This is a genomic window from Aquimarina sp. AD10 (assembly GCF_003443715.1).
In the GTDB taxonomy this organism is placed as follows: domain Bacteria; phylum Bacteroidota; class Bacteroidia; order Flavobacteriales; family Flavobacteriaceae; genus Aquimarina; species Aquimarina aggregata.
Genome location: NZ_CP031965.1, coordinates 5,535,087 through 5,592,757 on the forward strand (window position 1 = coordinate 5,535,087; position 57,671 = coordinate 5,592,757).

Here is a 57,671-nt window from a genome sequence, read left to right on the forward strand (position 1 = left end):
ATAGTTGGACAGATAATAGCTTTATTGTTACTATATTTTGAAAAAAAACTTCCTTTTACAACTGTTAAAACTGTTTCCAAATCTCAGGTGGACATTGATGTGTCATCTGAAGATGAGTCTATTATACATGTTGAAGACATTCAAGATGATTCAAGAGTGAAGATTAAAAGAGGGAATGATAGGAAAGGTTAAAGAGTTTTTTCATAGAAAAGGAATTTATATTAGCAGGAGAGGAATCTATATTAAAGGTCTTTATAATTCTAATGTCATTATTATTGAGAAATTAATTTTTACTTCTCAGATGGACTTGGCTAAAGATCTTTCTAAAAGTAGGATTACAAAAAAACAAATTAAATCTGTTGATCGAAAAAAGTTTATTGGTAACTCCAAAATAGATTCTAGATATATTGACCGTACTTTTTATTATAATAATGATCAATCTGATACAAGTTTTGACTATTCTTTTCATGAAAGAGAAGATGAGGTAAAACTTAAAGATGAAATAATTAAAAGAGACAAAGTTTTAATTCTTGGTAATCCGGGTTTAGGTAAAACTACAGAGTTAGAAAGATTGGCAGCTATGTTATGGAATGAAGATGAACTGTTAATTCCAATATATAAGAATTTAAAAAACTTTACAGCTCAAGATACTTTAGAAGCATACATTGGTTTAAACTGGGCTTTGTTGGATAATGTGATTTTTATTTTTGATGGAATTGATGAAATATCTGATATTCATGATTTTATATCTAAGCTGGAGAGTTTTATAACTAATTTACAAGGATATGATATAAAACATAGGTTTATAGTAAGTTGTAGAACAAATGTTTACGAAGATATAGTTAAGAGGATTGTTGGTTTTCATAAATTATTTTTACGTGAATTTCGATTTGAAGAGGGTTTTGAGCTATTACAGGAAAGTTGTAAGAATAATTTGGATAAGAATTCTGTGAAGAGTTTTATTAGTAATTTTCTTAAAAATCCATTGCAAATTGAAATCATTGCAAGTTTTATAAATGTCAAAGGAAAAATTCCAACGAATACTGCTGAAATTTGGAAGGAATATATAGATAAAAGATTGGCTAGAGATGCAGGTTTTAAGTTGATTAGGAGAAAACTTAATATTCCATTAATTAAAACTCATTCTAAGTCAATTTCGTTAATTAATGAATTAATGAGAAGAAACACTTTCAGTGATGATGACATCTATACAATACTGAACAATAATACAAACGATTTCAAAGAGTTTAAGAAGAACCCTTTGATGGATAAGTATATTAATTCTGATCTATGGTATTTTGAACACAAAAATGTACAGGAATATTTCGCAGCTTCAAAATTGTCAATGCGAAATTTCAACTTCATAATTGATTTTATTCAAATCGAAAAAACGGGAAAGACTCATCCGTTACTATTTAATACAATTACTTTTCTGATAAATCTTTTACCAAAGAATTCTAAAAAATGTTCTGATTTAGTTAATTGGTTAACAGAAAATGAGCCAGAATTACTGTTTAGGGCTGATTATGATAGAATAAATGATGATACAAGAGTAATGGTTTTTCAAGCTTATTTCAGAAAAGAATGTATCGATAAAACATTATGGATTGATTCCAGAAGAAAGTTTGAGCTTGATAGGATAGCTAGATTTGCTGATACAACAGAAAATTTCCAATATTTATATGAAATAGCACAAGATACAGAATATCATTTCAGGGTTAGGTATTCGGCATTAATGCTCTTGCCTGATTTTAGAATTCCTATGGATAGACGTAATGAAATTCGAGAATACATAATAAATCAACTTAATCTTGTTGATTTGGAAATTGCGATTAAGTGTCAAATCATGAGTTATGTCAAAGCAAAATCTTTTTATCTAAACAATCGAGATTTAATAAATGAAATATTTGACATTTTTGAAGGTGAAGCTAACAAACAGATTAATTCATCCTTAATTTCATTAATTGAAAATAGAGATGATATAGATGAATTTGCTGAATACATTTACGAAGAATTTAAAAGAGTTCATCATTTAGTTCCTAGAAATGATAATGATGATGTTATGAGGGGGAATAAGTATAAAGTAGAAAAATTAATTTTTAGGTTTGATTCAGCAGATAATTTTTTACTTGTTGTATCTCATTATTTTAATAATGATATTGGTTATCGAAGTATAAATGATCAAGTAGGTAAAATTTCGGAAAGATGTATTTATTTTATTAATCAGGATCAACAGTTTTTAATAACCTTACTTGATGAAATTAATGATGTGCTTAGGTTTCATACTCATCGTGATTTGCTTTTTCATATTATAAATAGTACACAGACTAATGATATGGTAATTAGGCATTTAGTAACTAACTATGAGGTTAATGAGGTTTTAATTTTAATAGCTCGAATTCTTGAAGAGAATAGTTTGGATTTTGTTATTAGTGAATTTATTAAAAAGGGTATAAATAAAGAAGAGATTGAGGGGTTTAGAAATAGAATTGCAAATACCAATACTGATAGATTAGCTTTACTTTTTGAGAAGAAAATGGCTAAGAATGGAATTAATTTTTCAGAAGTATTGTTTACTAGTGAACAAAGAGAACAGCAACAGGACTTTTTTTTGGATACTGTTCAAGAAAACTTAAATGTTATTTTTGACACTAAGGAGTTATTAGAGAGAATTCAAGCTGTTTTTTTAGAAAATGAGGATTCTATTAATTGGGAAGTGTTTTTGGAAATAGAACATGAATGGTATGAGGAAAATGGTTTTGGAAGTGTAATGGTTGATACTCCATTATCGTTCATTCGAGAATTCTTACCATCTGGTAATAATGCTTTGAATTTTGATATGATAAGAGAAAATCTTGAGGAAGATTTTGTGAGGTTTTACGAGTTAAAGCGTTTTATACAAAATTGTAAAAGTCATAATTGGGAATTTCAGTTATCTAATGAACAAAAAAAGAGTGTTGAAAAATGGTCTTTTGGTGAAGTTGAAGATTTCGACTTTGATGATGTTATAACTGTATTTAATGGGGGCAGATCATATACCTCCAATAATAACAATAGCCTTAAAATAGAAACCATTTTCTTTTTTCAAGATTTATTAGGTTTTGACCTATCAATTGAATTTTTACTAGGATGTATAGAATTTGATTTGTTTATAAATGAAGATGGAGATAAGACACTTATTGAACATTATGATTATCTAAAAAGTAAAATTAACAGTGATGAATTGTTTAATGAGAGAATCATCTTTAACCTAAATAATAGGGAGCTTTTTTCTTGGTCGTTTACAAAGCATGTGGGGTATGCTTTGGATTATCAGTTGGTGGATGTTTATCCCATAATAAGGACATACTTTTTAAATGATAACTTGTCTTCTCATGAAAGCGAAAAATTAGAGAAATTTGTACAGCTTACTGATGATATAGCTCTGCTAATTGAACGATGTGAGGATATTAACAGTCAGTCTCATTGGTCAGCTATTAATATTTTGATGGACTTGAATAAAGAGCAGGACTTTTGTGTCGATCGATCGATTGAATATTTGGGATTGGAAGGTGAGATTCATAATACAAATGCATTACAAGTTTTGTTTTTGTCTAATAGAATTGAAGCTATTCGATATATAATTGATGTAATGGATAGGGATGAGGAGATACTTTCAATTAGATCGTTTAATTTTGAGAATTATAATATTATTGAAGATTATAATATGATTCGGCAATTATTTGAAATAATTCATCAAACAGATTTTGATGATTTTGAGCGAAGCAGTTATAAAGCTTTCTTATCTGAATATCTTATTAATATTGTTCGTAAGGGTGATATAGAGTACAATAGAGTTATGCAGATTCTTAATGGTATAAAAGATCGATTAATTGCTGAAGATAATGATTTGTTTCATGTTAACATGTTAATAGATGAAGTGAATTATAATTATTATTTTTCAAAGTCCGATCCTTATGAATTTGAGGAAGCTTTTAGTTGTATTAGTGAATTATTGTAATAATTTAAATATTTAATTTAGGACTTAATATGGACTAGAAAAGAGTATAAAAAAACGCAACAAACTAAAAATAAGTTTATTGCGTTTTTGCTTAGTGACCTCGGCAGGATTCAAACCTGCAACCTCTTGAGCCGTAATCAAGTGCACTATTCAGTTATGCTACGAGGCCGTTTTGCGGGTGCAAATATAACGGTTTTTTATATTGCTAACAACATTTATATAATTTTTTTGAGAACTAAAAAAAAGCTACTCATTAAGTGTAGAAAAATAAGTTCTGATCACCTAATTAGAGTAGCTAGGTACATTAACTATAACATTTTGTATTATAGTCTTTTAGTTAGCTTTATGATTTATTGACTTTGACCTGTCATCATTTTTTTTGCTAAATCTGCGCCAATCAAGGATTGCAATAAATTACCATTACTATCTTTTTTACCACCATCTTGGATGTAAATTTCTGGTAGTTTAAGCTCTTTAAGTTCCCGGGCAATGTTAACCGAAGTTTTATATTCCCACTCTGCTCGCTCTTGAGGAGTTAATCCAGCATTTACTAATTTTGCATTTTCATAAGACTGTGCATCTGCCATGGTCTTTTGTGTTTTTGCTTTAAACTGTGCTACCTCATAATTTTTACGTTCCTCGATAAGATTAAATTCGGCTACTTTGGCTTTGGTTTCAGCTTCAATAGTTTTTTGGATTTGCTCTTTTTCAAGTCGTGCACGTTCTGTTGCTTTTTCAGCTTCACCTTTTGCAATTTCTTTTTGAGCACGATAAAACTGTCGTTCTGCTTGTTGTTTTTCTAGTTGCGTTTGTGCTACCTCTTCTTTTTGTAACTGCAAACGCTTATCAAAAGTAGTTTCCCAATCGATTTCTGTAACAACAGCCTGTACTACAGTAAGACCATAGGCCTTTAATGAATTTCCATGTTCTCGTATTGGCTCTCCATTAATATATTTAATTCTATAGCGTTTTTGTTTAGAATCTTTGTTTACGACCGTTCGAACTATTGTACTGTCACCAATAATTTCTCTTTGTTCACTTGCGATATACTCTTCTAAGACATACATACCATTCTCTAATTGATCTTTAAAATATCGATCAAAGTCAGAGGCCTGACCAGAAATATAGTCTTGTGCATCCATAAGTTTACAAGTGTTTTTTATAGATTGATCGATATTGGGTATAATTCTAGAACGAATTAAGTTTTTTTCTGTCTTATTACGATCGGCAACCGATAAAAACTGTGTCTCGTCTGCCGTATTGATACTAATCACAACAGAAGTTGCAATTCTTGCTTTTACGGCATCACTAAACGCCCAATACTTTGCAATATCTACATTAGCATATTTACTTTGTTCTCCTAATTCCCCATCTTTTTTGTTAGGGATCACGTATTTGATTGGCAGTTCAAATTGTATAGGGATTAATCGACCCCACATTTTGGTATTAATACCTTGATGTACTACTGCTTTTTGACTCCCCCATGGGTATTGCACCGCATAGGCAGTACCTGGTTCTGCATAGAAGAACATACCAGAGATAACACTAAGTATAAAACCGATCCCGATCATCTGGAAATTACGTTGTTTTGTAAACCAGTTTAAGGCTTTTATAGTTTTAAAAAAAGGTTTGATAATGAGCATGATAATTCCAACAAGAATCATCAGAATTCCAATAATTGTTAGCATATAAGATAAATTTTTTAAGGTTGAATGATTGTTTTTTGTTTACCCGAAGAAGTAATTTTGTTTACATGATTACTGTGTTTTTAGATATGAATATTAAGATTAGTTTGTTACTGTTTTTTTAATATATCAGAAGAAAAAGTATTGGCAAAACTTTTATAATAAAATCTACAAAACTGATTATGCATTTATAACTAAAAAGATGAATACTGTTTTAAATTGAAATATTGATGTCTTGAAAGATGTTAATGAATATAACTTTAATATGGTTTTTAGTTTATGTATGTAATAATTGAAGGCGATTTTTTAGTGTTGTTTTTATTTTCAAGGGGATTTTCATGTTTTTTTCGGCTCTTTTTTTAATTTTCATTATTTTCGACCGATGAACATACAAGATTTTATTCGAGATATTTCTGATTTTCCTAAACCTGGAATTTTATTTAAAGACATTACTCCTTTATTGGCTAATCATGAGGCTTTAGTAAGTTGCGCTGATCAATTGGCAAGCTTTTGTCCTAAGGATGTAAAAATAGACAAAGTGATAGGTATAGAATCAAGGGGATTTATAATTGGTGCAATGATTGCAGAACGCCTTGGTGCTGGGTTTGTTCCGGTTAGAAAAAAAGGAAAATTACCGTATACAGTAAAATCTATAAGTTATGGACTTGAGTATGGTGAGGACACTTTAGAGATTCATACCGATGCTATTGTGCCGGGAGAGCATGTTTTAATCCATGATGATGTATTAGCTACAGGAGGAACTGCAAAGGCAGTATGTGATTTGGTTACAGAATTGGGGGGTAAAGTTGTACAGTGTAATTTTATTATGCAACTCGATTTTTTAAAAGGAAAAGATAAATTAGATGTTCCTATACAATCATTACTAACTTATAGTTAAAAAAGAAGCCCTCATATAGTGAAGGCTTCTCAACAAAAACTATAAAATTAATGGGAATATTATTTTTTAGTAGTTGCTATTATTGCTCCGTCTTTTGCTTTATCACCATAAATACTGATAGCTGTTTCGGGTTTCAGGAAATCCACTTTATCCAGTTGATCTGTTTTTGCGAGCTTATCTAACGTATCAAAGCTTACTTCTTTTCCATCTATGATAATGAGTTTTTCTATATCGGGATTATCGATAAAATTAAATTTTTGATGTTTTCCGTTTTGAAAAGGGCGTAATTTTTGACCGTTAAATGTAAATGCGCCGTCCTCATCTTCTTCAAATGTAAAAGAACTCATAATTTGATCTTTTAATTTCTGAAAATCAAAATGGTTTCCGTTAATCGAAAGAGAGTCTGATTCTTCATCAAAGTTAAAATTAAACGCAAAATTGTGTTTTTTCATAATACTGTCCATGTCTACCTGAACATGATTAAAACCAGATTGACTTTTCCAAGCTGCGATATCAAATACTCCAGAGTTTGAGATATATAAATTTCCATCTTTATAGCCAAGCTTGATTTCGGAAATAGGAGTATTTGAAGAAGAGGAGTATTGACTTTTAGAGTTACCTTTCTTAAGAACAATACTTAAGCTGGTAAGCTCATTTTTGTTATTATATTCGATTTTCTTAAGTATTAATTCAATACCACTCTCTGCAAAGAAAGCTTTTAGATCTTCGAGTTCTTTTTCTGAAGTATTCTTGTTTATAACTGCAGTTACTTCATCAGATTGTTTTGTGCTGATTTTTAATGGTTTGCTAGAATCTGATGTAGAAGCGGTTAAGGATAATGTACCTAGTACAGTCATTCCTAAAAGTATCCATTTTTTCATCTGTTCGTATTTTAGGTTATTTGTTTAGTGATGTTATAACTTCATCATAATTACGAAGAATTGATAATGGTGTTGCAAAAAAAATGATTTTTTATGCGAGGGAGTGTAGTATGCTTTATAAAGCTCTTTTGGTTACATATAATCTCCATCCAAATATAAGTAGCTGTAATTTTGAAGCTTTGCCTAGATCTAGGCGCCTTTTGGTAAAACTTGGAAGAATCAGTTTATTGATTTTGGCAAGGATAGAAAATAGTGTTTTTTTCATATTACTAAAATACTCAAAAACTCGCTTGGTTAAGTGAGTTTTTGAGTAAAAATAACAATTATGCAATATGCTAAATAGTTATATTTTTATGATCATAGATATTGATTTGCTTGTTTATTTTTTTGTTTTAACTTCAATAACTCCATTCTCACCTTTTTTACCATATTTTTTTTCGGCTTTCTTTCCTTTATAAACATTCATGCTTTCAATATTTTCAGTGTCTAAGTTTTCCATTTCTTCTTTTGACGATTCTTTTCCGTCAATAAAAAATAGTGGATCTTTTTTAGCTCCGTCGTTAAAAAAAGCATAGGTTTTTTTGTCTTTTGTGTTTATTTTGAAATACCCTTCTTCTGGACCATGAACTTCTTCTTGGATGATTTTTCCGTCTTTATCCTTTATTTTAACAGTTTTAGATCCATTATTGTTAGAAACAATATACTCTTGTTTGTTATTGTCAGAATAGACCTCTAGTATTTGATCTTTGCCTTTTTCACGTATTGATATAGAATTAATATGATCAGATTGTCCTATACTTATACCATATGTTTTGCTGTTATATAAAATTACAAAAGACTGTATGGGGGATTCATTTTGTAAAGAGTAGTTGGCATTGCTCTTTTTAGAAGATACATTTACCATAATACCTATTATTTCATTATTTGTATTTCTTTGGATGTTAGAAAACTTGATATCTACATCATATTCATCTTTAAAAGTCTCTTTGATACGATTTAAATCTTTTTTGGATGAGCTTTTGGTGATTTTAAATTTTACTATTTTTTTATCTCCTTTAGTGGCATTGCTAGAGGTTGTAGTATTATTTTCTTTTATTTTGACAATTTCATTGGTATTAAAACTCCATAAGAATAAGCTTAGGAGTGGGATCACAATAGCAATTTTCCATAATTGTTTTTTCTGAGAATTTTGTTTGTTTAACATAACAATTCGTTTTTTGATTAATGATTGATAAAAATTATTAGTAATAGTAGAATAGTTATTTGATGATACACTCACCAAAGTCATAAAATATTCTTTCTTAGAGTTTACTTGATTAATAGTTTCTCTGTCGGCAATAAATTCTAGATTTTGTTCAGTGCTTTTTTTGTAAAACCAAACAATAGGATTAATCCACTGAAAGATTAAGAAGAGATTGGTAATAATGATGTCTAATGTGTGGTTTTGAGTGACATGTACTTTTTCATGTTTAAGAATCATACTAAGCTCTTGACTAGAGTGTAACTTTGGATTGTAAACGATATAGTTAAAAAATGAAAAAGGACTTATGTCTTCTTGAACTTGAACAAATTTGAATTTTGTTTCTTGGGTGTAATTATGATTTTGTATAAGTTTAAATAAGGATATTAATTGAATCGCGAAGCGAATTGAAAATACAAGCACACCTAATAAGTAAGTTATAAAACCTATGAGCCACCAATTTACTTTTGTGGATACTTCATTTATTGGGGAATTTTGTTTTGATGCTATAAGGTATATATCAGGTTGATCAATAAATGTGATAAAAGTAAACTCAACAAAAGGTAGTACAAGAGAAAATAAGATTCCTGTTAGTAAAAAATGCCTATTAACAGTAAAAAAAGTATTTTTTCGAAGTAGTACATAATATACCAGGTAAAAAATGGCTAGTAATATACTGGATTTAAGAATGTATAGTAAGAAAGCTTCCATATTATTTCTTTTGTTCGATTACTTTTAAAATTTCCCTAAGTTCATCGGCTGTAATTTTTTCTTCTTTAGCAAAAAAAGACACCATATTTTTATAAGAGTTATTAAAGTATTGTGACATGGCAGTGGTCACAAAACGATTTCTATACTCTTCTTTATCTATAATAGGAAAATACTGATGCGTTTTGCCAAATGCCTGATGATCCACATATCCTTTTTCTTCTAAATTACGTATGATAGTTGATACGGTATTGTAATGCACAGTATTGTTAAGTTCTGCTTGTACTTCTTTTGCAAATGCTTTTTGAAGTTTCCAGAGTGCTTGCATTACTTCTTCTTCTTTATTCGTAAGTTTTTGCATGGTGAGTTTTTTATTTGATTCAAATGTAAAACTACTTTTTTAGTTATACAACTAATTTTATAGTTATTTAACTATTTTTTTAGTTTTCAGATGCTGATTGGGATAAGACTAAATAAAAAAATAGTAGCCTATACCTATAAACTAAGAGATACTTATTTTATATTCGCAAGCAAATATTTTACGATGATTATAAGTGTATTTTATGTTTTAATAGGGCTTGTTCTATTGGTTGTAGGAGGGGAGTTTTTGGTGCGCTCTTCTGTGGCCTTATCTTTTAGACTTAAGCTGTCAAGAATGGTTATTGGTTTAACTGTAGTTTCTTTTGCTACGTCTGCACCTGAGTTGTTGGTGAGTGTGCAAGCTGCGTTAGATGGGTTGTCTGATATCTCTTTGGGTAATGTAGTTGGATCTAATATTGCTAATATAGGATTGGTATTAGGAATTACAGCTATAATTGGTCCTCTAGCCATTGATAAAGATTTTTATAAGTTTAATTGGCCTGTAATGGTTTTGTTATCTTTTGCATTATATCTTCTTTTGAATAATGATGGGGTTTTGACGCAGCTAGAAGGTGGCTTACTTTTAGTATCATTATTTACATATCTTTTTTTATTACTTAGACGAGCTAGAAAACATGCAGATACAGTTGTAGAGGAAGTAGATGATTCTCTTCAAAAGACTTCAAATTTTAAAATCATAATATGGCTTTTAATAGGAGGATGTGCACTTTACTTTGGTTCAGAATTATTAGTAAGTGGAGCTGAAAATATAGCCTTGACAATGGGTGTTAGTGAAGGAGTAATTGCCGTAACCTTAATTGCCGTAGGTACAAGTGTGCCAGAATTAGCTGCCTCTGTTATTGCGGCGCTTAAACAAGAAAAAGCAATTTCTTTAGGGAATCTTATTGGGTCAAATATATTTAATATTGCTTCGGTTTTAGGAATTACATCTTTGATACAACCAATAATAGTCAAAGATGAATCTCTTATGAGTGTTAATATCTATTGGATGCTAGGGTTTGCATTGGTGTTATTACCTCTTGCATTTATCCCTAAGCGAATGACACTAGGTCGCCCTAAAGGACTTTTGATTTTTATAGCTTATGCTATTTTTATAGCTTTAGTTTTTATAAAATAAAATTTATAGCAAGATCATATGCTAAATAAAAAACCTCTCAATGTTATTGAGAGGTTTTTTAGCGTTTAACCAACATGAGTAGTTAGTTGTATATTGGGTTTATGCTAATATTGCAGATACATCTGCAGTTTTCACAGTTTTCACAATTCTAGCAGCAATTTTATAAGGATCACCGTTTGAAGCTGGACGACGATCTTCTAACCATCCTTTCCATCCATTCTCTACAGTAATAATAGGGATTCTTATAGATGCACCTCTATCAGAAATTCCATAAGAGAATTCATGGATAGATTGTGTTTCGTGCTCACCAGTTAATCTTTGGTCGTTAAATTCACCGTATACAGCAATGTGCTCTTTTGTTACAGGTCTAAAAGCTTCACAGATAGTTTCGTAAACTTCTTTAGAACCACAAGTTCTTAATACTTCGTTAGAGAAGTTTGCGTGCATACCAGAACCATTCCAGTCACCTTTAATTGGTTTTGGGTGGTATTCAATATAGTATCCATACTGCTCAGTTAGACGATCTAATAAATATCTTGCGATCCAGATCTCATCTCCTGCTTTTTTTGCTCCTTTAGCAAACAATTGAAATTCCCATTGTCCACTTGCAACTTCTTGGTTGATCCCTTCAAAATTAAGACCAGCATCGATACAAAGGTTTGCATGCTCTTCAACAAAATCTCTTCCATGCGTATTTCTTCCTCCCACAGAGCAATAGTACATTCCTTGTGGACCAGGATATCCACCAACAGGGAAACCTAATGGTAACTGTGTTGCCGTATCCATAATAAAGTATTCTTGTTCAAAACCAAACCAGAAATCATTATCATTATCGTCAATAGTAGCACGTGCATTAGATTCATGTGGAGTCCCATCTGAATTTAAAACCTCGGTCATTACTAGATATCCATCTCTTCTAGAAGGATCAGGATAGATTGCTACTGGCTTTAATAAACAATCAGAAGAACCGCCTTCGGCTTGTTTAGTAGAGCTACCATCAAAAGACCACATTGGGCAGTCTTCTAGCTTTCCGCTAAAATCTTCTTCAACTTTTGTTTTACTTCTTAGATTAGCAGTTGGTTTGTAACCATCTAGCCAAATGTATTCTAATTTAGCTTTACTCATAATTAATACTTTATAAATTGAACTCTTATAGATTTCAAAAATAATTTATCTTTCGAGATAACCAAAAAAAAAGGGGGTGATATAGTTAACTATCTAATCATTTTTATTAACACCCTACTTTTTTGGGGGGTATTTTTAAAAATCATCAATTTTAAAAGAATATATTTTTCATATTCACAATAAAAAGTTCTTATATCTTTGCAAAAAACTTAAGCAATCATGTCAACACTGAGATTTCAAGCACTAAAAGAGACGTTAAATCGTAGTTCTGTGGCAGTTACAGAAACAGAACGTCGTTCGGTATTATTTGGGGAAAATGTATTTAATCAAGCAACTATGTTGCAATACTTAACCAAAGACGCTCATAATAGTGTAGTGGATGCTATAGAGCATGGTTCTAAGATTGATCGTAAAATAGCCGATCAAATAGCATCTGCAATGAAAGATTGGGCATTATCAAAAGGAGTAACCCATTATACCCATTGGTTTCAACCTCTTACCGGAGCTACGGCAGAAAAACATGATGCTTTTTTCGAGACCATTGGTAATGGTCAGGCAATAGAACGATTTGGAGGAGGACAGTTAGTACAGCAAGAACCTGATGCATCGTCTTTTCCACACGGAGGTATTCGAAATACATTTGAAGCTAGGGGTTATACCGCTTGGGATCCTACTTCGCCAGCATTCATATATGGTACAACTTTATGTATTCCTACTGTTTTTGTTGCGTATACAGGTGAGGCATTAGACTATAAAACACCCTTGTTAAGAGCATTGCAAGCAGTCGATCAGGCGGCGACAGCAGTGGCTAAATATTTTGATAAAAACGTAAAAAAAGTAAATGCATCCTTAGGATGGGAACAAGAATATTTCTTAATCGATCAGGCTTTAGTAAACTCTAGGCCTGATATTGTGATGACGGGTAGAACACTGTTAGGGCATTCACCCGCAAAAGGACAACAGTTAGACGATCATTATTTTGGTAGTATTCCTACAAGGGCTTTAAATTTCATGAAAGATTTAGAAGTCGAATGTATGTTGCTAGGTATTCCTGTTAAGACTCGTCATAATGAAGTAGCACCAAATCAATTTGAGTTGGCACCTATATATGAAGAAACAAACCTAGCTGTAGATCATAATTCACTTTTAATGGATATTATGGCAAAAGTAGCTACAAGACATAAATTAGTGGTTTTACTACATGAAAAACCTTTTGCAGGAGTAAATGGATCAGGTAAACATAATAACTGGTCTTTAAGCACAAATACAGGTATTAATCTTTTAGGACCTGGTAAGACGCCAATGAGTAACCTTCAGTTTTTGACATTTTTTATTAATACGATTAAGGCTATTAATGAAAATGAAGAACTCATGAGAGCAGGTATTGCATCTGCAAGTAATGATCATAGATTGGGAGCTAACGAAGCTCCGCCAGCAATAATGTCTGTATTTATAGGAGAACAACTTACTGCAGTTCTTAAAGAATTAGAAGGAGTTACAGATGGTAAACTTTCTCCTCAAGAAAAAACAGATCTGAAACTAAATGTAGTGGGAAAAATCCCTGAAATTTTATTGGATAATACAGATCGAAATAGGACTTCTCCTTTCGCATTTACAGGAAATAAATTTGAATTTAGAGCTGTAGGATCCAAAGCTAACTGCGCCAATCCAATGACTATTCTAAACACGATAGTTGCAAAACAACTGGTAGAATTTAAAAAAGAAGTTGACGCTTTAATCGATAAGAAAAATCTTAAAAAAGATGAAGCTATTTTTAATGTTCTTCGTGAATACATTAAAAAATCAAAAAATATTCTTTTTGAAGGAAATGGGTATAGCGTAGAATGGGAGAAAGAAGCGAAAAAAAGAAAACTAAGTAATAATAAAACAACCCCAGAAGCTTTAAAAGCAAAAGTGTCTCAAAAGAACATTGCTCTTTTTGAAGAAATGGGAGTGATGAACAAAATAGAATCTGAAGCTCGGTACGAAATAGAAATTGAAGAATATGTAATGCGTATTCAGATTGAAAGCCGCGTGTTAGGAGATATTGCAAGAAATCACGTAATTCCTACAGCGATACGCTATCAAAATATGCTTATTAATAATGTTTCTGGCCTCAAAGAGCTTTACGAAAAAGATTTTAAGAAGTATGCTAAGGAACAAATGGAAATTATTGAAGAAATTTCTGAACATATAGGTAAGATTAATACCAAGGTTAACGAAATGACCGAGGGACGTAAAAAAGCAAATAAACTTCAAAATTTAGATCAAAAGGCAGCCGATTATTGTAATCTGATAAAACCTATTTTTGACGAAATCAGATATAGTTGTGATACATTAGAGTTACTTATCGATGATGAATTGTGGCCATTAACTAAATATAGGGAGCTTCTTTTTACGCGATAAGTAGGAATTGACTTACTGAGTTGCTTTTTTATACTAGTGTTAACATATTGAAAAAGCTGTTAAATCCTTAATAGATTCGCATAAAAATTTCATATTACGGGTTTTCCGTAACGTATTTCATCGAATAGTTGAAAAATTCGCAATAACCGCCTTGATATTTTTTATAAATTTGTTTTAGTCAGACAGTGGTTTTGGCAATACCCCCTAGTACCCCAGAATATTTTAACGGTAGATTGCATATTTGATAGAACTTTCGGGTTTCTTAAATGGTTTGTTGTGCAAAATTTTAATGAAGTAAACTCATAAATCACTTTAATTATATTACGTATGAAAACAGCAATTCTTAGCCTTACGGCTTTATTAAGTGCGACATTAATGGTGGCACAGTCTAACACAAGTAATGTTAGTCAATCGGGAGAAGATAATACTTCTAATATTACTCAGGTAGGGGGAGAAAACTCGTCTATAACTGTACAAGAAGGTATGGCTAATAGCGCAGTAGCTAATCAAGGTAGTGAGGCGTTTAGTTCTACAGGAGGTACAGTTGCACAGACTCAAAACGGAGTTAAAAACTCTGCTACAGCGCAACATGAAGAATTTGACAACACAATAGTACAAACACAAAACGGAGACGGTAACTCGGCAAGTGCTACTCAAAACTTGGCATTTACTGGAGGAGCTAATGCTTCAAGCCAAGATCAACTAGGAAATAGAAATGAAGGAACTGTTTCTCAAGAAGGTATTTCTAATGCTGCGTTTCAGGTGCAGATAGGAGACGGTAACTCTGGTTCTACTACACAAGAAGGTCTTTTTAATGCAAGTGAGATGACACAAGAAGGAGCTTCTAACGTTGCTTCAATTGCACAAGTAGGAGAAAATAATTTTTCTCAGCAATTACAGTCAGGAGATGCTAACAGTGGATCTGGAGAACAATGGGGTCTTAATAATGCCCTAATCCAAGATCAAAGTGGAGGTGGTAACTCTGCAACTTCTTTACAAGGAAGTAGTAGTTTTGACTCTAGAGGAGGAGAAGTACAACAAGTACAAATAGGAGAAGAGAATACTGCTTTTGCACAACACGAAGAAGATAACAATAGAGCTCTTCAAGGTCAATTAGGAGACGGTAATAATGCAAGTGTTTCTCAAAATCTTGGGTCTTTTGGTGGAGATAACTTTGCAATCCAAATTCAAAGAGGAAATGGTAATACCTTAACAGCTTCACAAAATGGTAATGCTAATAGTTCTGACCAAGATCAAACAGGAGATAGTAACAACGGAAGTGTAACACAATCAGGTGATGAGAATTCTGCTGTTCAATCTCAAATAGGAGTTGGTAACGAAGCTACTGCATTACAAGGAGGAACATTTTTTACTTCTAGAGGTGGGGCTATTAACCAAACACAATCAGGAGATCAGAATAGTGCATTTGCAAGACATGAAGAAGATAATAATACAATTAATCAATTTCAGTTAGGAAATAGCAATAGTGCATCTGCTGTGCAGAATATAAACTTTTTTGGAGGAGAAAACTTTTCTCAACAATTTCAAATAGGTGATGGGAACAGCTCAGATATTACTCAAGAAGGAGTTACAGGAATAAGAGGAGAAAGTAATGTTGGTAGTCATATCCAAATAGGAGATGAGAACAGTGCTCTTACCTCTCAAAATGGAGCAAGCAATATTAGCGATATCCTTCAGGATGGTGTTAGTAACCTTGCTAGTGATACTCAATTTGGAACAGGAAACAGAACGTTTGTAACTCAAACAGGTGAGGCACATAGTAGTATCATTCTTCAAAATGGAACTAATAATTCTGCTGTAGTTACACAAACTGGTGCAGGTGGTGGATCTTCAAGATAAGATTGACCTAAAAATTTAATATCTTTACAAAGAAGTTATAAAAGAGTTACGCTTAATATTAAGCGTAACTCTTCTCTTGATTTTAATACCAGAAAAAAAATGAATAAAAATAAGATCACTCAAATAATAGCAATTTTATTGCTATCCACAACAATGTTGTGTGCTCAGAACACAGATGAGGGACAGGTTTTAAATACTGATCAGGAAACATTTATAACCCTATCACAAATTAATAATCAAGCATCTAGAGATATAGTTTCTACAACGCAGACTGTAAATTCAGTTTTTATTCAACAAATAGGAACAAATAACGTAGTGTTATCCAATATAATTGCAGCATCGTCAGATATTAAAATATTTCAAAAAGGCGATCAAAATATTGTTGAATTGGAAGAATCTGGAAGAGAAATTGAAAAACTGATTTCGCAAACTGGAAATAATAATGCTGTTGTTGATTTTTCGTTTAATCCAAATATTTCAACACGTCTAGAGCTTATTCAAGAAGGGGATAATTTGACTTTTGAACGATTTGGTACTAATGAGTTGTCAAAAAATTTAAAATTTAAAATGACTGGTGATTCACGTTCAATAATTGTTAGAAGCTTTTAAGTTTCTATAACACCCCATAAGTAATTGTTATGAGACTAGGATTAAGTATATTTTTTATATCCCTTTTTCAGGTTTCAATTGCCCAACAGCATACAAATACTGATGTGGTTGCTAAAATAAAAACAAATATAGTTGATGAAACGATTACAGCTATAGCTACTGCTACCAATACTACAGAGGTATATAAAAGCTTACGATTCAAGCTTACTGTTTTTAGAACAAATGCTCAGAATCAAATCTCAAAGAACATTCAGGAAGAACGTTTTACGTTGGAAGCCAATGAGACAAAAGAACTAGCTATGGGTTCTATGAGTACTAAAGATCCTGATAAAATTGTAGTATTGTTACTTGTTTATGAAGAAGATAATATAATAGGGAAGGATCGTTTAGCTTTTAATGAAAAGGCAAAAGAAAATACAGAACAAGACACATCAGAAGATGATGGTCTAGAGTTAAAGGGAATTGTTATAGAAGAAACTAAAACCAAGCCAGGGAGGGATTTTTACGAATTTTTTTATAATTCATATACATTAAATCAAATCAATGGTAATAAAGTGGTTGAGGTACATGAAACATTAAGTTTTGGAAGAACAACAATACTTCAGGTTAAGATAGAAGACAATACCATCCATCAATTTATAGGTAAACCAGATTTGGAATATTTAGAACAAATGTCGAAAATTGCAATTCGAAAAGTGTATAAATATTTTAAAGACCTTAAAAAACAAAAGAATGACATTTTTCAATATTAGTGGTAACATGATTATTGAAAAATTTTAAGTATAAATTAAATGAAATCAATTACGTTAACCTTATTTCTGGTTTTTTCGGTATGTAGCTTTTCTTTTGGACAAGATTTGGTGTACAGAGCAAAGAACCCGGCTTTTGGAGGAGATACCTTTAACTATCAATGGTTACTAAGTTCTGCCGAAGCACAAAACAAATTTACAGATGATAGTAATTCAGGAAGAGACGAACGATCAGATCTAGAACGTTTTACTGAAAACTTAAATAATCAATTATTAAGTCAAATTTCCAGAACATTATTTACCCAGCAATTTGGTCAAAATGGAGAGTTAACCGAAGGGACCTTTAGTTTCGGAACTTTGTTTATAGAAATCTTTCCATCGGGAGAAGGTCTTGTAATTAATATTTTAGATACAAGTACTGGAGATCAATCCCAAGTAATAATTCCAAATTAAATTTTGATGTACAATACATTTTATAAAGTAATCACAATTTTTTGTTGTGCACTTTTACTAACTGGATGTGGTGCATATTTTAATCAACCCATTGTTGTTGAAAATGCTCGAATCGGTGAAGACACAAAGTCTACAAAAGTACTTAGAGAATTACCACCTCCTGTAGAACCAGTAGTAGTAGGGGTGTATAAATTTAGAGACCAAACAGGACAGTACAAGCCTACCGAGAGTGGAAGCACATTTAGTACCGCTGTTACACAAGGAGCTACCACAATTTTGGTAAAAGCTCTTGAAGATTCTAAGTGGTTCGTTCCTATAGAAAGAGAAAACCTAAGTAACCTTCTTAATGAACGTAATATCATAAGGTCTACTAGAAAAGAATATAGAAAAACTAAAAATCCGAATGAACCTCAGTTACCACCACTTTTGTATGCGGGTATAATTTTAGAGGGAGGAATCGTTTCATATGATTCGAATATTATAACAGGAGGTTTAGGAGCTAGGTATTTTGGAATAGGAGCCTCAACTCAATATAGACAAGATAGAATTACAATTTACCTAAGAGCTGTCTCAACTTCTAGCGGTAAAATACTGAAAACAGTATATGTGTCCAAAACAATATTATCACAGGCTCTTGATGCAAACTTTTTTAGGTATGTACGATTCAGAAGATTATTAGAAGCAGAAACTGGATTTACAAAAAATGAACCAGCTCAAATGGCTGTATCTGAAGCTATCGAAAAAGCTGTAGAGTCATTAATAGTAGAGGGTATCGAAGATAAACTATGGGCGGTTAAAGCAAATAGCGAAACTGTGAACGATTTAATTTCAGAATATAGAGCAGAAAAAGACGAAGCACAAAATACAGGGCTATATGAGCGATATTTTAAAGAAAGAAGAGGTAAAAAGTCCGTATTTGCAAAAGGAGGAGGAGCTTTGATTAATGGTGATTTTAATAACCCTGAACTCTCTTACTCTGCAAGAGCCGGAGTTCGATATTATTTTAATCCATTTATTAATGCCAATGCCAGTATTCATAAATTTGAATTGATTAATCAAAATTCATTTTCTGAAGGTTTTAATGCAATTGATTTAAATGCTGAAATTACATTATTACCTTTTGAAAAACTATCTCCTTTCTTTTTTGGAGGCTTTGGTACAGTGAATAATGACGGTTTTAGCAGAACTTTTTTTAAGTTACAATATGGAGGCGGAGTAGAATATTTAATTTCAAATAATATAGGTGTTTCTCTAACAGGAACTCATAATGCAGTACTTGGAGATAGACTAGATAACGTGGCACAAGGAAAACGAGATGATCAATACTTTACTTTTTCTCTAGGGTTAAATTGGTATTTTGATACGCCAATAAAAATGAATAAAAAATCACGAAAGAAAGAGCAAGAGCGCGGGGCAGAGTTACAAAAACTTAGAAAGAGAAATAGGAAAGTCAGAAAAGAAAACCTGACTCCACAAGAGTAATACGTAATCGAAGCATTAGATTGAATAAAATTTATCTTGTCTAATAGGCGAGTATTAAAATCGAAATAAAGTGAAAGGATTTATCAGTAAAATAATATTGTTTTTAATAGTAATAGCTACAGTTTCTTGTAGTGAAGATACTATTGATTTAGAAGGTTTAGGTTCTGTAAGAGGAAGAGTAGTAAGAGAAGGTACAAATGAACCGATAGAAAATGTAAAAATCTCAACTAACCCTGGATCAAGTACGGTTTTTACTGATGAAGATGGGTTTTACCTGTTGCAAAATGTACCATCAGGAGATTATTCACTTACAGCACAAAAAGAAGGTTTTTTGGCAGTTTTTAAATCTGTTACTGTTATTGCCGATAAAACAGTAGAGCTAGTTTTAGAATTAGATGTGGCAACTGCAGGAAATAGACCTCCTGTAGCGCCAACGTTAGTGACTCCCTTAGATAATGCAGAGGATCAACCTATCGAAGTAAAGTTAGTGTGGAGTGCCAGTGATCCGGATGATGATACCTTAACGTATACGGTGACACTTCGAAATGAAGAAAATAGTACCGTAGAGGTTTTTGAAAATATAACCGATACTACATATACAGTTTCGAACCTTGCTTACGGTATAAAGTATTTTTGGCAAGTGAGTGCCAATGACGATATTAATCCAGCTGTAAATAGTACAACCTTTGCTTTTACAACAGCTATTCCTCCAAATAATCGAATTGTTTTTACACGATTAGTTGAAGGGAATAGTGTTATTTATTCTGCAGATGAAAGTGGTAATACTGAAATAGCACTTACTTCAAAATCTAAAAATAGTTTCAGACCAAGAAGAAATGTAAGTACTGGTAAAATTGCTTTTTTACGATCAGTAGGATCACAAACGCATTTGTTTACAATGAATGAAGATGGGTCTCAGGTTCGACAAGTCACATCTCAAGTTGGTGTTTCAGGATTTAATCTTGAAGAAATAGATTTCTCTTGGGATAATAATGGATCAAGATTATTGTTTCCAAATCAAGATAAATTATATGCAATCAACGCTGCAGGTGGTGGTCTTAGTTTGATGTATCAAACTACAGATGGAAGTTTGATTACAGAGATAGATAAAAATGATAATACTGGATTGATAGCTCTAAAAACAAATGATTTAGATGGTTATTCTGTAAATATTTTTACAATTAATAGTAGTGGTGTTCTGCAACAAACCGTATTAATGGGTATGCCAGGAGCTGCAGGTGGTATAAATTTATCTATTGACGGAACTAAACTATTATATACAAGAGATATCTCGGGATCAGAAAATACAAATTATCGCAGACTGGACTCACATATGTTTATTCATAATTTTAATGGAGATCCTACAGTTGATTTATCAACGGATAAGGTGTCGGGAACCAATGATTTAGATGCACGATTTGCACCTAACGATGCTAGTGTAATTTATGTGAATACATCTAATGACGGCATTTCGGATAATACAATTGAGATCGTAGAGATCTCTGATCTTGATGACAGAGTTAAAGTATTAGAAAAAGCAGCTATGCCAGATTGGGAATAAAATTCTTAATCTGACTTGTTTAGAATTGCATATGCATTATATGAAAAGAGTTATATAGCAATAAATGGTTGTTATTAATTCATTCTATCTTATTCGTAAATCACGTTAATTAAATTATCTTTGCGCTTTAATTTCTGGTAAAATGAGTCAAGACGTAAGTAAGCGTTATGCACAACGTGGTGTTTCTGCATCCAAAGAAGATGTACATAGTGCAATTAAAAATATTGATAAAGGGCTTTTTCCGAAGGCATTTTGTAAAATAGTTCCTGATTATCTTACAAATGATGAAGCATATTGTCTTATTATGCATGCAGATGGTGCAGGTACTAAATCTTCTTTGGCATATATGTACTGGAAAGAAACAGGAGACCTTTCTGTCTGGAAAGGTATTGCACAAGATGCATTGATCATGAATATAGATGATCTATTATGTATTGGCGCTACAGATAATATTATGTTATCGTCTACTATAGGTAGAAATAAAAATCTTATTCCAGGAGAAGTTATTTCTGCAATTATTAATGGAACCGAGGAACTATTAGCAGAACTGAAAAATTTTGGTGTAGAGATTCATTCTACAGGAGGAGAGACAGCAGATGTAGGTGACTTGGTGCGCACTATAATTGTAGACTCTACAGTAACTGCTCGTATGAAAAGAGAAGACGTTATAGATAACGCAAATATCAAAGAAGGTGATGTTATTGTAGGATTGTCATCCTCTGGACAAGCCACATATGAAACAACCTATAATGGTGGTATGGGTAGTAATGGATTAACGTCCGCACGTCATGATGTTTTTCATAAAACATTAGCTAAAAAGTATCCAGAAAGTTTTGATCCTTCAGTACCTGCTGATTTGGTTTATTCTGGAGCAACAAGTCTTACCGATGCTGTTAAAGATGCACCTATAGATGCAGGTAAACTAGTGTTGTCTCCAACGCGAACCTATGCACCAATTATTAAAAAAATATTGTCAAAGTTTAATAGCGAGACTATTCATGGTATGGTTCACTGCAGTGGTGGGGCACAAACTAAAATTTTACATTTTGTAGATAACTTGCATATCATAAAAGATAATCTTTTTGACGTACCTCCCTTGTTTAAATTGATACAAGAAAATTCAGGAACAGATTGGAAAGAAATGTATCAAGTTTTTAATATGGGGCATAGAATGGAATTGTATGTTTCTCCAGAGATAGCAGATGATATTATAGCAATTTCAAAAAGTTTTAATGTAGATGCTCAAATAGTAGGAAAAGTAGAAGCTTCTAATGAGAAAAGACTTACTATCAAAAGTGAATTTGGTACCTACATATATTAATCATTTAACATTCGTGCTATACTTTTTTCTTAGCAAATCTAATTTAGGGTCTATGTAGCGCTTGCAAAAGGGTTTCTTAGGGTTTTCTAAATAATAATTGTGAAGCTCATCTCTTGATGGTTTAAATTCATCAAAAGCTAATACTTCAGTTATTAGTGGTGATTCAAATAGTAGTTGCAATGAGTCAAGTATGTTTTTTATGGGTTGTTTTTCTGATAAAGAAAAGTAATAAATAGCACTTCTATACTTTTTTCTAAAACTATGGTTAGATGTGCTTTTGTGTGTGTATAAGTGAATTTCTATTAAATCCCGAGTACTTATAATTTTAGGGTTGTAATGCACAATTACAGCTTCAGAAAAATAATTGTTCTCATCAGTGCTCCTAATATAACCTTGTTCTACTCTAGAAACACCTTTTAAAGATTGAAAAACTGCTTCGGTACACCAATGACACCCACCACCTAATCCTATTTTTTGAAAACTATCCATCGCCATAAAGATCAGAAAATAATCTAAAATTCAAACACTTTGTTTTCTAGTGATCATCAAAATTATCTTATATAATTTATTAGGATCTGTGAAATATACTCAAAATTGAATGGAAAAATACTTAAAGATATATGTGTATCGAACCCTAGTAATTAGATTTTAATAGATGTCGGTTATCGCTATATTTTATAGCTTGTCATATATATATTTCTCTGATATGAGGAATGTTTTTTTGCCTATTTGGTACATTCTAAAAAGATGAACTAGACAATTTTTAGAAGAAGATAATTCTCAAAAAAGAATTGATAAGAGCTAGTTGTATTTTAGTTTAGTGCTTTTTGTATAGGTATTTTCAAGGGCTTGGATATGTACAGCTAATCTTTTTTCTTTTGAAACAACCATCATATTTTTGATATTGAATATAGTTTTTTTAAATTCTTAATACCTTTTTTTTTTTGTTGTTAGCATTGTTTTACTTCGATTTTGCACTTAGATTCTTATTTAAAGAGAAAAGAATATGACATTACGAATATTTTTTTGAAATCTTCGTAATATATTCATACTAAAACTCTTAATGATATTATAAATTTGTAACTTATAAGGGTATAACACTGTTATTTTTAACAGAATTTATCGTCTAACAAAATTGAACTTTATTTTAGTTTGTTATGATACCACCCAAATTACCAAATAACGAAAAACAAAGGCAGATTGCAGTAGAGAAATATGAGCTATTAGATACATTGCCAGAAGAAAGTTATGACAATATCACATCTTTAATGTCATATATTTGTGAAACACCTATATCTCTAATAACACTTTTAGATGGAGATAGAAACTTTATAAAATCACATCATGGAATTTCGATGAGTGAATCTCCAAGAGAAATTTCGTTTTGTGGTCATGCCATAAATTCAGATGACCCTTTAACCATAATTGAAGATTCGCGTAAAGATGAACGATTTTTTGATAACCCATTGGTGAGTAAACATGATGCGATTTTTTATGCTGGAGCTCCTTTAATAGATTCAAATGGTTACAAGTTGGGAACTTTGTGTGTTTATGATACGAAACCTAGGAAATTAACCGATCAGCAACAACAGGCTTTAATTTCAATGTCTAAGCAAGTGGTAAGCTTATTTGAACATAGATATCAAAATCTTAAATTGTTAGAAACGCAAGAGCGACTTCAAATGCGAAATGAAGATTTAACAAAATTTGCAGGTGTTGTATCTCATGACCTTAAATCGCCGCTAGCTAATATTATTTCAATTACAGAACTAATCGAATATGATGGAAAAGGTAAACTTGATGAAGAAACATTACAATATTTACAATATTTAAAAAGTTCATCATATTCTCTAAGAGATTATATAGATGGGATTTTAAAATTTTATAAAAGTGATGATCTGTTAAAAAACAAAAGCGAGAATATTAGTTTTGATGAAATCATTACAGAATTAAAAAAAATTACAGATACCGAAGGTCATGTGACTTTTGAATGTACTAATTGTAAAGAGTATTTGATAGTTAATAAATCAGCTCTTATGCAGATATTAATTAATCTTATCACAAATGCGATAAAATATCATAAGGGTTTTGATGGTGTTGTTATTCAAATTGATCTTAAAGAAAAAGATGATTTTTATGAGTTTTCTGTTACAGATAACGGAGATGGTATCCCAAAAGAATATTTGAATAAGATTTTTGACCTTTTTTCTGTGGTAGGCGTTGCTGATAAAGACGGAAATATGGGGACAGGTATAGGTTTGGCAACGGTTAAAAAAATTGTAACTAACCTGGGAGGAGAAATTAAAGTGTTTTCTAAAGAAGGAGAAGGAAGTACATTTATATTCACGATTGCTAAACTTTTCCAAGAAAACGAATACGAATTACAGCCACATACGATCCAAAAGAAGTAATTTTTACAAAATTCATAAAGGTCGAAGTAAGTCATTAGTATCGCAACGGGTATGAGCTTTAGACAAAAAAGCTTACTTTTGTAAATTCTACAGATTAGGATACATTTACTATGATTGATAAATTAAATATTGTTAAGCAAAGATTTGATGAGGTGAGTGATTTAATCATTCAACCAGATATTATTGCTGATCAAAAAAGATACATAAGACTTAATAAGGAATATAAAGATTTCAAAGCCATTATGGATGAAAGAGAAATCTATATTGAACTTACGAATAATATTAAAGAAGCTGAAGAAATCATTGCAGATGGAAGTGATGAAGAGATGGTGGAAATGGCTAAAATGCAATTAGAAGAAGCTAAAGAAGAATTACCTGCTCTTGAAGAGAAAATTAGATACATGCTTGTGCCTAAAGATCCAGAAGATGCAAAAAATTGTGTAGTAGAGATTCGTGCTGGAACGGGAGGGGATGAAGCTAGTATTTTTGCGGGAGATTTATTTAGAATGTATACCAAGTATTGTGAAGGTAGAGGATGGAGTACTAGTGTTGTAGATCTTAATGAAGGAACAAGTGGTGGATACAAAGAAATCATTTTTGAAGTAAATGGAGAAGACGTTTATGGTATTTTAAAGTTTGAAGCTGGTGTACACCGTGTTCAACGTGTTCCGCAAACGGAAACCCAAGGTAGAGTGCATACTAGTGCCGCAACTGTAATGGTATTGCCTGAAGCCGAAGAATTTGATATAGAACTCGATATGCAAGAGGTTCGTATCGAGCGTACCACTTCTACAGGACCAGGAGGACAGTCAGTGAATACAACATATTCTGCAATTAAATTACATCATGAGCCGACAGGAATGATAGTAAGTTGTCAGGATCAGAAATCATCGCATAAAAACCTTGAAAAAGCACTAAAGGTATTACGTTCTCGTTTGTATGAGATGGAGTTAGCAAAGAAACAAGCAGCAGACTCTGAGAAACGTAAAAGTATGGTTTCTTCTGGTGACCGTTCTGCAAAAATTAGAACATATAATTATCCGCAAGGTAGGGTTACAGATCATCGTATTGGATTAACATTATATGATTTAAGTAATATAATCGATGGAGATATCCAAAAGATTATAGATGAGCTTCAATTAGTAGCTAATACTGAAAAATTAAAAGAATCGAACGAGGTTTTCTAAGTACCTTATAAATTATAGAAAAATGCAACTCATTTATTTTGAGTTGCATTTTTTTTCATACAATTCCTGTATAGTTATAAAATTTTTCAACTCTTTATTTAGGACTTTTTTAGAAACTAAAGGGCAGTCTTTTAAATATTCTGCAGTCTCTTTATGATTGAAACCAAAAATGCTTGATAACAAAATAAAGAATTTATATTCTCCTTCCTTTCTGTAATAGGAATGATAATCATAATACCCCGAATCTGGATCTCTAAATTCTCTATTGTAATAATTTAGTTTACCCTTTTTAATTACTTTTAGAAATGCACGTTCTCCATCATTTCGATTAAGTGTTCTGAATAAGAAGTTGCCACGATTAAAAGATTTTAAAGCAATCCTATGACTTTCGAATACATTATTTCCCGCTTTATAAGATTTAATGTCTTTAGCACCATATCTTTTCTTTCCAGTTTGCTTGCTTTTAAAATGTATTCTCTCAAATAAATCACCAAATGGTTCTGGAGTGCGATCTTTTACAATACCATGAATTGTATCCCCTGAGTGTAGCACTACATAACCTGATAAGTAATGCTTTTGGGTAAAGGCATTCATCGAATAAAGGAATACAATAATATAAAAAGGTAAAAATCTAATCATTTTGAAACGTTATTTAGACAAGAGTTATCAAATTTCATTCCATCATGATTTTTTGATTTGTGGATTTATTAATATGATTAACAGTTTGATTTTGAGAATGTTCCTTGGTTTGTTGAAATCAAATAGTTTTTAAAATGTATTTTAAATAAAATACCTTACACAATATATATTGTGTAAGGTATTTGTAAAATAATATATAATAAATAGAGAGTTTCTTTATTTAGGGTTTTTAGCTTTTAGTTCATCTCTAACCATTTTACCAGAAGTGGTTATCTGATTTTCAGACCAACCACCCATACCACTTGCTCCGGGTTTAAGTGCTGCAGAAGCTTCTTGTTTATCTGCGATGGACCAGTTTAACCATGATATTTTATTTCTATCTAAAAAATCCCACCAAGCTCGAGCTTCATTAGTGTCAATAAATCCGTCACCTGTAGCCTCGGTAGTTCCATATTCTGTAACAAAGATAGGGATACCAGCATCCAAAGCACGTTGAGCTTTGTCTCTTAAAAATTGCTTATGAGTAGAGGCATAGTAGTGTAGTGTGTAAGCCACATTAACATCATTTATAGTATTTCCTATTACTTCATCAACATCTTGAGACCATGTACGTGTACCACAAATAACAAGGTTATCAGGATCGTGTTTTCTAATCTCAGCAATTACTTGTTCATGATATGGCTTTAGAACATCTTTCCATGATGGGGCTTGTAATGGTTCGTTATAAATTTCGTAAATAATATTAGGTTGATTACCATATTTTTGTGCGACTTCTGCAAAGAATGCTTTAGCCTCATCTACATGGTCTTCGGCATGGTGACTATGCCAATCTACGATAACATAAATTCCTTCTTGGATTGCAGCATCAATAACAGTAAATACTTTTTGCTTTTCGAATGCTCTATTAGAAAGATAACCATCACTATCCTCTACACCCATAGCCGCTCTCACAATATTACAATTCCAGTCCTTTTTTAACCAGCTTACAGCTTCTTTTGTATAGTATTGTCCCATCCATTGTGACCAGAATAAGGACATTCCTCTAAGTTGTACCGCATTATTGTTTTTATCAACAATTCTATTTCCAGAGGCTTGTAGTAGACCAAAAGTTGCAACTGCAGATGAGCCATCAGTGTCGCCTGTTGTTCCAGTTGTACCTGTAGTTCCAGTTGTACCTGTGGTTCCGGTTGTTCCAGTCGTACCTGTAGTTCCAGTTGTACCTGTTGTTCCAGTCGTACCTGTTGTTCCAGTCGTACCTGTTGTTCCAGTCGTACCTGTGGTTCCTGAATCACCATCGGGAGTGTCTGCATCAGACTCGCAAGAAGTCATTGTTGCCAGAATTAGAAAAATAGTTATTATACCTTTTACTATTCTCATGTTTTTGTGTTTAATAATATTAATAATACGTATACTCGGTTAATGTAATGTTAGAAATGAGTTTAATCTGGTTAAGATTAAATAAGCTATATCGCTTAGAGATAGCTTACTTGCGATTCAATATATCGAAAAGCTAAAAACACTTCAATAGTAAAACAATTATACAGGTTAATTTCCTCTAAAAAAATTGATTTTTTATTCTAAAACGTATTTTATGCATTCATATTTTGTAAAACGCAGTATGTAGAAGTTTCAAGGTGTTTTGCTTTTAGTAGCTTGTAATTTTAAGTTTTGAAACTTTATTTACTTATGAGGGGACCAAATTTTAAGAGTATAGAATACCAAGTATTTTTTGTAGTATATGAAATCTGAAGGTTATAATAATTTGAAATACTATGAACGAATGATGATCCAAGACCAGTAGATTCGAGAGAATCACAAAACTTTTTGAGACCATTTATGATGATGCTATTGGGGATTTTTAGATCAGAGAAACTTTTGGTCTTGATGTAATGTAAACTGCGAATTTTAGAAAGACTAATTTAATGTAAATAGGATAGTGTTGTGCGTTAGTTGACTCGTTAAATAATTGTTTGTTGAAAGTGAAAAAACCTGTATAGTTGTACAGGTTTTTTTATTACTTAGATAATTCTTTTATAAATTGATTAAGATCAACTTCTATAAAATCGTATAGTATAAATCAAATCGATTTTAAGCAACATTCTTCTTGCCAAAAGATCTTACTACAAAATAGATGCCTGCTATAATAAAAGGTATACTTAACCATTGCCCAGTGGATAAGGCTTCTCCTAAAGAGTCTTCAAAACCTCCTTGACTTTTCTTAACGTATTCTACAAAAAAGCGTACGGTCCAAAGTAGAATTAAAAACAAGCCAAAAAGGAAACCTCTATTGTTGCGTTTGTCTGTTTTCCAGTAGACGAACAGTAAAATGAATGCTACGAATATATAACCAAATGCCTCATAAAGTTGTGCAGGATGTCGATAGGGTACAGTGTCTAATAAATCAGAAAACTGAGGGTTTTCTACTACAGCATTATATGCGTCATTTACATTTTTGATTCCTGTTTCTTTAATAACTTCAGATTTTCTTAATCCTTCTCTAACAAATTTTACTCCAAAAGCAGAATCTCCAGATTCATTACCAATGATTTCAGAATTAAAGAAATTTCCTAAACGAACAAATATAGCTCCAAAAGCAACAGGTATTACTATTCTATCTAATATCCATAGAATATTTTTTTGAATCACGTTTTTAGAATAATAATACATAGCTACAATAACACCAATTGCAGCACCATGACTAGCTAACCCTTGAAATCCTATGAATTCAAATTTAGGTTTAAATCGCATAGGTAAAATAATTTCTAAAAGATTGTTTCTATAATAATCCCAGTCATAAAAAAACACATGCCCTAATCGTGCTCCCAGAAGAGTGGCCACAACCGCATAGATAAAAATAGAATCTAACTTTTCCATAGATAGATTTTCTCTAATGTATATTTTTTTCATCAGAAACCATCCTAACGAGAAGGCTACAACGAACATTAGACTATAAAAACGGATTACAAAAAAACCAAGGTCTATACCTTCAATTGGGTTCCAGATAATTTTTGAGAATATCATGTGTGCGATTTATTTTCGAAAGTAAATATAGGTATTTATATGGGAAATAAAAGAGTATGCTTTTATCATTGATACATTCTTTAGTTTCCTTGTTTTTTTACAGTTTTATCATTAATATCAGGGACTGGGTCGTACCCTTTACCACCCCAAGGATGACAACTAAATATTCTTTTAGTAGCCAAAATACCTCCTTTTAATAGGCCATGTTTTTGTAAAGCTTCAATAGTATAATGAGAGCAAGTGGGTTGGTACCTGCAAGTTGCCGGAGTTAAGGGTGAAATCAAATTTTGATATAATTTCACCAATAGAACAAAAGGAAAAATCAAAACTTTTTTCATAGCCTTTTAAACTCTAAAACGATCTAATTTACAGAAAAGGTGGTGCCTTCTCGACTATCTTTAAGCTGGATTCCTATAGCTATAAGCTCGTCTCTTATTTTATCACTAGTAGCAAAGTCTTTATTTGCCCTTGCTTCTGCTCTAAGTTTGATAAGTAACTCTACGGTACCCGAAAGTTTATCGTCAGAGTTTGTTGCAGCTTCATTTATATTTAATAACCCTAATACATCAAAGACGAAACCTCGAATAGTATGACTTAGCAATTCTATATCTTCTTTAGTGATTGTAGCCTTATCTTCTTTAGCAGTATTAATAAATTTAACAGCATCAAATAATTTAGCAATTAGGATCGGACTGTTAAAATCATCATTCATAGCTTCATAACATGCTTTTCTCCATTCAGAAACATTAAACCCTTCAGTTTTAGGACTAGGGTTAAGTGTTTCTATTGTTTTGATGGCATCCATTAATCTATAAAACCCTTTTTCAGAAGCTTCTAAAGCATCGTTAGAAAAATCCAGGATACTTCTGTAATGCGCTTGCATCATAAAAAAACGAACAATAGAAGGGTCAAAAGGTTTGTCTAAAAAAGTGTTGTTACCAGAAAAAAGCTCTCCAGGGGATATGGTGTTCCCTGTAGACTTAGACATTTTTTTGCCATTAAGCGTAAGCATATTAGCATGCATCCAATAGTTTACGGGTGTTTGACCACAAGCTGCTTCACCTTGAGCAATTTCACATTCGTGATGAGGAAATTTTAAATCCATTCCTCCGCCGTGGATATCAAAACGTTCACCAAGGTATTTTGTACTCATAACAGTACATTCAAGATGCCAACCAGGAAAACCATCGCTCCAAGGAGAAGGCCATCTCATAATATGTTGTGGTTCTGCTTTTTTCCAAAGCGCAAAATCCTGTGGAGTTTTTTTATCACTCTGGGCAGATAACTCACGAGTATTGGCAATCATATCCTCAAGATTACGACCACTTAATTTTCCGTAATTATTTGTTTCATTAAATTTCTGAACATCAAAATATACCGAACCATTAGATTCATAAGCGTAGCCATTATCAATAATGGTTTTTATGATTTCTATTTGTTCTACGATATGCCCTGTTGCAGTAGGTTCAATACTTGGTGCAATAGCATTGAATTTTGACATTACATGGTGAAAATCTAAGGTGTAACGCTGTACAATTTCCATAGGTTCCAGTTGTTCAAGTCTTGCTTTTTTTGCGACTTTATCTTCTCCTTCTTCAGCATCGTTTTCTAAATGGCCAGCATCCGTAATATTTCTTACGTATCTTACTTTGTACCCAAGATGTTTTAAGTATCTAAACACCATGTCAAAAGAAATAAATGTTCGACAATTACCAAGGTGTACGTTACTGTAAACGGTAGGTCCACAAACATACATGCCGATATTACCGTCTGTAATAGGAGTAAAAATCTCTTTTTGGCTAGAAATCGAATTATAAATTTTTAATTCTTCAGTTTTGTACAAAGGAGTTATTGCCATAATCTAAATTAATGCTGAATTTTTAGTTGTAAAATTGATTTAAAATGTAGTGTCTAGTTTAATGTAGTCCAGAAATTCTCTTCGTACCGCATCTTCTTTAAACTTACCACCAAATTCACTGGTAACAGTACTACTTTCGATATCTCTAATGCCTCTTGAGTTAACGCATAAATGCTTGGCATCAATAACACACGCTACATCTTTTGTGCCTAACACAACTTGAAGGTCCTGAACAATTTGCATTGTCATACGTTCTTGTACTTGTGGTCGTTTGGCATAATAATCGACAATACGATTCATTTTAGACAAACCAACTACGGTACCGTTAGAAATATACGCTACATGTGCACGACCTACAATAGGAAGTAAATGATGCTCGCAAGTTGAATATACTGTGATATTTTTCTCAACAAGCATTTCGCCATATTTGTAATTATTTTCAAATGTAGAAGCATCTGGCTTTCTTTGAGGGTGAAGTCCAGAAAAAATTTCATTTACAAACATTTTGGCAACACGCTGCGGAGTACCTTTGAGACTATCATCTGTTAGATCCAGTCCTAATGTTTCTAAAATATGCTTTACATCATCTTTGATTAGAGCGATTTTTTCTTTATCACTAAGTTTAAAGGCATCTTCTCTTAGAGGAGTGGTAGCGCTAGTAGCTACATGATTATCACCTAGCGCTTCAATAGCTTCAAGGGCCTTGTCAATTTTCACACGTCAATTTTTAAATTTATTATTCTTTTTGAATAAAAATGGGAAGTAATCTTTAATCACTCCCATATTATGGGATGCAAAGATACGATTTTGTTGTTTTACTTGGTAAAAGCTATGTTAAACAATTGGATTTACTAGTTTTTTTAAAGAAGTTCTGTATATTTAAATCCCAAATCTTAAATCTACATATTAAAAGTAGGATTTTTAACGTTATGTAAATATGGCAAAAGTTATACCTAAAATTTTATCGTTAGTTGTTTTTATCTGTTTGAGTAATTTTTCTGCAATTGCACAACTCGATTTTGATGTTGCTTGTAGGTCTTCTCAACCATTTTGTTCAGATGCAGCACAAGAACTTACTTTTCCTAATATTACAGGAGAAGATATTAGCTTTAATGGGCTAGGATGCCTTAATAGTACTCGTAATTCTTCGTGGTATTTTATTAGAATTGATCAAGCCGGAGAATTGATTTTTGATATACAACAATGGGTTGATGGTAATGGTAATAGTAGATTAGACAGAGGAGAACGACAGTTGGATGTGGATTTTATTGCATGGGGACCATTTCCCACTTCGTTTATAAATTGTGAAGATTTGGCGATGGGTTGTGATAATAATGGTGATGGTGAAGGTCTGCGCCCAGAAGAGTGTGTTAATAATGTTGATGATCCAGACTATTATGTATTGGATCAGGATAATACAAATATTGTAGATTGTAGTTTTGCACGAACCCCTGAAGATAATGTGTTTATTGAAACGTTAACAATACCTAATGCGCAATCAGGAGAATATTACTTTATATTAATAACTAATTTTTCTGATGAAGCAGGAGTAATTCAATTACAGCAAACTAATTTGGATGAAGACAATGCCGGTACTACAGATTGTAGTATTCTTGATCCCGGAGTAGGGCCAGATGTAGCTACTTGTGGCGAATTTCCTGTTACTATTGAAGGTAGATTTCCTGGTGCTATAACATATCAATGGGCCAGAGCTGATTTTGGAAGTACTAATTTTGTAAATATAGCCGGTGCTACGGTACCATTTTTAGAGGTAAATACAGAAGGGGTATACCAACTAAGTGGTTTTGATATTTCTGGAGTAGAAGTTGTTGATTCTCCGGATGCCCTTGTCGTTTTAGATGTCTCAGATGCTGTAGCATCAGTAGGATTTGATATTGCAGAAGAATCTTTTGCTGGTGAGTATACTATTACTGCAAGTGTTGTTGCTTCTCCTGAGGCAATAGCCTCTGGCTTTGATGCTACGCCCACAATAAATGGTGAGAATTTTGATTTTGAATATCGATTAGATAGGGACTTAGGAAATGGTTTTTTTGAATTTAGACCTTTTCAGTCTAGTCCTGTTTTTTCAGGAGTTCCTCCAGGAGATTATCGAATTACTGCTAGATATAGAGATTGTCCTGCTAGTGAAAGAGAGTCTGAGGTTTTTATGATCTTGGGATACCCAAAGTATTTTACGCCAAATGGAGATGGTTTTCATGATACTTGGAGTTTAGTTAATATAGAAAACCAACCTACTGCCTTGATTTATATATTTGATAGATATGGTAAGCTGCTTAAGCAATTAAGACCTGGAGGCCCAGGATGGGACGGTACATATAATGGGAATAATATGCCATCATCAGATTATTGGTTTAGAGTAGAATTTAATGAGCCTAGAGATCCGAATATGCGCAGAAGGGTGTTTGCTGGTAATTTTTCTTTAATACGATAAACGATAAAGTCGTAACTATAAAACAAAAAAGCTGAAGGTATACCTTCAGCTTTTTTGTTTTATGTTTTTGTCTCTACGTATTAAAAATTCATAGAGGCTGTAAGTGTTATGTTCTCGGTATAATTTTCTATTAAGACAGAGTTGCTAAATCCAGAGCCAGGATAAAGTTGGTCATTCCGTTTTTGTTGTGTGTAGTCATAAGCTACGTCAAATTTGAATTGCTCAAAAGCATAACCGAAGCCAGCAGAGAATCCATTTTTATTGCCTAAAATCAAAGTGTTTTTGTAAGGGCTCTTTTCAAAACTATAACCACCTCTATAGCTCCAGTTTCCATCTCTCCATTCGCTTCCAATTCTAAACGTATAAGCATTCTGTAAGTTGTCTTCTACAAAGCTATTTAAATTAGAAAAATCATTGTTATTGTCAGAGCTAAGTCTAGAAGAGCTATAATCTTTAAAAGAATAATCCATGCTTATGAGGCCTTGTTGTCCAAATAGAATTGCAACACTACCTGTGTATTTTGCAGGAGTACGTAATGTGTATTCAGGAAAAATATTTACCACATCAGGGTTTACTATTGCTGTTCCATTTGCGTTACTGAATGTTTCTAATCGTTGTGTGGTTTCTTCTTCTATAGAGTACCAAGTTGGAGATTCGTAAGAAGCACCTAATCGAAGTATATTTGCTACTTTGGCAATTGCTCCTACTTGTGCAGAAAACCCAGCACCAATAGTAGATAATCTATTCGTGAAAAGAACTTCGTTTATAGCGCTACCGGTGTTATTATTTGTTTCAAAGAATTCTGTAAATCTATCATAACTGATAAAATGAGAATTTAGATTAACACCAACATAAAAATCTTGATCAATTTGTGCGCCAAGGTTTACTGTAAACTTTCCATTTAAACCAGTGCTTTCATAGATATAATCTTGATCAAAAACCCCAGATGCAATATTAGATGAGTATCCTGTTCCTGTAGGATCATCTAAGTCATTGGCCTCTATAATCAATGTTTCGTGTCCTAAGAATGCTTGTTGAGCTCTAACTCCTTCATTTTCTCCTAAAAAAGCGTATAAACCATCAATTGTTTCACCAGCTCTTGGAGTGATTAACCCAAGTTGAATACCTTGTGCATCTGCTAAAAATAAATCGTCAATAGAATTTCTTGTAGTTCCCAGTACAACAAATTCATCTTTGTTGTCTGTTGTTTGGTCATATGTTAAGCCTAATGAGATTTTATTAATACCAGAAGATTCACTATTGTAATTGTCGTAAATAAAAACGGCACCTAATTGATTAAAATTGATGTTTGTAGAACTTGTGTTCCGAAAATTGTTAAACGGATTTAGGTCATTACCAAAAACAACATCATTGTTGATTGATTGAGATGATAGAGTTATGGCTCCGTGAGAATTTAAAAATACAGCCGACCCCGCTGGGTTGACATGTAAGGCGGATAAATCACCACCAAGAGCACCAAAAGCGCCACTCAAAGCTCGATAACGAGCAGTTCCTCTTATTTCTTGTTGAGAGTATCGGATTACATCACTAATATCTTGAGCATTCAAAAAAGATATAGACAAAATACCTATGCATAAGAATAGCTTTTTCATTTTTTACTGTGTTGATTTAAAATAGACATAAGAAATTCTTCTTCATCTAAATAGTTATTGTGTTTGTCATAATAACTATTTAGATGATATAGAATTAATATATTTTGTAGAATAATACCTTAGGAAATAAGGTAAGGTGTTACCAAAGTTTTATTTATCTTCTTCCTCTACTTCTGCTACCACTACTTCTTGAAGAAGATCTACTTCCTCCAGAACGTGAATAACCGCTACTTCTAGAAGAACCGCTTCTTGAGTATCCTGAACTCCTACTTCTAGAAGAACCAGAAGAAGGGTTGTATGATCTACTTCTTGACGAAGAGCTAGATCTTGGAGTGTATGATCTCGTATTGGTTCTAGGCGCAGAAGATCTTGAGTAATTATTGTTTGATGATCTTGAACGAGAGCTATATGTTCCCGACCTGTTGTTTGAGTAAGATCCACTTCTACTTCTGTTGCTAGCATCTGCAGATACTCTTCTACGGTTAGTGTAACCCTGTCTTCCTCTGCTATAATTTGAGTTTCTGGATCTGCTGTAGTTTGAGTTTCTCGATCGATTAGCGTAGTTTGAATTTCTTGATCTTGTGCTGTATCTAGAGTTGTAATATCCATTTCGACTTCTAGAGTTGTATGCGTATGCATCTCTTCCTCTGTTAAAACGGTTATAAGCTACATATGGGTTTCTTCCATAAAAACCTCTTCCGTAGAATCCTCTTCCATAAAAGCCTCTTCCCCAAAATCCACGACCGTATCCATAGCCATAAAAAGCGGGTCCGTAGAAGCCAAAACCACCATAAGCATATGGGTTGCCCCATCCTCCCCATCCGGGTCCGTAAAATCCATTCCATCCCCATCCGTCATAAATTCCCCATCCTGCTCCGTACCAATCATTCCATCCCCATCCATTAAATCCAAAACCAACTCCTAAGAAAGGACGGTTCCATCCACCGTTATTAACAACATTTACGGTTATTTCATCATAATCACTTCCCCAAGAAGGTCTGCCTCCTTCATAATTAAGTGCTGTTGCAGTTGTATCTGCTGCATTATAACCTTCACTAGAGTATGAATCTACATCAGTAAAAATAGCCTCTTCTTGTATTGCATTGTCAATTTGAGATGACTTCTCAGAAAAGTAGCTTGAATAGTAATTTGATTTTTTTTGTGTCGTATTAGGCTTGGTTTCAATATTCCTGCGATTTGCAGCCTCACCATAAATACCATCATTATAAGGTACATATTCATATGAGCCACATGAGGTCAACATTAATAAGCCAGCCAAAAGTAAAACACCAAAGGCTCCGTTTTTTTGAAAATAATTTTTAAGACTCATATCTTCTTATTTTATTGTTGAACATTACAAATTTAGTTAGTTTTGCGCTAACAAAATTATATTTAACATAGTCACAATATTTGTGCCAAATAGTAGTTTATGAGTAAGAATTTAACAAAGCGGAGCGAAGATTATTCAAAATGGTATAATGAATTAGTCGTCAAAGCTGATTTAGCGGAGAATTCTGCAGTAAGAGGATGTATGGTTATAAAACCATATGGGTATGCTATCTGGGAAAAAATGCAGGCAGAATTAGATAGAAAATTTAAAGAAACAGGTCATCAAAATGCTTATTTTCCATTGTTTGTGCCTAAAAGTCTTTTTGAAGCTGAAGAAAAAAACGCAGAAGGTTTTGCAAAAGAATGTGCTGTTGTTACTCATTATAGATTAAAAACTGATCCAGAGGATGCTTCGAAATTAATTGTTGATCCAAATGCAAAGTTGGAAGAAGAGTTGATTGTTAGGCCTACGTCTGAAGCTATTATTTGGAATACATATAAAGGTTGGATACAATCCTATCGAGATTTACCCTTGTTAATTAATCAATGGGCAAATGTAGTGAGATGGGAGATGAGAACACGTCTTTTTCTTCGTACAGCAGAGTTTTTATGGCAAGAAGGGCATACTGCTCATTCAACCAGGAATGAGGCTATTGCCGAAACAGAGCAAATGAATAATGTATATGCTGATTTTGCTGAGAATTTTATGGCAATACCTGTTATTAAAGGAAGAAAAACAGAAAGTGAAAGATTTGCTGGTGCAGAGGATACATATTGTATTGAAGCTTTAATGCAAGATGGGAAAGCTCTTCAGGCGGGTACATCACATTTCTTGGGACAAAATTTTGCAAAAGCATTTGATGTTAAGTTTACTTCTAAGGAAGGGAAGCAGGATTATGTTTGGGCTACATCATGGGGAGTTTCTACTAGATTAATGGGAGCTTTGATTATGACTCATAGTGATGATAATGGATTGGTGTTACCTCCAAATTTGGCGCCTATTCAGGTTGTGATCGTTCCAATATATAAAGGAGAAGATCAATTAAATCAGATTTCTGAAGTAGCAAATGAATTAGTTGTTGATTTAAGGGCTAGAGGTATTTCTGTAAAATTTGATAATCGAGATACGCATAGACCGGGTGCTAAATTTGCTCAGTATGAATTGCAAGGTGTTCCTTTACGAGTAGCGATTGGTCCAAAAGATTTGGAGAAAGGAACTGTTGAGTTGGCTAGAAGAGATACCTTGAGTAAGCAATTTGTAGCTAAAGATCAGGTTGTCGAAACAATTGATTCTCTTTTAAAGGAGATTCAGGATAGTCTTCATAAAAAAGCTACTGATTTTAGAGATGATCACATTACAGAGGTAAATACTTTTGAAGAGTTTAAAGAAGTTTTAGAAAATAAAGGAGGTTTTATCTCTGCGCATTGGGATGGAACCGAGGAGACAGAGCAAAAGATAAAAGAGCTTACAAAGGCTACTATACGATGTATTCCTTTTGATGCAAAAGAAGAAAAAGGGAATTGTGTGTACACAGGAAACCCATCAGAAATACGTGTTTTGTTTGCTAAAGCGTACTAAGATTTAAAAAAAATAAAATAACACTTGCGGCATTAAAAAATAGTTGTATTTTTGCATCCGCAATTAGGCAAACAAGGCCCGTTCGTCTATCGGCTAGGACGCCAGGTTTTCATCCTGGTAAGAGGGGTTCGATTCCCCTACGGGCTACAAATATTGATAATTTATTGCAGGTTTATTGTGAAAATAATAAATTTGCATCCTTAAAAAGGAAAATGGCCCGTTCGTCTATCGGCTAGGACGCCAGGTTTTCATCCTGGTAAGAGGGGTTCGATTCCCCTACGGGCTACAATAGTATAGTAAGAAATTTAACAGAACAAAGAGATGGCAAATCATAAGTCAGCATTAAAGAGAATCAGAAGTAATGAGACTAGACGTCTTAGAAACAGATATCAGCATAAAACTACGCGTAATGCTATTAAGAAATTACGTGAGGCTGATAAGAAGGAGGCTGAGACTTTATTTCCTACAGTGATTTCTATGCTAGACAAGTTAGCAAAGAATAATGTAATTCATAAGAATAAAGCGGCTAACTTAAAGTCTCAATTAGCAAAGTACGTAGCTGCATTATAGTAGTATAAACGTTACTTCTTATAATATTATAAGCTTTTTCACAATGTGGAAAGGCTTTTTTTGTTCAAGATATTTTAAAATAACCAATATTATTTTTTGTCATGCAAAGTCTTGTTGATCTTATAAAACCCTACTTTAAAAAGCCGTGGTTCTTTAAACTGGCATTTAATGTTTCTCCGATGTATAGAAGGTCTGTAGGAAGGGTCATAAAAGTCTCAGAAGATTTGCATTCGGTTGAAATTAAAATACCTATAAATTATAAAAATAGAAACTACTCTGGAGCAATATTTGGTGGAAGTTTATTTTCTGCTACAGACCCTATTATGATGATTCAATTGATTCAAATTTTGGGAAATGATTTTGTGGTTTGGGATAAAGAAGCGTCGATAAGATATAAAATCCCTGTAAGAGAAAAGGTTTATGCTTTATTTGAGTTTACTCCAAACGAGATTAAAGAAATAAGGGATTTGGTTCTTGAGCGACAAGAAATAGATATTACTAAAAAGGTCTTTATAAAGAATAGGAAAGGAAAAATTTTTGCGGAGGTTACAAAAGTTTTATATGTTGCTGATCATGTATTTTATAAAGAGAAAATGAAAAAAAGAAAATTGAAGTCTTCTTGAGGTTTTATGTAATGGGCTATTGAGTGTGAAAAAACTATTTGTTTTTTTCTTCTATCCAACGAGACATATATTCTGTACTTCGCAAGGTGTGATATTGAAGCATATTACCTATAAAATTATATTTACGATGTACTTCTAGGGTATTGGCGATTGTTTTGAGTCGCTCATTATACTTTGATTCAAAACTTTCTTTTTGAAACCTCGTGTTTATAATCTCTATGCCATTCTGTTGAGATTGACTCCATAAGTGGTGGTCAGAGTATAGTCTAACTGCGGCTTTTGCAAAAGTAATTGGATCATCGGTAACAAAACCATTCCAGTCAGAATCTTCATGTAGCATACCTTCGGCACCTATTGTTGTGGTAATGCTGGGGGTACCGCAAAGCATAGCTTCTGCGAGTTTTCCTTTGATTCCTGCGCCGAACTGTAATGGAGCTAGACATACTCTTGCGTTTTTCATAACTTCAGGGGCATTGTGTGCTCGTCCTTTTATATAGAATCCATCTTGAGGGTTGTTTAGTTGTATTGCTTTAGCGGGAGGGTATGCGCCATAAATGTGCATTTCTGTATCTGGTAACTTTTGTTTAATCAAAGGCCAAATAGTTTCTTTTAGATAAAGCACGCTTTTCCAATTAGGTTCGTGTTTAAAATTCCCGATGGTAATAAAATGTTTTCTATACTCAAAACTTGGCCAATCATTTTTGGTGTTAGAATTAATTGGGTCTAATAAAAAGGGGAGGTAGTGTAGTAGTTGTTTATTGATGCCAAAAACTTCTTCTAAAAGTTTCATCTCAAAATCCGAAATAATAAGCGATAGGTCGCATCTGTATATACTGGCAATTTCTCTTTTGGTAATATCGTTATTAAAAAGTTCTTCTGTTTTGAAGGTTTTGTTCTTTTTTAAGGATTCTTGTCTTGATTTTCTTAAGCAATGTAAGTCTTCGGTGTTTAATATTTTTATCGAATTAGGAGCGTGTTTGGTTACTCTCCATCCAAATTGCTCCTCCATCATGAATCTATCAAACATGACTATAGCGGGCTGTAAGTCTTTTATAAAATGATCAAAACTTGAGGAATTAACACTAATAGAAGTTTTTGTGACCCCTATTTTTTCAAGGTTAATCATATGTTCGCTATCTGTAGCGGGACTGGCAAAAGTTACTTTATGGCCTTGTTTAAGGAACATATGTATAAGTTGTAACATGCGACTTCCTGCGGCAGAAGAGTTGGGTTCTGGCCATACAAAGCCAATGATTAGCACATGGTTCATTTTAATTTCAAATTAATAATCAAAAAAGCCTCAGTGTAACTGAGGCTCTGTATAATATGTAAGATTGCTTTTTTACAATTTAGCAAAAAGCGCTTCCATTTTTTCTTTTTCTTCTCTTGCAAGTTCTTGGTCTACTAAAATTCTACCACTATGCTCATCTGTAATGATTTTTTTTCGAGAAGCTATTTCCATTTGTACTTGAGGAGGAATTGTAAAGAATGAACCTCCAGATGCTCCACGCTCAATCGCAACAACAGCTAATCCATTTTTTACATTTTGTCTTATTCTGTTATAGGCACCAATTAGTCGCTCTTCGATATCTCTTTGGAAATCCTGAGATTTTGCAATTAATGCTTCTTCTTCTTTTTGAGTTTCGGCTAAAATTGCATCAAGCTCACCTTTCTTGTGTGAAAGATGTTCATTTCGTTCTCCTAATTTTCCTTTAGTTTGACTAATGATCTCATTCTTCTGAACGATTTGTGCCTTGTGCTCTTTAATGTGTTTTTCAGCTAATTGAATTTCTAATTCTTGAAATTCTACCTCTTTACTTAGTGAATTGTATTCACGGTTGTTACGCACATTCTTTTGTTGTTCTCCGTATTTTTTGATTAGCGCTTTAGCTTCTTCAATAAGATTCTTTTTACTCTTGATATTTTCATCAATAGTTTCAAGATCATTGTTTAGCTTTTCTAATCTTTTATTTAAGCCGGCTACTTCGTCTTCTAGATCTTCAACCTCTAAAGGTAATTCTCCACGTACGTTTCTGATCTCATCAACTCTAGAGTCAATTAATTGCAAATCGTATAATGCTCTTAATTTTTGCTCAACAGTAACTTCTTTCTTTGCCATATTTATAGGTATTGAATAGGATTGGTGTTTTTATCCGATAAAATGATGGCAAAATTACTGATTTTTTTTCTAAGATAACTAACAATTAGGTTTTTTGTGTATTGTTCGCTTTCATAATGGCCAATATCTGCAATTATAAGTTTGTTTTCGGCTTCATAAAATTGGTGGTATTTTAGATCTGCTGTAATAAAAATATCTGCGCCAGCGCGCTGTGCGTTTTTAATTGCAAAACTACCACTGCCCCCTAGAACCGCAACTTTTTTTATTGGTTTTCTTAATAATGCAGAGTGTTTTACGCAACCAGTTTTAAATACTTTTTTTAAGTGTTGTAAAAATTTCTCTTCTTCCATAGCATCAGGTAATTCTCCTATCATTCCTATGCCGATATTTTGATTTTGGTTTTCTAATGTTGTAATCTCATAGGCAACCTCTTCATAAGAGTGGTTTTTAAAAAGTGCCTTTAAAATTTTGTTTTGATTATGTTTAGCAAAGGTTACCTGTAATTGTGTTTCATTTTCATGATGTGTTTTGCCTATCTTACCTAATGTAGGATTTGCTTGTTCTAATGGTTTGAACGTTCCAGTACCTTCAGAAGAGAAACTACAATTACTGTAGTTCCCAATAGCTCCTGCTCCAGCTTCAAAGAGTTTACTACGTAAATTTTCTGCTTCTTTATTAGGAACATAGGTAACTAATTTCTTTATATTTCCATTTTGAGGAATTAGAATTTTTCGATTAACTAGTCCTAATTGTTGTGACATCATATCATTTACGCCAAGTAAAGCATTGTCAAGAGCTGTATGAATGGCAAAAATTGCAATATCATGTTTAATTGCCTTCATTACAACTCGTTCTACATAATTGTTGCCATTAAATTTTTTTATGCCTTTAAATATAATAGGATGAAAGCTAACTATTAGGTTGCATTTTTTTTCTATTGCCTCATCTACTATGGTTTCTAAAGTATCCAGAGTAACTAGAATTCCAGTGACTGTTGTTTGTGAATCTCCGACAAGTAATCCAACATTGTCAAAATCTTCTGCGTATGCACTTGGGGCTAAAGCTTCAAGGTGTTGTATGACCTCTTTTATTTGCATGATAGTATTCTTTTTGAGTAAAAAATGAATGTAAAAAAACTTTTCACAATAATCAAAGTTACGTTTTATACTTTTGTGTTGAATATTACTATTTAAAAAACTAGAAGCATTTGAATTTATTACGAAAAATACTTTTTCCGATTGTTCCCATATATTATGCTGTAACATGGTTGAGAAATGTGTTGTATGATTTTGGAATTAAAACATCAAAGAAGTATGATTTTCCTATTATTGCTGTAGGCAACCTTAGTGTTGGAGGCACTGGAAAATCACCTATGGTTGAGTATTTGATTGGGTTACTTAAAAACGAAATAAATGTTGGGACATTAAGTAGAGGTTATAAAAGAGAAACAAAAGGTTTTCAACTCGTGCAATCTTCTTCGACTGCGAGAGAAGTAGGAGATGAGCCTCTTCAATTTAAAACTAAATTTAAAAATGTTACAGTTGGTGTTGATGGAAATCGGCAGCGAGGAATTGCTAATTTAAGGTCCTTAAACCCTAAACCCGAAACTATTATTCTTGATGACGCCTATCAACATAGAAAAGTAAAGGCAGGCCTTTATATTTTGCTAACAGCTTATTATAACCTTTATACAAGTGATATTCTTTTACCTACTGGAGATTTAAGAGAACCAAGAAAAGGGGCGAGACGTGCAGATATAATTGTTGTTACCAAATGTCCAATAGGTATTTCTGATAAGGAGAAACAGGATATAGCTAGAAAACTTAATATCAAAGATGAACAATCTTTGTTTTTTAGTAGTATTTCTTATGGAAAGGATCTTATGTGTTCTTCGGATAGTAGGTCAATAGATTTGTTTAAAGAAAGTTCTTTTGCTCTTGTTACGGGTATTGCAACGCCTAAGCCATTATTAGATTACTACCATTCTTTGGGGTTGAAATTTGACCATATTAATTTTCCTGATCATCATAATTTTTCTGATAAAGAGCTTATAGAATTAGAAAAGAACAAATGTATAGTTACAACGGAAAAGGATTATACGAGACTTGCGTCTGAGCTTTCTATGAAAAATATATGGTATCAACCCATTGAAATGGAATTTTTGGCTGATAAGGAAGCTTTTGAAGACCTTATTTTAAAATATGTTAAGGAAGATATGTAAGTGTATTTATATGCATCTCTTTTTGTGCGTTTGCTAGGAGGGCATTTTCTACATTGTGGTTTGCTTTTTTATTAAGGCTTTATGAAGTTTAGTGAAAAACTCTTCAGTTTTATAAGGTTTTGGTATAATATCATTAAATCCGTTGTCATAAAATTCGTCCAAATTATCATCTAATGTAACCGCAGTAAGAGCAATAATAGGTATTTCTGTATTAAACTCTCTAATTTGTTTGGTGGCTTCGATACCACTTATTCCTGGCATATGAATATCCATTAAAATTAAATCAAAACTATTTTCTTTTACTTTGTGTACTGCTATATCTCCGTTATCTGCAACATCACATTTTACTTTGTTTTTTTCTAATATTTTTCTGGTAATAAGTTGATTAATCTTGTTGTCTTCTACGATTAATATGTTTTTATCTACTAATACATTATAGTCTATTTTTTTAGCTTCTTCTGTATAGTTAGAATTTTTGTTTTCGAAAATGTCAAATTTAAGACTGAATAAAAATTTAGAACCTTTTCCTAGTTCACTTTCTAATTTTATTTCGCTATCCATTAATGATAATAGATTTTTCACGATCGATAACCCTAATCCAGTACCTCCAAACTTTCTATTAATCTGAACTGAGCCTTGAGTGAAATTTTCGAAAATATTTTGTTGTTTTTTTTCTGAAATACCTACACCATTATCTTCTATTTCAAAACTTAAAAATACCTTAGTATCTATTTTGTTAATAGCCTTAACGCGTATCCAAATGTCTCCATTTTGGGTGAATTTTATAGAATTTCCAATAAGATTAATCAAGATTTGAGAGACTTTTAAAGGGTCTCCTTTTAATTTGGTAGGAATAGATTCGTCAAACTCATAGTGCAACTTATTATTTCTGTCTTTTGCAGATTTGCCTAATGCTATTAATACATCATTTATTCTTTTCTTTAAATTAAATGATGTGCTTTCTATTTCTACCTTATTTGCTTCCAACTTATTTAAATCCAGTATGTTGTTGATTAAAGATAATAAGTATTCTCCAGAAAATTTCAAAGAATTAAGGTGTTCTTTTTGATTAGGAGTTGGACTTTCTTCTAGTAAAAGGTGTGTTAACCCAGTTACAGCATATAATGGCGTTCTTAATTCGTGCGTTATGGTCGATAGAAACTGAATTTTAGCTTCACCTGCTCTTTCTGCATTTTCCTTGGCGAGAATAAGTTCGGTGTTTTTATTTTGTAATAGCTCATTTGCCCTAGCTCTTAGATTGTTATTCTTGTATAAAGAGAGTGTTAATAGTGATAAAATAGTTATTAATGCTATACTAAGAATAGTTGTGAGACGGCCTAGTTTAAGAGATTTTTGTTGTTGAATATTTTCTTCTGTTAATTCTTCGATAAGAACATTATTCTCATTCAGATTTAGTTTAGCTCCAGCTTCTTGTGCAATAATCTCTTTATTTGTATTAAATAAAGAATCTTTTATTTTTTCATGAGCTCTTAGATAGCTCAAAGAAGTTAAATAATCTCCCTTTTTTTCATAAATCCTACTGTACAGTTCGTTAGACTCAGATCGTATTTCAGAAAAGCTCTGTTTTATTCCGATTTGCATAGACGAGTCATTGGTTGCTTCTGCGTTATCAAGCTCACCAATAGCTAGTTGAGCTTTGGCCATATTTACATATAACTTGGCCTTAAGATACGCTAAATTGTAGGTTTTAATAATAGGAAGTCCTCCTTTAAAGTGTTTTATAGCTTCCTTTGGTTGATTTTGTGAAAGGGCTAGGAGTCCTTGATTTAATTTAATAGATCCTTCTAGTCCTTCTATATCTTTCTTTTTAGTAAGGGCTAGTGCCTTATCTAAAATTTCATTTGTCGTTTGGTATTTTTTAAGCTGTGTAGCGATAGATGCATAGATAGCGTACGAATGTGCAAGCATAATCTCATCATTATCTTCTGTTTGTATCTGAATTGCATCTAAGATTTGATCTTCCGCTTTTTCTAAATCCCTTAGTTCTCTGTAAAGTTTGGCAAGAACCATGTTTGTTTTTGCACGATAAGTACGATTTTGATTTTGGAGGGCAATTTCTTTAGCACGGATGATATTAGAAAGTGCAGGTTCTAGTTTTGCTTGATCAATAGATTGACTGGCCCTTATTAAATAATTGTCAATGGAGTCCTTTATCTGTTGGTTTTTTATAACACCTTGTTCTGTTTGAGAATAGGTAAAAAAACAACAAATGAATAAAACTATTGCTATAAATTGTTTAATTGGGGTTGGCATTTTTCCTTTAAAAATCTGAACTAAGATAGTTATTTCTTGGAAATGTTAATAATTAAATCAATTAATCTGTGACTATAACCTATTTCATTATCATACCAACCTATGATTTTTACCATGTTTCCAATTACCGAAGTCATTAGAGAATCAAAGACACATGAGTGACTGTTTCCAAGAATATCTACAGATACTATTGGATCTTGCGTATACGCTAAAATCCCTTTTAGATAGGTCTCGGAAGCTTTTTTGAATGCATCATTAACTTCTTCGATAGAAGTTTGTCTTTGGACATTAAAGGTGATGTCTGTTAAAGATCCGTTAGGTACGGGAACTCGTATGCCACATCCTCCAATTACATCACTTAAATCAGGGAAAATTTTTGTTAAAGCCTTAGCTGCTCCTGTTGTTGTAGGTACAATAGATTGGCTTGCAGCTCTAGCACGTCTTAAATCTCTATGCGGTTGATCGTGTAAACTTTGATCAGTAGTATAACTATGGATCGTTGTAATGTATGCCTGTTCAATACCGCATAAATCATTAATAATCTTAATCATTGGAGCAGCGTTATTTGTAGTACAAGACGCATTAGATACAATACGTTCTGTACCTTCTAGAACACCATCGTTTATTCCTAGAACGATAGTTTTTATACTATCCTCTGAAGGAGGAGCGGATAAAATAACCTTTTTTGCTCCTGCGATTAAATGTTTTTCAGAGAGTGCTAAAGTTTTAAAGAGTCCAGTAGCTTCAATGACGATATCGACATTATATTTAGCCCATTTGCAATGTGCAGGATCCTTTTCATTAGTTAAAGGGTAAGATTCACCATCAACAATAATATCATTTTTAGTATGAGATATTTCATTTGGTAATACCCCATGTATGCTATCGTATTTTAAGAGATGACTTAAGGTCTTTGTATCTGCAAGATCATTAATTGCTACAACTTTTATATTTGTATGATTAATTAATAATCTGAAAAGATTTCGTCCAATTCGTCCAAAACCATTAATGGCAATTCTAATGGGTGTATTCATTAAATCCTGAGTTATTTTTTGATCAGAGTTTTTACAATAAATGCTTTTGGGCTTTATAAGAAGATCGTACTAAAGCACCACTTTCAACATGTCTAAATCCCATTTCCAGACCTATCTCTTCATATTTTTTAAATTGATCGGGAGTAATAAATTGTTTTACAGGAAGATGTTTTTTACTTGGTTGGAGATATTGACCAATTGTCACTATATCTAAATTAACTTCTCTTAAATCTTTAAGTACCTGAATAACTTCATCTTCTGTTTCTCCAAGGCCAAGCATTATGCCACTTTTTGTTCGATTAATGCCTTGGTCTTTTAAGTATTTAAGTACCTCTAGGCTTTGTTCATACTTGGCTTGAATACGAACTTCTCTGGTTAATCTTTTTACAGTTTCCATGTTGTGGGAAACAACCTCTGGTTTTACTGCTATAATTCTATCGATATTCGTTTTCTTTCCTTGGAAATCAGGAATCAAAGTTTCTAAGGTTGTATTTGGGTTCATTCTACGTATTGCTTGAATGGTTTCTGCCCAAATAATTGAACCACCATCAGCTAGATCATCTCTATCAACCGATGTAACAACAGCGTGTTTTATATTCATAATCTTAATAGAACGTGCTACTTTTTCAGGTTCTTCCCAGTCAACAGTTTCAGGTCTTCCTGTTTTAACACCACAAAAACCGCAAGAACGGGTACAGATATTACCTAAAATCATGAAAGTAGCTGTTCCTTCGCTCCAACATTCACCCATATTAGGACAGCTTCCTGATGTACAAATCGTATGTAGATCATATTTGTCTACCAAGCCTCTTAACTCAGTATATTTTTTGCCTGTAGGTAGTTTTACTCTTAACCATTTTGGTTTCCCCTTAGGAGGGGCTGCAGCCGCAACATCATTATTCATTCTAACAATATTTTTAGCAAAAATACGAAGAAAGCTTAGATAACGGTAGTAATAAAGAAAAAGTTATGATTCGTTGAATGGCTTGATTCTATTTATAAAGTAGAATGTTTTGTTTTACTATTTTGATGTGTTAACAAGTTCCCTAACAATAAGTTAAAATTAAGTTAACATAAAATTTTTCTTTATTTTAAAAGTTATGTGAGTAAAAGAGAAAAAAATCATGCATGACGAATTGATAAGCCCCAAAAAACGACAAAATAGTAGAAAGCGTGTAGAAAAATGGTTGATAAGGAATCAACAATATATCAATATTACTGCGATAGAAAAAGAAATATCTGCGCCTAAAGGCTTGATTCAGAAGTTTGTTAAATATGATAAAAAGATTAATGACAAATGGATAGATCCTTTATTCGCGGTTATTAAGAATTTTACATCTTTTAATTTACGATCGTAAAAATTTTCAAAGATTAATTATTCACTAGCTGTCGTAATAATTTCAGACAATAATTTTTTGGCTCTTAGTAGTTTGACTTTTATATTATTTATTGGTTCGTTTAGGTGGTCTGCTATTTCTTTATAGCTTAATTCTTGAAAATAACGCAAATTGATAACTTCCTGATAGGGAAGTTTTAATTGCTTTATATATAATAACAATTGTGCAAGATTTTGTTCTGTAATTAGTTTATCCTCTGGTGTAGGATTATCATCTACTATTTTATATACTGAATCGTCAACGTTAAGCGTTGTTTTTGATCGTATAGATGCATTTTTTTTTCTTAGAAGATCAATATGGATGTTCTTAGAGATTTGGATTAACCAAGTCTTAAAATTGTATTCTTCTTTAAAAGTATCAATCTTATCAAAAGCTTTAGAAAAACTTTGTATAGTTATATCTTCAGCTTCATATTCATCTTCTGTTCTTTTGAGTTGGAAATTATAAACATCATTCCAAAAAGTATGCAAAAGATAATTAAAGGACGTTTGTTTTCCATCTTTAGCTTTACTAATATGTTCTTCTAATAAAATGGAATTCTCTTTTTTCAATGAATTGTTTTTGGATACGATACAGAGAGGTGACTTACTTAGAATGTTCTGTTTCATTACAATTAGAAAACTGATCTGGAGTTTTTCCGCATAAAGAACAAGATTCACCATCTTTATTAAGAAAAGGGCTTTGACTAGCACAAGTACCTGCAAATTCACCTCCTTTTTTAGCCCAAAGTTTAATTGCAATTCCTGCAAAAGCCAAAAGTAAAAGACCGATAGTAAGTAAAATAAGTTTCATTTGTAAACTATAAAAAATTAATAATTCAAAAAATTATTGCGAAATGTCTCAAAAATGAAACAATATATCTTAAACAATTTTAGTGCAAAGATACAAAGAATGTGAAGTTACAGTAGTTTTAAAGGAAAAATTAAGTTTTTTATAAGTTCTTATGATTGCTAGTTTAAAGAAATGTTAAGAATCAAGATTATAGTATATTCACTTCGGTTTCGAGCTTAATATTAAATTTATCGAGTACTTCTTTTTTAATATTTAACGATACTTCTAATATTTCTTTACCAGTTGCATTGTTGTAGTTTACTAAAACTAGGGCTTGTTTTTCATGTACTCCAGCGTCTCCCCAACGTTTTCCTTTAAAACCACATTGTTCAATGAGCCAACCTGCAGGTATCTTAATTGATTCTTCGTTTATCTTGTATGAAGGAATTGTAGGGTATAGGTTTTTTAATTGTAAGTATTGAGTTGAAGAAATAACAGGGTTTTTAAAAAAACTACCACTGTTTCCTATTTTTACCGGATCAGGTAGTTTACTTTTTCGAATTTCTATAACCGCTTCAGAAACATCTTTTATAGTAGGTTTGATGATTTTTTTTGTTGCTAATGCAGTTTCTATTGCTCCGTAATTAGTATTTAAAATATGATTTTTTTTTGTTAGTTTAAAAGTTACTTTGGTGATAATGTATCTACCTTTTACCTCATTTTTAAAAATCGAATTACGATATTCAAATTTACATTCTTTAGCAGTAAATGTACATGAATGTCCAGTAGAAATCTCGACAGCTTCACAACTCACAAAAGTATCCTTAAGTTCTACCCCATAAGCTCCAATATTTTGAATTGGTGCGCTACCGACATAACCAGGAATTAAGGATAAATTTTCTAGTCCACCATAATTTTTAGAAATACAATATTGAACAAATTCATGCCAGTTTTCACCTGCGTTTGCCGTAACGATCACAGAATCTTCTGATTCTTTTTCAACTTTAATGCCTTTAATGGCTATGTGTAATACTAAAGCGTCTAAATTTTTAGTCAATAGCATATTACTACCACCACTAAGAATAAATATTGGTTTTTTAGTTTCTTTTAATAGGATTGTTTTAAGCTCAGTTTCTGATGTAATTTCTAAAAACTCAGCGGCAGTAACATCAATGCCAAAGGTGTTATATTCTCGTAAAGATTTATGGTATGCGATTTTCATTAATCGTTATATTTTTCTAGCGCTAATTTAACTATGTTAATTGCTTTTTTTAAGTCTCTACGATTAAGTACATAAGCAATTCTTACTTGGTTGATACCTTTGTCTGGGCTTGAATAAAATCCTGAGGCCGGTGCTAACATGACAGTTTCGTTATTTACAACAAATTTATCTAAAATCCATTCGGCAAAATGATCTGCATTTTTTATTGGTAACTCAGCAATACAATAAAAAGCGCCTTTTGGCAGCGAAACTTTAACTCCAGGAATTTCTTTAAGTCCTGCGACTAGTGTATCTCTTCTTGCTTTATATTTTGCTACAGTTTCAATATAGTATGACTCTGGAGCTTCTAATGCTGCTTCACTCGCAATTTGTGCGAGTGTAGGAGGACTTAACCTTGCTTGAGCAAATTTCATTGCTGTCTGCATTACACTCTTGTTTTTGCTAACTAAACACCCTATTCGTGCGCCACACATACTGTATCGTTTAGAGACAGAATCAACAACGATTGCATGTTCATTTAGTTCAGTTTCTTGTAGAATCGAATAGTGTTCTGATCCATCATAAACAAATTCCCTATATACTTCATCAGAAATCAAAAACAAGTCGTATTTGATTGCCAAGTTTGCCAACTGTTTTATTTCATCCTTGCTATATAAGTACCCTGTTGGATTTCCAGGGTTACATATTAAAATAGCTTTGGTTTTTGGAGTAATAAGTTTTTCAAACTCATTTATAGATGGTAGTGCAAAGCCATTTTCAATTTTTGAAACAACAGGAACTACTTTTACAGTAGATTGAGTTGAAAAACTATAGTAATTAGCATAAAAAGGTTCGGGGACGATAATTTCATCTCCCGGATCAGTTATACTTCCCATTGTGAAAATAAGTGCTTCGCTACCTCCTGTGGTAACTAAAATATCATCAGATGAGATCGTAATATCATGTTTGGCGTAGTAGCTTGATAATTTTTCTCTAAAACTTTCAAAACCGGCAGAGTGACTATATCCAATAACATCCAAAGTATTGTTTTTGACTGCATTTATAGCCTCTATAGGGGTTTTAATATCGGGTTGACCGATATTAAGACGGTATATGTGTTTACCGTCTTTTTCTGCTTTTTCTGCAAAGGGAACCAATTTACGAATTGGAGACTCGGGCATTGCATTACCTTTGCTTGATACTACTGGCATCTCATTTAATTTAAAAAAGTAAATAGCGGTAAATTTCTTAATTATTTTAAGAAATTGATGTATAATTTGAATGATTTTTCAACTATTTGCATATATTTAGTGTAATGAAGATTTTAGTATTAGATTTTTATCATTTTCTTAAAAGTAAGGTTTTAATAGTATTGTTAATTTTTAATCTTACGCTTTCGGCCCAAACAAATTTTAGACTACCTAATGGAGTAAGTAGTGATAAGATTAGATTTGAGCTCGCAAATAACCTTATTATAATCCCTGTTTTTATTAATGGTATTGAACTTTCTTTCATTCTGGATACAGGTGTAGGATCTACCATAATTTTTAGTGTTGATAATAAAAGTTCTCTTGAGCTTAAAAATGCATCAAAAATTTATTTGAGAGGATTAGGCAATGGAGAACCTGTAGAAGCAATTAAATCTCTGAATAATCAATTAAGTATAGGAAAAGCAAATAGTGGCAACCACAAAGTTTACCTGATTTTTGACGAATCGATTAATTTTTCTCCACGAATGGGGTTTCCGGTTCATGGAATTATTGGGTATGATTTTTTTAAGGATTTTGTGGTCGATATCAACTATTCAAAAAAGTATATCAAACTTAGTGATCCTAAGACTTATAAATATAAAAAATGTAAAAAGTGTTATGAAACAAATATAGATTTTGGCAATCAGAAAAAAAGACCAGTAATAACTGCTAAGTATTTATCAAAAACAAAAGGCTTAATAGATGTAAGATTACTTTTAGATTCGGGATCAGGTTCGTCTTTATGGTTATTCGAAAACGAAGAGAAAGGTATTTCTATACCAGATAATACATTTAGGGATTTTTTAGGCAAAGGGTTTAATGGAGATATTTATGGAGAAAAGACCAAAATTGATGAATTCAAAATAGGCGATTTTGAGATGAAAAATGTTACAACTTCATTTCCTGATTCAATATATATACAAGGAATATCATTACAAAAACGACAAGGTTCATTAGGAGGTAACGTTTTGAGAAAATTTAACCTTATTGTGGATTATCCTCATGAGAAAATATCTTTTAAAAAGAATAAAGATTTTGATAAACCTTTTTATTACAATATGAGTGGACTTTCAATTCAACATGTTGGTTTTACGGTATCTGCAAAAAATTATGACTATGAAGAAAAGAAAACTCAGGCGTATTTAGGGTTAAATGAAGTTGTAACCAAGAAAACATATCAATTGGCAAATAACTTTCTTTTAATTCCAAAATATGAGATTTCTGATATTAGGGATAACTCACCAGCAGATGACATTGGATTGCAAAAAGGAGATATTATTCTAAAAGTTAATGGGCGAGAGGCTTATAAGTTCAAATTATCAGAAATTAACAACTTATTTTATTCAGAAGAAGGAAAAAAAATAAAGATGACTGTGTTGCGGCTTGGCGTAAAACTGAATTACGAGTTTTATCTTAAGAAGGTTATCTAATATGAAAAAGGTTTTACTCACATAAGAGTAAAACCTTTTTCATATTAGTATGTAAATTTTATTAGTTCTTTTTTTCTAAAACACTTTGTTGATCTAGAACAGTACCTTTAATTTTTATAGACATTGTAGCCTCTTCTGCATTAGAATAAACAGAGATAGTCTTACGTATAGGTCCTACTCTTTTTGTGTCATACTTTACTTCAATCACTCCATTTTCTCCTGGTGCAATTGGTCCTTCTGGTTTTTTAGGAATTGTACATCCGCAACTAGAGTATACTCTTGAGATAATTAAAGGTGCATTTCCTGTATTTGTAAATTCAAATTTACGAACACCATCACTACCTTTGGCTATCTCACCATAATCAACAACTTCATTTTTAAATTCTATTTTAGGCTTCTCCTGAGCATTTACAGATACTGCAAGGAAACCAATAAATAAAATCATGATCACTTTTTTCATAATGTAGGTTTTTATTAATCGTAAAAGTACTTACTTTTTATCCAACTTCAAAATTGTAAAAGACTTTCAAGTTGTCGTATTTAATAATTACTTTTGCATTTTAAAATTCAAAAATTAGACCAAAGTATGGCAATAGCTGCAAAATACGATGCAAAATCAGTAGAAGAGAAGTGGTATAAGTACTGGCTTCAACATAATTATTTTCATTCTGAAGTAGATGATCGAGAAGCATATACTATTGTCATTCCGCCTCCAAATGTAACAGGTGTCTTACATATGGGGCACATGCTTAATAATACAATACAAGACGTATTAATACGTAGAGCTCGTTTGAAAGGGTATAATGCCTGTTGGGTACCTGGTACAGATCATGCGTCTATTGCGACAGAGGCTAAGGTTGTTGCAAAACTTAAAGAAGACGGTATTAATAAGAATGATCTTACGCGTGAAGAGTTTTTAGAACATGCATGGGAGTGGACACATAAGCACGGAGGGATAATTCTCGAACAACTTAAGAAATTAGGTGCATCTTGTGATTGGGAGCGTACAGCCTTTACCATGGATGACAATTTGTCTGCTTCTGTAATTAAAGTTTTTGTTGATTTGTATAATAAAGGACTTATTTACAGAGGATATCGTATGGTAAATTGGGATCCTGAAGCAAAAACAACCTTGTCTGATGAAGAAGTGATTTATGAAGAAAAACAAGGGAACTTGTACTATTTAAAGTATAAAATTGAAGGCAGTGAAGATACACTAACCATCGCTACCACACGCCCTGAGACGATTATGGGTGATACCGCTATTTGTATTAATCCTAATGATGAAAGATTTACACATCTTAAAGGGAAAAAAGCTATAGTACCTATTGCAAATCGCATTATTCCAATTATTGAAGATGAATATGTAGATATGGAGTTTGGTACCGGGTGTCTAAAAGTAACTCCTGCCCATGACCAAAATGATAAGGTTTTAGGGGATAAGCATAATTTAGAGGTGATTGATATTTTTAATGATGATGCTAGTCTTAATTCATTTGGATTGCACTATGAAGGAAAAGATCGATTCGTGGTTCGAAAAGAAATTGTAAAAGAATTAGAATCTATAGGAGTTTTAGAAAAAACTGAAACTCATCTAAATAAAGTAGGTACAAGTGAACGTACTAAGGCTGTGATAGAACCAAAGTTAAGTGATCAGTGGTTCTTAAAGATGAAAGACTTAGCACAACCAGCTTTGGATTCTGTTTTAAATAAGGATGTGAATCTTGTGCCCGAAAAATTCATCAATACCTATCGCTATTGGATGGAAAACGTTAGAGATTGGAATATCTCTCGTCAGTTATGGTGGGGACATCAAATTCCTGCATATTTCTATGGTGATGGGAAAGAAGATTTTGTGGTTGCCGAGAGTGCTGAGGAAGCTTTATCACTAGCTCAAGAAAAAACAGGAAATAAGGCGCTTCTAGCTACAGATTTAACACAAGATCCGGATGCACTAGATACTTGGTTTTCTTCTTGGTTATGGCCTATGAGTGTGTTTAATGGTATTTTGGAGCCAGATAATAAAGAAATTAATTATTATTACCCTACAAATGATTTAGTTACAGCTCCAGAAATTCTTTTCTTTTGGGTTGCGCGTATGATCATTGCAGGATATGAATATAGAGGTGAAAAACCATTTACCAATGTGTACCTTACAGGGATAGTTAGGGATAAGCAACGACGTAAGATGTCTAAATCCTTAGGTAACTCACCAGACCCTTTAGATTTAATAGAGCAGTATGGTGCTGATGGTATTAGAGTAGGGATGTTGTTAAGCTCACCAGCAGGAAATGATTTAATGTTTGATGAAGATCTTTGTAAGCAAGGAAGTGGTTTTGTAAATAAGATATTTAATGCTTCTAAACTTATTTTTGGCTGGGAAGTAGATGATGCTATCGAGCAACCAAAAGCCTCTGCTGTGGCTATAGATTGGTATACTTCAAAGTTTCAGAAAGCACTGGTTGAGTTAGAAAATAATTATAACAAATATCGTATTAGTGATGCTTTAATGACTACCTATAAATTAATATGGGATGATTTCTGTGGTTGGTTGTTAGAGATGATTAAACCTGCTTATCAGAGTCCGATTGATGCAAAGACCTATAAAGAGGTGATCGCTATTTTAGAGGATAACTTAAAGATACTTCATCCTTTTGTTCCTTTTATATCCGAAGAAATTTGGCAACAAATTACTGATAGAACACCAGAACAAGCATTAATTATCGAAAGTTGGCCAAAAAGTAAAACTATTGATGAAAAATTAACTCAGGAATTTGAGATTGCAGCTGAAGTAATTTCTGGGATTAGAACGATACGTAAAGAAAAAAATATTGCTTTTAAGGATGCAATTACACTTTCTGTATTAAATAACGAAAAAAGTAATACCACTTTTGATAGTGTGATTAGTAAATTAGGAAACCTGTCTGCTTTAGCATATGTTGAGGATAAAGTTGAAGGGGCATTATCTTTTAGAGTAAAATCAAATGAATACTTTATTCCTGTATCTGGAGCAATAAATATTGAAGAAGAGGTTAAAAAACTGTCAGAAGAGTTAGCTTATACAGAAGGTTTCTTAAAATCTGTACAGAAAAAATTACAGAATGAGAGATTTGTGAATAACGCACCAGATAAAGTTATTGCAATCGAAAGAAAGAAAGAAGCTGATGCAGAAGCTAAAATAGTAACATTAAAATCTAGTTTAGCAGGACTAAAAGGTTAATTTAAGAGTAAATATTTATAATACTAAGAATTAAAAAAAAGCTTTGATTAAACTCAAGGCTTTTTTTGTTTAATCAGGGATGTATTTATCTACCAATTCTATGTACTTTATCATCGCTTCTTTTGGAGAAATGTTTTGCGCCTGAAAAAAAGCATTGAGCTTAAAGGCATTTCGTAACTCGCTGTTACCAGAAGGAGTGTAGTAGCCTTGAGTATGGGTGGCTCTTTTGTAATATGCATAAAAATACAGCATAATATCAGGAGGCAATACTGTTGTTGTATTACATGCACGTTTATATGCATTATCAAAAGCAATATTTAATTCTTCCTCGGTCATGTTAGTTCAACTTCTTTTTAAGGAAAATATTGAGAAGGATAAACTCAATTAAAAAGGTTAACTTCTATCGTGATCATATTTTTTAAGTAAGGTGTTTTTTTACAATTTTTATAAAGTTGCAATAACACTTTCTCCTCCTCTAACTTTTTGATTCAAAGTAATATTAACTTTCGTTCCAATTGGTAGGTATACATCTACTCTAGAGCCAAACTTAATGAAACCACTATCAGATCCCTGTACAACTTGTTCTCCTTCTGTTGCATAGTTTACTATTCTTTTTGCCAAAGCTCCAGCAATTTGTCGATATAATACTTCAATATTATCATTTTTTACAACAACAGTAGTTCTTTCATTTTCTTCAGAAGCTTTAGGATGCCATGCAACCAAATATTTTCCAGGATGATACTTACTAAAAACTACTTTACCTTTAATAGGATGTCTTGTAACATGGACATTGATAGGAGACATAAAAATAGAAACTTGTAGTCTTTTATCCTTAAAATGTTCTTTTTCATGGACTTCTTCGATAACGACAACTTTACCGTCAACAGGTGCAACAACAGTGTTTTCATCTATCGTGGTTTGTCTTTTCGGGTTCCTGAAAAACTGTAATATCAAAACTAAAAAAGCTAATGTTAATACGAGTATTGCTATTTGCCA

49 protein-coding genes and 3 tRNA genes (2 of these 52 cut by a window edge) are annotated in these 57,671 nt (G+C 32.5%); 24 read left to right on the top strand and 28 right to left on the bottom strand.

Annotation, left to right across the window (positions count from 1 at the left end):
* Nucleotides 1-192: the 3' portion of a hypothetical protein gene (locus D1816_RS23025; protein ID WP_118505882.1), read on the top strand. Its footprint begins 108 nt before the window's first position; only the last 192 of its 300 coding nucleotides appear in the window; its start codon lies beyond the left edge, outside the window; the stop codon is at nucleotides 190-192.
* Nucleotides 176-4,000 (top strand): NACHT domain-containing NTPase, encoded by a 3,825-nt coding sequence (locus D1816_RS23030; protein ID WP_118505883.1) that lies wholly within the window; start codon nucleotides 176-178, stop codon nucleotides 3,998-4,000. The genes D1816_RS23025 and D1816_RS23030 overlap by 17 nt, the downstream gene beginning before the upstream one ends.
* Nucleotides 4,001-4,095: 95 nt before the next feature.
* Here the strand turns inward: D1816_RS23030 and D1816_RS23035 are convergent.
* A tRNA-Arg gene (locus D1816_RS23035) sits at nucleotides 4,096-4,169 on the bottom strand.
* Nucleotides 4,170-4,350: 181 nt separating this feature from the next.
* Nucleotides 4,351-5,688 (bottom strand): SPFH domain-containing protein, encoded by a 1,338-nt coding sequence (locus D1816_RS23040; protein ID WP_066314209.1) that lies wholly within the window; start codon nucleotides 5,686-5,688, stop codon nucleotides 4,351-4,353.
* A 379-nt stretch (nucleotides 5,689-6,067) separates the two neighbouring features.
* Here D1816_RS23040 and D1816_RS23045 point away from each other — a divergent pair, with 379 nt between their 5' ends.
* Nucleotides 6,068-6,583, top strand: coding sequence for an adenine phosphoribosyltransferase (locus D1816_RS23045; RefSeq protein ID WP_118505884.1), 516 nt, complete (start codon nucleotides 6,068-6,070; stop codon nucleotides 6,581-6,583).
* Between the two features lie 59 nt (nucleotides 6,584-6,642).
* Here the strand turns inward: D1816_RS23045 and D1816_RS23050 are convergent, their stop codons facing one another.
* The 3 genes from D1816_RS23050 to D1816_RS23065 all read right to left on the bottom strand — a co-directional run bounded on the left by D1816_RS23050 (nucleotide 6,643) and on the right by D1816_RS23065 (nucleotide 9,773).
* Entirely contained in the window at nucleotides 6,643-7,464 is an 822-nt protein-coding gene (locus D1816_RS23050; protein WP_066314206.1) for a hypothetical protein, read from the bottom strand.
* A 379-nt stretch (nucleotides 7,465-7,843) separates the two neighbouring features.
* Nucleotides 7,844-9,415 (bottom strand): M56 family metallopeptidase, encoded by a 1,572-nt coding sequence (locus D1816_RS23060; RefSeq protein ID WP_118505887.1) that lies wholly within the window; start codon nucleotides 9,413-9,415, stop codon nucleotides 7,844-7,846.
* A gap of 1 nt (nucleotide 9,416) precedes the next feature.
* A complete protein-coding gene (locus D1816_RS23065; RefSeq protein ID WP_066314201.1) occupies nucleotides 9,417-9,773 on the bottom strand; it encodes a BlaI/MecI/CopY family transcriptional regulator in 357 nt (118 codons plus the stop codon).
* Between the two features lie 189 nt (nucleotides 9,774-9,962).
* Between D1816_RS23065 and D1816_RS23070 the strand changes: the two genes are divergently transcribed.
* On the top strand, nucleotides 9,963-10,910 hold the full coding sequence (locus tag D1816_RS23070; RefSeq protein ID WP_118506321.1) for a calcium/sodium antiporter: 948 nt from the start codon (nucleotides 9,963-9,965) through the stop codon (nucleotides 10,908-10,910).
* A gap of 99 nt (nucleotides 10,911-11,009) precedes the next feature.
* On the opposite strand, the gene D1816_RS23075 is transcribed toward D1816_RS23070, so the two are convergent.
* Nucleotides 11,010-12,035, bottom strand: a complete 1,026-nt coding sequence (locus D1816_RS23075; protein ID WP_066314200.1) for a glutamine synthetase beta-grasp domain-containing protein — start codon at nucleotides 12,033-12,035, stop codon at nucleotides 11,010-11,012.
* 219 nt (nucleotides 12,036-12,254) lie between these two features.
* Here D1816_RS23075 and D1816_RS23080 point away from each other — a divergent pair, with 219 nt between their 5' ends.
* From D1816_RS23080 to D1816_RS23115, 8 genes are all read left to right on the top strand, one after another.
* Nucleotides 12,255-14,441 (top strand): glutamine synthetase III, encoded by a 2,187-nt coding sequence (locus tag D1816_RS23080; RefSeq protein ID WP_066314199.1) that lies wholly within the window; start codon nucleotides 12,255-12,257, stop codon nucleotides 14,439-14,441.
* A gap of 327 nt (nucleotides 14,442-14,768) precedes the next feature.
* A complete protein-coding gene (locus D1816_RS23085) occupies nucleotides 14,769-16,301 on the top strand; it encodes a hypothetical protein (protein WP_066314198.1) in 1,533 nt (510 codons plus the stop codon).
* 99 nt (nucleotides 16,302-16,400) lie between these two features.
* Nucleotides 16,401-16,910: a hypothetical protein gene (locus D1816_RS23090; protein WP_066314197.1), complete on the top strand. Its 510-nt coding sequence runs from the start codon at nucleotides 16,401-16,403 to the stop codon at nucleotides 16,908-16,910.
* A gap of 29 nt (nucleotides 16,911-16,939) precedes the next feature.
* Nucleotides 16,940-17,662 carry a CsgE family curli-type amyloid fiber assembly protein gene (locus D1816_RS23095; protein WP_118505888.1) on the top strand — a complete coding sequence of 241 codons (723 nt, stop codon included), beginning with the start codon at nucleotides 16,940-16,942 and terminating at the stop codon, nucleotides 17,660-17,662.
* A gap of 39 nt (nucleotides 17,663-17,701) precedes the next feature.
* Nucleotides 17,702-18,112, top strand: a complete 411-nt coding sequence (locus D1816_RS23100; RefSeq protein ID WP_118505889.1) for a curli production assembly/transport component CsgF — start codon at nucleotides 17,702-17,704, stop codon at nucleotides 18,110-18,112.
* A gap of 6 nt (nucleotides 18,113-18,118) precedes the next feature.
* Nucleotides 18,119-19,594 (top strand): CsgG/HfaB family protein, encoded by a 1,476-nt coding sequence (locus D1816_RS23105; protein WP_066314193.1) that lies wholly within the window; start codon nucleotides 18,119-18,121, stop codon nucleotides 19,592-19,594.
* Nucleotides 19,595-19,664: 70 nt separating this feature from the next.
* Nucleotides 19,665-21,155 (top strand): carboxypeptidase regulatory-like domain-containing protein, encoded by a 1,491-nt coding sequence (locus D1816_RS23110; RefSeq protein ID WP_233565267.1) that lies wholly within the window; start codon nucleotides 19,665-19,667, stop codon nucleotides 21,153-21,155.
* 142 nt (nucleotides 21,156-21,297) lie between these two features.
* The gene (locus D1816_RS23115) at nucleotides 21,298-22,476 is read left to right on the top strand and encodes an AIR synthase related protein (RefSeq protein ID WP_118505890.1); all 1,179 of its coding nucleotides are present in this window, start codon (nucleotides 21,298-21,300) and stop codon (nucleotides 22,474-22,476) included.
* Here the strand turns inward: D1816_RS23115 and D1816_RS23120 are convergent, their stop codons facing one another.
* Nucleotides 22,477-22,965: a peptide-methionine (S)-S-oxide reductase gene (locus tag D1816_RS23120; RefSeq protein ID WP_118505891.1), complete on the bottom strand. Its 489-nt coding sequence runs from the start codon at nucleotides 22,963-22,965 to the stop codon at nucleotides 22,477-22,479.
* 668 nt (nucleotides 22,966-23,633) lie between these two features.
* Between D1816_RS23120 and D1816_RS23125 the strand changes: the two genes are divergently transcribed.
* Together D1816_RS23125 and prfA are read left to right on the top strand one after the other, a co-directional pair.
* A complete protein-coding gene (locus D1816_RS23125) occupies nucleotides 23,634-24,887 on the top strand; it encodes a GAF domain-containing sensor histidine kinase (RefSeq protein ID WP_118505892.1) in 1,254 nt (417 codons plus the stop codon).
* A 110-nt stretch (nucleotides 24,888-24,997) separates the two neighbouring features.
* The gene (gene prfA, locus D1816_RS23130) at nucleotides 24,998-26,074 is read left to right on the top strand and encodes a peptide chain release factor 1 (RefSeq protein WP_066314176.1); all 1,077 of its coding nucleotides are present in this window, start codon (nucleotides 24,998-25,000) and stop codon (nucleotides 26,072-26,074) included.
* A gap of 33 nt (nucleotides 26,075-26,107) precedes the next feature.
* Here the strand turns inward: prfA and D1816_RS23135 are convergent, their stop codons facing one another.
* The 6 genes from D1816_RS23135 to folE form a co-directional block, all read right to left on the bottom strand.
* Nucleotides 26,108-26,713 (bottom strand): hypothetical protein, encoded by a 606-nt coding sequence (locus tag D1816_RS23135; protein ID WP_066314174.1) that lies wholly within the window; start codon nucleotides 26,711-26,713, stop codon nucleotides 26,108-26,110.
* A gap of 216 nt (nucleotides 26,714-26,929) precedes the next feature.
* The gene (locus D1816_RS23140) at nucleotides 26,930-28,090 is read right to left on the bottom strand and encodes a glycoside hydrolase family 5 protein (RefSeq protein WP_199729950.1); all 1,161 of its coding nucleotides are present in this window, start codon (nucleotides 28,088-28,090) and stop codon (nucleotides 26,930-26,932) included.
* A gap of 711 nt (nucleotides 28,091-28,801) precedes the next feature.
* Nucleotides 28,802-29,734 carry a prolipoprotein diacylglyceryl transferase gene (gene lgt, locus D1816_RS23150; protein WP_066314170.1) on the bottom strand — a complete coding sequence of 311 codons (933 nt, stop codon included), beginning with the start codon at nucleotides 29,732-29,734 and terminating at the stop codon, nucleotides 28,802-28,804.
* A gap of 80 nt (nucleotides 29,735-29,814) precedes the next feature.
* The gene (gene yidD, locus D1816_RS23155; protein ID WP_066314168.1) at nucleotides 29,815-30,072 is read right to left on the bottom strand and encodes a membrane protein insertion efficiency factor YidD; all 258 of its coding nucleotides are present in this window, start codon (nucleotides 30,070-30,072) and stop codon (nucleotides 29,815-29,817) included.
* A gap of 23 nt (nucleotides 30,073-30,095) precedes the next feature.
* Nucleotides 30,096-31,592: a cysteine--tRNA ligase gene (gene cysS / locus D1816_RS23160; protein WP_118505895.1), complete on the bottom strand. Its 1,497-nt coding sequence runs from the start codon at nucleotides 31,590-31,592 to the stop codon at nucleotides 30,096-30,098.
* A 39-nt stretch (nucleotides 31,593-31,631) separates the two neighbouring features.
* The gene (folE, locus tag D1816_RS23165; RefSeq protein ID WP_066314164.1) at nucleotides 31,632-32,309 is read right to left on the bottom strand and encodes a GTP cyclohydrolase I FolE; all 678 of its coding nucleotides are present in this window, start codon (nucleotides 32,307-32,309) and stop codon (nucleotides 31,632-31,634) included.
* A 220-nt stretch (nucleotides 32,310-32,529) separates the two neighbouring features.
* Between folE and D1816_RS23170 the strand changes: the two genes are divergently transcribed.
* Nucleotides 32,530-34,044 carry a T9SS type B sorting domain-containing protein gene (locus D1816_RS23170; RefSeq protein ID WP_118505896.1) on the top strand — a complete coding sequence of 505 codons (1,515 nt, stop codon included), beginning with the start codon at nucleotides 32,530-32,532 and terminating at the stop codon, nucleotides 34,042-34,044.
* 80 nt (nucleotides 34,045-34,124) lie between these two features.
* Here D1816_RS23170 and D1816_RS23175 read toward each other — a convergent pair whose 3' ends face one another.
* A complete protein-coding gene (locus tag D1816_RS23175) occupies nucleotides 34,125-35,657 on the bottom strand; it encodes an OmpP1/FadL family transporter (RefSeq protein WP_066314162.1) in 1,533 nt (510 codons plus the stop codon).
* A gap of 154 nt (nucleotides 35,658-35,811) precedes the next feature.
* On the bottom strand, nucleotides 35,812-36,987 hold the full coding sequence (locus D1816_RS23180) for a hypothetical protein (protein WP_118505897.1): 1,176 nt from the start codon (nucleotides 36,985-36,987) through the stop codon (nucleotides 35,812-35,814).
* A gap of 99 nt (nucleotides 36,988-37,086) precedes the next feature.
* On the opposite strand from D1816_RS23180, the gene proS reads away from it, so the two are divergent.
* From proS to D1816_RS23205, 5 genes are all read left to right on the top strand, one after another.
* Nucleotides 37,087-38,565: a proline--tRNA ligase gene (gene proS, locus D1816_RS23185; protein WP_118505898.1), complete on the top strand. Its 1,479-nt coding sequence runs from the start codon at nucleotides 37,087-37,089 to the stop codon at nucleotides 38,563-38,565.
* 75 nt (nucleotides 38,566-38,640) lie between these two features.
* Nucleotides 38,641-38,712, top strand: a tRNA-Glu gene (locus D1816_RS23190).
* 67 nt (nucleotides 38,713-38,779) lie between these two features.
* Nucleotides 38,780-38,851: transfer RNA gene (locus D1816_RS23195), tRNA-Glu, on the top strand.
* A 35-nt stretch (nucleotides 38,852-38,886) separates the two neighbouring features.
* A complete protein-coding gene (gene rpsT / locus D1816_RS23200) occupies nucleotides 38,887-39,135 on the top strand; it encodes a 30S ribosomal protein S20 (protein ID WP_066314154.1) in 249 nt (82 codons plus the stop codon).
* 101 nt (nucleotides 39,136-39,236) lie between these two features.
* A complete protein-coding gene (locus tag D1816_RS23205; RefSeq protein WP_118505899.1) occupies nucleotides 39,237-39,758 on the top strand; it encodes a DUF4442 domain-containing protein in 522 nt (173 codons plus the stop codon).
* 34 nt (nucleotides 39,759-39,792) lie between these two features.
* On the opposite strand, the gene D1816_RS23210 is transcribed toward D1816_RS23205, so the two are convergent.
* From D1816_RS23210 to D1816_RS23220, 3 genes are all read right to left on the bottom strand, one after another.
* Nucleotides 39,793-41,028 (bottom strand): glycosyltransferase, encoded by a 1,236-nt coding sequence (locus D1816_RS23210; protein WP_118505900.1) that lies wholly within the window; start codon nucleotides 41,026-41,028, stop codon nucleotides 39,793-39,795.
* 72 nt (nucleotides 41,029-41,100) lie between these two features.
* Nucleotides 41,101-41,877, bottom strand: coding sequence for a zinc ribbon domain-containing protein (locus D1816_RS23215; protein WP_066314150.1), 777 nt, complete (start codon nucleotides 41,875-41,877; stop codon nucleotides 41,101-41,103).
* Nucleotides 41,878-41,879: 2 nt separating this feature from the next.
* On the bottom strand, nucleotides 41,880-42,974 hold the full coding sequence (locus D1816_RS23220; protein WP_118506323.1) for a Nif3-like dinuclear metal center hexameric protein: 1,095 nt from the start codon (nucleotides 42,972-42,974) through the stop codon (nucleotides 41,880-41,882).
* Between the two features lie 110 nt (nucleotides 42,975-43,084).
* Here D1816_RS23220 and lpxK point away from each other — a divergent pair, with 110 nt between their 5' ends.
* Nucleotides 43,085-44,098: a tetraacyldisaccharide 4'-kinase gene (gene lpxK / locus D1816_RS23225; RefSeq protein ID WP_118505901.1), complete on the top strand. Its 1,014-nt coding sequence runs from the start codon at nucleotides 43,085-43,087 to the stop codon at nucleotides 44,096-44,098.
* A gap of 48 nt (nucleotides 44,099-44,146) precedes the next feature.
* Here lpxK and D1816_RS23230 read toward each other — a convergent pair whose 3' ends face one another.
* The 3 genes from D1816_RS23230 to lipA are packed head-to-tail and all read right to left on the bottom strand — an operon-like array spanning nucleotide 44,147 to nucleotide 48,310.
* The gene (locus D1816_RS23230; protein ID WP_158597743.1) at nucleotides 44,147-46,372 is read right to left on the bottom strand and encodes a response regulator; all 2,226 of its coding nucleotides are present in this window, start codon (nucleotides 46,370-46,372) and stop codon (nucleotides 44,147-44,149) included.
* Nucleotides 46,373-46,401: 29 nt separating this feature from the next.
* Nucleotides 46,402-47,406, bottom strand: a complete 1,005-nt coding sequence (gap, locus tag D1816_RS23235; protein ID WP_066314142.1) for a type I glyceraldehyde-3-phosphate dehydrogenase — start codon at nucleotides 47,404-47,406, stop codon at nucleotides 46,402-46,404.
* A 31-nt stretch (nucleotides 47,407-47,437) separates the two neighbouring features.
* Nucleotides 47,438-48,310, bottom strand: a complete 873-nt coding sequence (lipA, locus tag D1816_RS23240; protein ID WP_066314141.1) for a lipoyl synthase — start codon at nucleotides 48,308-48,310, stop codon at nucleotides 47,438-47,440.
* A gap of 220 nt (nucleotides 48,311-48,530) precedes the next feature.
* Between lipA and D1816_RS23245 the strand changes: the two genes are divergently transcribed.
* Nucleotides 48,531-48,764, top strand: coding sequence for a hypothetical protein (locus D1816_RS23245; protein WP_066314140.1), 234 nt, complete (start codon nucleotides 48,531-48,533; stop codon nucleotides 48,762-48,764).
* Nucleotides 48,765-48,781: 17 nt separating this feature from the next.
* Here the strand turns inward: D1816_RS23245 and D1816_RS23250 are convergent, their stop codons facing one another.
* From D1816_RS23250 to D1816_RS23265, 4 genes are all read right to left on the bottom strand, one after another.
* The gene (locus tag D1816_RS23250; RefSeq protein ID WP_232517384.1) at nucleotides 48,782-49,354 is read right to left on the bottom strand and encodes an RNA polymerase sigma factor; all 573 of its coding nucleotides are present in this window, start codon (nucleotides 49,352-49,354) and stop codon (nucleotides 48,782-48,784) included.
* A gap of 34 nt (nucleotides 49,355-49,388) precedes the next feature.
* Entirely contained in the window at nucleotides 49,389-49,595 is a 207-nt protein-coding gene (locus tag D1816_RS23255) for a membrane or secreted protein (RefSeq protein WP_066314135.1), read from the bottom strand.
* Nucleotides 49,596-49,782: 187 nt separating this feature from the next.
* Nucleotides 49,783-50,796, bottom strand: a complete 1,014-nt coding sequence (murB, locus tag D1816_RS23260; protein WP_118505902.1) for a UDP-N-acetylmuramate dehydrogenase — start codon at nucleotides 50,794-50,796, stop codon at nucleotides 49,783-49,785.
* A complete protein-coding gene (locus D1816_RS23265) occupies nucleotides 50,796-51,986 on the bottom strand; it encodes a pyridoxal phosphate-dependent aminotransferase (protein WP_066314132.1) in 1,191 nt (396 codons plus the stop codon). The genes murB and D1816_RS23265 overlap by 1 nt, the downstream gene beginning before the upstream one ends.
* Before the next feature lie 104 nt (nucleotides 51,987-52,090).
* Between D1816_RS23265 and D1816_RS23270 the strand changes: the two genes are divergently transcribed.
* Entirely contained in the window at nucleotides 52,091-53,455 is a 1,365-nt protein-coding gene (locus D1816_RS23270; RefSeq protein WP_066314130.1) for a pepsin/retropepsin-like aspartic protease family protein, read from the top strand.
* Between the two features lie 61 nt (nucleotides 53,456-53,516).
* Here the strand turns inward: D1816_RS23270 and D1816_RS23275 are convergent, their stop codons facing one another.
* Entirely contained in the window at nucleotides 53,517-53,915 is a 399-nt protein-coding gene (locus tag D1816_RS23275; protein ID WP_118505903.1) for a DUF1573 domain-containing protein, read from the bottom strand.
* 126 nt (nucleotides 53,916-54,041) lie between these two features.
* On the opposite strand from D1816_RS23275, the gene D1816_RS23280 reads away from it, so the two are divergent.
* Nucleotides 54,042-56,675, top strand: coding sequence for a valine--tRNA ligase (locus tag D1816_RS23280; RefSeq protein ID WP_118505904.1), 2,634 nt, complete (start codon nucleotides 54,042-54,044; stop codon nucleotides 56,673-56,675).
* Nucleotides 56,676-56,744: 69 nt separating this feature from the next.
* Here the strand turns inward: D1816_RS23280 and D1816_RS23285 are convergent, their stop codons facing one another.
* The gene (locus D1816_RS23285) at nucleotides 56,745-57,011 is read right to left on the bottom strand and encodes an acyl-CoA-binding protein (RefSeq protein ID WP_066314126.1); all 267 of its coding nucleotides are present in this window, start codon (nucleotides 57,009-57,011) and stop codon (nucleotides 56,745-56,747) included.
* A gap of 108 nt (nucleotides 57,012-57,119) precedes the next feature.
* Nucleotides 57,120-57,671, bottom strand: the 3' portion of a protein-coding gene (locus D1816_RS23290) for a phosphatidylserine decarboxylase family protein (protein WP_118505905.1). Its footprint extends 96 nt past the window's final position; the window shows 552 of its 648 coding nt (coding positions 97-648); its start codon lies off the right edge, out of view — the gene reads right to left on this strand; the stop codon is at nucleotides 57,120-57,122.

Excerpts from the sequence above, each read along its gene's own strand:
- D1816_RS23265 (WP_066314132.1), bottom strand. The coding sequence starts at position 51,986 with ATGCCAGTAGTATCAAGCAAAGGTAATGCAATGCCCGAGTCTCCAATT.
- D1816_RS23030 (WP_118505883.1), top strand. The coding sequence starts at position 176 with ATGATAGGAAAGGTTAAAGAGTTTTTTCATAGAAAAGGAATTTATATT.
- D1816_RS23120 (WP_118505891.1), bottom strand. The coding sequence starts at position 22,965 with ATGGATAGTTTTCAAAAAATAGGATTAGGTGGTGGGTGTCATTGGTGT.
- rpsT (WP_066314154.1), top strand. The coding sequence starts at position 38,887 with ATGGCAAATCATAAGTCAGCATTAAAGAGAATCAGAAGTAATGAGACT.
- D1816_RS23255 (WP_066314135.1), bottom strand. The coding sequence starts at position 49,595 with ATGAAACTTATTTTACTTACTATCGGTCTTTTACTTTTGGCTTTTGCA.
- yidD (WP_066314168.1), bottom strand. The coding sequence starts at position 30,072 with ATGAAAAAAGTTTTGATTTTTCCTTTTGTTCTATTGGTGAAATTATAT.
- lgt (WP_066314170.1), bottom strand. The coding sequence starts at position 29,734 with ATGATATTCTCAAAAATTATCTGGAACCCAATTGAAGGTATAGACCTT.
- D1816_RS23050 (WP_066314206.1), bottom strand. The coding sequence starts at position 7,464 with ATGAAAAAATGGATACTTTTAGGAATGACTGTACTAGGTACATTATCC.
- D1816_RS23060 (WP_118505887.1), bottom strand. The coding sequence starts at position 9,415 with ATGGAAGCTTTCTTACTATACATTCTTAAATCCAGTATATTACTAGCC.
- D1816_RS23100 (WP_118505889.1), top strand. The coding sequence starts at position 17,702 with ATGAAATCAATTACGTTAACCTTATTTCTGGTTTTTTCGGTATGTAGC.
- D1816_RS23045 (WP_118505884.1), top strand. The coding sequence starts at position 6,068 with ATGAACATACAAGATTTTATTCGAGATATTTCTGATTTTCCTAAACCT.
- D1816_RS23285 (WP_066314126.1), bottom strand. The coding sequence starts at position 57,011 with ATGACCGAGGAAGAATTAAATATTGCTTTTGATAATGCATATAAACGT.
- D1816_RS23180 (WP_118505897.1), bottom strand. The coding sequence starts at position 36,987 with ATGAGTCTTAAAAATTATTTTCAAAAAAACGGAGCCTTTGGTGTTTTA.
- D1816_RS23080 (WP_066314199.1), top strand. The coding sequence starts at position 12,255 with ATGTCAACACTGAGATTTCAAGCACTAAAAGAGACGTTAAATCGTAGT.
- lipA (WP_066314141.1), bottom strand. The coding sequence starts at position 48,310 with ATGAATAATGATGTTGCGGCTGCAGCCCCTCCTAAGGGGAAACCAAAA.
- D1816_RS23095 (WP_118505888.1), top strand. The coding sequence starts at position 16,940 with ATGAGACTAGGATTAAGTATATTTTTTATATCCCTTTTTCAGGTTTCA.
- D1816_RS23175 (WP_066314162.1), bottom strand. The coding sequence starts at position 35,657 with ATGAAAAAGCTATTCTTATGCATAGGTATTTTGTCTATATCTTTTTTG.
- gap (WP_066314142.1), bottom strand. The coding sequence starts at position 47,406 with ATGAATACACCCATTAGAATTGCCATTAATGGTTTTGGACGAATTGGA.
- D1816_RS23170 (WP_118505896.1), top strand. The coding sequence starts at position 32,530 with ATGGCAAAAGTTATACCTAAAATTTTATCGTTAGTTGTTTTTATCTGT.
- D1816_RS23090 (WP_066314197.1), top strand. The coding sequence starts at position 16,401 with ATGAATAAAAATAAGATCACTCAAATAATAGCAATTTTATTGCTATCC.
- D1816_RS23275 (WP_118505903.1), bottom strand. The coding sequence starts at position 53,915 with ATGAAAAAAGTGATCATGATTTTATTTATTGGTTTCCTTGCAGTATCT.
- D1816_RS23085 (WP_066314198.1), top strand. The coding sequence starts at position 14,769 with ATGAAAACAGCAATTCTTAGCCTTACGGCTTTATTAAGTGCGACATTA.
- D1816_RS23270 (WP_066314130.1), top strand. The coding sequence starts at position 52,091 with ATGAAGATTTTAGTATTAGATTTTTATCATTTTCTTAAAAGTAAGGTT.
- D1816_RS23220 (WP_118506323.1), bottom strand. The coding sequence starts at position 42,974 with ATGCAAATAAAAGAGGTCATACAACACCTTGAAGCTTTAGCCCCAAGT.
- D1816_RS23135 (WP_066314174.1), bottom strand. The coding sequence starts at position 26,713 with ATGATTAGATTTTTACCTTTTTATATTATTGTATTCCTTTATTCGATG.
- murB (WP_118505902.1), bottom strand. The coding sequence starts at position 50,796 with ATGAAAATCGCATACCATAAATCTTTACGAGAATATAACACCTTTGGC.
- D1816_RS23105 (WP_066314193.1), top strand. The coding sequence starts at position 18,119 with ATGTACAATACATTTTATAAAGTAATCACAATTTTTTGTTGTGCACTT.
- D1816_RS23040 (WP_066314209.1), bottom strand. The coding sequence starts at position 5,688 with ATGCTAACAATTATTGGAATTCTGATGATTCTTGTTGGAATTATCATG.
- D1816_RS23205 (WP_118505899.1), top strand. The coding sequence starts at position 39,237 with ATGCAAAGTCTTGTTGATCTTATAAAACCCTACTTTAAAAAGCCGTGG.
- D1816_RS23065 (WP_066314201.1), bottom strand. The coding sequence starts at position 9,773 with ATGCAAAAACTTACGAATAAAGAAGAAGAAGTAATGCAAGCACTCTGG.
- D1816_RS23245 (WP_066314140.1), top strand. The coding sequence starts at position 48,531 with ATGCATGACGAATTGATAAGCCCCAAAAAACGACAAAATAGTAGAAAG.
- D1816_RS23280 (WP_118505904.1), top strand. The coding sequence starts at position 54,042 with ATGGCAATAGCTGCAAAATACGATGCAAAATCAGTAGAAGAGAAGTGG.
- D1816_RS23210 (WP_118505900.1), bottom strand. The coding sequence starts at position 41,028 with ATGAACCATGTGCTAATCATTGGCTTTGTATGGCCAGAACCCAACTCT.
- D1816_RS23140 (WP_199729950.1), bottom strand. The coding sequence starts at position 28,090 with ATGAGAATAGTAAAAGGTATAATAACTATTTTTCTAATTCTGGCAACA.
- D1816_RS23075 (WP_066314200.1), bottom strand. The coding sequence starts at position 12,035 with ATGAGTAAAGCTAAATTAGAATACATTTGGCTAGATGGTTACAAACCA.
- D1816_RS23230 (WP_158597743.1), bottom strand. The coding sequence starts at position 46,372 with ATGCCAACCCCAATTAAACAATTTATAGCAATAGTTTTATTCATTTGT.
- proS (WP_118505898.1), top strand. The coding sequence starts at position 37,087 with ATGAGTAAGAATTTAACAAAGCGGAGCGAAGATTATTCAAAATGGTAT.
- cysS (WP_118505895.1), bottom strand. The coding sequence starts at position 31,592 with ATGGCAATAACTCCTTTGTACAAAACTGAAGAATTAAAAATTTATAAT.
- D1816_RS23215 (WP_066314150.1), bottom strand. The coding sequence starts at position 41,877 with ATGGCAAAGAAAGAAGTTACTGTTGAGCAAAAATTAAGAGCATTATAC.
- D1816_RS23115 (WP_118505890.1), top strand. The coding sequence starts at position 21,298 with ATGAGTCAAGACGTAAGTAAGCGTTATGCACAACGTGGTGTTTCTGCA.
- D1816_RS23125 (WP_118505892.1), top strand. The coding sequence starts at position 23,634 with ATGATACCACCCAAATTACCAAATAACGAAAAACAAAGGCAGATTGCA.
- prfA (WP_066314176.1), top strand. The coding sequence starts at position 24,998 with ATGATTGATAAATTAAATATTGTTAAGCAAAGATTTGATGAGGTGAGT.